This is a genomic window from Sphingomonas sp. PvP018, from assembly GCF_017876865.1.
Taxonomy (GTDB): Bacteria; Pseudomonadota; Alphaproteobacteria; order Sphingomonadales; family Sphingomonadaceae; genus Sphingomonas; species Sphingomonas aerolata.
On the sequence record NZ_JAGIOU010000001.1, the window covers coordinates 3182380 to 3240050 of the forward strand.

Sequence of the window (57671 nt, forward strand, 5' to 3'; positions counted from 1 at the left end):
ATGATCTTGTTGAACGCCGGTGTTGCGCTCGGCGCGTTGCTGGCGGGATCCGCGTCGGCGCAGACGCAACCCGTCGCGCCGGCAGCAGACGCGGCTCAGGCCGGGCCCGTCATCGAGGAGGCCGGGATTGACGGCGATATCGTCGTCACCGCACGCCGCCGCGAGGAACGGCTGCTCGACGTGCCGATCGCGATCACCGCGTTCACGGGCGCGCTGCTCGAGGCGTCGGGGGCGCTCGACGTCACGGATCTCGCCGCTGTCACGCCGAACGTTACGCTGGAAACTTCGCGCGGCACCAATTCGACGCTGACCGCCTTCATCCGCGGCGTCGGCCAGCAGGACCCCGTCGCCGGGTTCGAGGCGGGCGTCGGCATCTATCTCGACGACGTCTATCTCAACCGGCCGCAGGCCGCGGTGCTCGACATTTACGACGTCGAGCGGATCGAGGTGCTGCGCGGGCCGCAGGGGACGCTTTACGGCCGCAATACGATCGGCGGCGCGGTGAAATACGTGACCCGCCGGATCGGCCCCGACCCGACACTGAGCATCCGCGCAACCTATGGCAGCTATGACCAGGCGGACGGTGTCATCAGTGCGAGCACGCCGATCGGCGATACGGGGTTCAGGATCGGCGGCGCGGTCGCGCGACTGAGCCGCGGCGGGTTCGGCACGAACCTCACCACGGGGCAGGACAATTACAACAAGGATTTCTGGGGTGCGCGCGGCACGCTGCAATATGAGGCGGGCGACAGCGCGTTCTTCCGGCTGTCGGGGGACTATACGAAGGACGACAGCAACCCGCGCGGCGGGCATCGGCTGATTCCGGGGCTGGTGTCGCGCACGCCGGTGCTGTCCGACGTGTTCGACAGCCGCGGCGGGCTGGTCGCACCGAAACAGTCGGTCGAGGCCTATGGCGGGTCGCTCTTCGCCGAACTCAAGCCCGCCGCATATCTGACCCTGCGCAGCATCACCGGCTATCGCAAGGACGACAGCGCGACGCCGATCGATTTCGACGCGCTGCCCGCGGTCGATGTCGACGTCCCCGCCTTCTACAATAACGAGCAGTTCAGCCAGGAGGTGCAGCTGCTGGTCGATGCCGGGCCGTTCAACATGCTGGCGGGGCTCTATTATCTCGATGCCAAGGCGCGCACCGTGTTCGACGTGCGCTTGCCGGGGACAGTCACTGCGCTGACCTTCGGGAATGTGCGGACCAATACGGTGGCGGTCTTCGGTGACGCCACGCTCGACGTGACGCCGATGCTCAGCCTTTCGGTCGGCGGACGCTATACCTGGGACGATCGCATGTCGCAGATCCAGCGCAACGTATATCTGGGCGCTTCCCCCTTCTTCGGCGGCACGAGCGCGCCGATCGCGCGACAGACCGACTTCCGCGGGACCGCGAGCTTTGCCAAGTTTACGCCGCGCGCGTCCGTCAGCTTCAAGCCCGATGCCAACAACACGCTGTATGCGAGCTGGTCGAAGGGGTTCAAGGGCGGCGGGTTCGACCCGCGCGGCGTCGGCACCGCGGCACCCGACCTCAACGGCAACGGCATCACCGGTGCCGGTGGCGACCGGCAGGATATCTATAATTTCCTGTCGTTCGGGCCCGAGAGCGTCGAAAGCTATGAGGCGGGATACAAGGCGTCGCTGTTCGACCGCCGGCTGACGCTGGCGATTGCGGGGTTCCATTCCAAATATACCGATGTCCAGGTCCCCGGATCGGTCGGTGCCACCGTCGGCGGCATCCAGACCTTTATCGGCATCACGACCAATGCGGGTCGCGCCCGGATCAACGGTGTCGAAGGCGAGGCCAATCTGACGGTCGCGGAGGGCATTGCGGGCGCCGGCGACCGCATCAACCTGTCGGGGACGATCGGGTATCTCGATGCCAAATACACGCGCTTCATCGATTCCCGCGGGATCAATGTCGCCGCCAATCGCAAGTTCCAGAACACGCCCGACCTGACCGCGAGCGGGACGCTCGCCTATCATGTCCCGGTCGGATCCGCGGGCGCGATCGACGCGAGTACGACGCTGTCCTATCGCAGCGATTCACAGCAGTTCGAACTGCGCACGCCGCTGCTCGACCAGCCGGCCTATGCGCTGCTCGACGCGAACCTGGTCTATACGATCGACGTGCGCTTCTCGATCGGGGTGCACGGCAAGAACCTGACGAACAAGCGCTATGTCGTGTCGGGCTACAACTTCCTGCTGCAGAACCCCGATACCGGCGACTATCTGCGGACGGCGGCGGGCGCGTTGCGGCCATCGCTCGGCAGTGACGGCGTGCTGACGGCTTATTACGGCAATCCGCGTCAGGTCTTTGCGACCCTCACCGCGAAATTCTGATGGAGCGCAGCCGGGGGCGGGTGATCGCCCCCCGGTTACTGGAGCACAATATGGCGAGTGATATCCCGGCGACCCCGCGCGAGGGCCGCCGCTACCGCGTGACGGCGCTCGTCATGCTGTTGCTGGTCTACACGTTCAACTTTGTCGACCGGCAGATCCTTGGCATCCTCGCGCCGACGATCAAGGCGGACCTGGCATTGACCGACACGCAATTGGGCCTGCTTGGCGGGCTGGCGTTTGCGTTGCTCTATTCGACGCTTGCGATCCCGCTGGCGTGGCTGGCCGATAGAACGAGCCGCACCTGGGTTATCACGCTATCGCTCGCTGTGTGGAGCGCGTTCACTGCCCTGTGCGGTGTGGCCAGCAATTTTGCGCAGCTCTTCGCGTTCCGGATCGGCGTGGGGGTTGGCGAGGCGGGGGGCGTCGCGCCGTCCTATGCCGTGATCGCGGACACGTTCGCGCCCGACCGCCGTGCGCGCGCGCTGGCGGTCTATTCGCTCGGCATCCCGCTCGGGTCGGCAGCTGGCGTGATGCTCGGCGGCTATATCGCGACGTCGATCGACTGGCGGACCGCGTTCATCGTGGTCGGTGTCGCGGGGCTGGTGCTCGCGCCGGTGTTTCGGCTGTGCGTGCGCGAGCCGGTTCGCAGGTCCGATGCGTGCGACCGCGAGCCCGTCCGCCGCGTGTTCGGCATTCTCGTGCGCAAGCCGAGCTTCTGGCTGCTCGCGTTCGGCGCCTCGGCGAGTTCGATGCTGGGCTATGGCCTGGCCTTCTGGCTGCCGTCGCTGATGCAGCGGAGCTTCGGGCTCGACCTCATCGAGACCGCGCAATTCTACGGCGGCGTGCTGTTGCTGGGGGGCGTTGCCGGCGTTCTGCTCGGCGGCGTGCTCGGCGACCGGCTGGGGGCACGCGATCGGCGGATGTACGCGCGCGTCCCCGCGATCGCGTTCGTCATCGCGGTGCCGCTGTTTGCCGCAGGAATCCTGTCGTCCTCGGTGACGGCGGCGTTCGTCTTCTTCCTCGTGCCCCAGGCGCTCGCCTATGTCTGGCTCGCGCCCGTCATCACGGCGATCCAGCATCTGGTACCCGGGCATATGCGCGCCACCGCATCGGCGACGTTCCTGCTGATCAACAACCTCATCGGTCTTGGCGGCGGCAGTTTCGCGCTCGGCGCACTGTCGGACGGTCTCGCCGCGCATTATGGCGACGAAGCGTTGCGCTATGCGATGCTCATGGGGCTCGTGCTGTATCTGGTGGCCGCGTTGCTCATGTGGCTGGCGTCGACACCGCTCCGTCAGGACTGGGTCGATCAATCGACTTAAGACGCCAACACCGACAGCCGGATGGCTCCAGCCGGGACTGTCTGGGCGTGTGCTCGCGGAATGCAGATAGCGGATTGTGATGCTTTGATAGCGTCCAGTCGCTCGGAACAGGCACGAGAACGGCGGTACCGCTCGACGCCTGCCACGAACTGCGTTTTCACGTCAGATTTATGCTTACGCGGCGCCCCGATGATGTGATCCTCGGTGAATTCGGCCTTGCCGCATCGCTGCGCTCCGTCCGACGAGCTGATTACCAATGCCGTGGCGTCCGGGGATCAGGTCTGACGCACAGGCGGGGCTATATTAACACATCCGTATGATAATGGCCGCTATTCAGGTCGTTATGGGGTTTTCAACGGCGATTCCGCGTGCGCAGCGTTGGTGCATCGGGCTACTACCAATAGCGGCGGCTATCGTCACGTGGCGGTTCGTCGATCGCAGTGTCGCCGCCATAGCGTCCGTCGCAGTCTGTCTCGTTTTCGCAGCAATGGCGTATTCGATTGCCCAGCATTACCGGGTATCGCGATTGATCCGGCATTTGCAAATTCTCGCCGGGACGTCTCCGACTGTCTCGCGTGGTGAAAGGCTCACACAGAGCGTAGCGACCATCGCGGATCGACTGCAGGCTGTCGAGCATCGCACCAGTCATCGCCACGCGATTACCGGCTTGCCGACCCGCGAGCCGTTGATCGAGCGAGTGATGGCGGACGGGCGCGGCGTACTCGGTGTCATCGGATTTATGGACTTCGATCGGCTGTGCGCGTTTGACCCGGCGCTGGGCGAACGCCTGCTGCTGACGATCGTTGACCGGCTGACGCGGATGTTGCCCGAAGAACGACTGATTGCCCATGTCGATCGCGCCAGCGTCGCGATCTGGTTCGGCCCGGATGTCGTCGAGGAAGCCGCGCAGACCGAACTGGATGTGCTGCGATACGCGCTGGGCGACGTGGTGATCGACGGCGACCGGGAAATCCTGCCCGAAATTCGCGTGCGCCAGGTCAGGATGCCGGCCGAGGGTGTGAACGCGCAGGCGATGTTGTCCCGCACGTTGGCGTCACTGACGGTACAGCCCGGTGCCGTGGTCGCGGTCGCCAGCCCTGTCCTCGATCTCGCAGCCCTGGCCAGCGAGCGGTATGCCTTGGAACAGGACCTTCGCCAGGCGATCGCGCGCGGCGAACTGGAAATGCGATACCAGCCGTTGATCGATGCCGGGGAAGGTCGGGTGTCGGGCGCGGAATCGCTGATCCGCTGGTTTCATCCCACCCTCGGGCAGGTCTCGCCGTCGCGGTTCGTGCCGGTGATGGAGGCGATGGGGCTGGCGCATGAAATCGGGATGTGGACCCTCAACGCCGCTGCGCGGGAGGCGCGATCATGGCAGGCACAGGGCCTGGACGCCCTGCGCGTCGCGGTGAACGTGTCGGGGCATCAGCTCGACCGCGACGACATGGCGGCACTGGTCGCACGCACGCTTGCGCGGCATTCGCTGGGGGCGGCTGCGCTGGAGATCGAATTGACCGAGAGTGTCGCGATGAGCGACGGTACGCGCGCCACCCAGCTGTTCGACGCGTTGCGGGCGGCTGGCGTACGGATCGCGATCGACGATTTCGGCACCGGCTATTCCAGCTTCAGCACGCTGCGCACGCTGGCGTTCGACAAGATCAAGATCGACCGGGAATTCGTGACGAACGTCGATACGCTGCGCGACAGCCAAGCGATCTGCCAGAGCATCGTCGCGCTGGGGCGCGGGCTCGGCATCCGCGTGCTCGCCGAAGGGGTCGAGCGACGCGCAGAATATGAGTGGCTGTTGCGTCACGGCTGCACGCATTTCCAGGGCTATTATTTCTCGCCACCGCTGAAGGGCGCGGAGTTCGTCGCGTTCGCACGCGATTCCGCCGGGCTCGCGAAGTTGCTGGCCATCGACCCGTACGCGATGCGGGACCGGATCACCGAAAGGCTTACCGCATGAGTTTCTCTCCTCGACAGCTCGCGCGGACCGGCGCGCTGGCGCTCGCGCTTGCGATCACCGCCTGTTCGCATGGGCCCAAGGCGGGACCGCAACCGGCGCCTGCGCCGCAGACGACGCCGGCGAGCGAGATCGACGCAATCCTGCTATTGCTGGATCAGGGCGATAGTGGTGCAGCGAAGAAGCGCATCAACGCCGCGTTGAAGCGCGATCCGATGAATCCTTCGGTCCAGGTGCTGCGCGACTCGATCGACCGCGATCCGAAGGATCTGCTGGGGCCGACGAATTTCACCTATACCACGCGGGACGGCGACACGATGTCGGGACTGGCGCAGCGGTTCCTGGGCAATCGTCTGAAGGCGTATCAGCTCGCACGCTATAACGACATCGCCAAGCCTGCTGATCTCGTGGCTGGCCGGACGCTCCGTATTCCAGGCGAGCCCCCGCGCATCGAGGCGCCCCGGCGATCCGAGCCGCGACCCGTGCCGGCCGCTCCCACCCGCGTGAAGCAAGCCGCGCCCAGGCCGGCGCCGGTGACGAAGCCGACCGCACCCACGGTCAATCGGGTCGCCGCGCGTCAGGCGCGCGCGACGGGGCTGGCGGCGCTCAATTCGGGGAATGTCGTGCGCGCGGTCGGCCTGTTGCGCCGGGCCGCTGCGCTCGATCCCGGCAACCCGGTCATCGCGCGCGACCTGACGCGTGCCGAGCGCATCGCCGCCACCGTGAAGGCGCGTAAGTGATGGCCGAGATGCTGGGACGCTACCGGATCGACGGTCGGCTGGGCGAGGGCGCGATGGCGGACGTGTTCCGCGCGTTCGATCCGGGGATCGGGCGCACCGTGGCGATCAAGGTGCTAAAGCCGGAATATGGTCGCGACCCCGAACTGGGCGAACGCTTCCTGCGCGAGGCGCGCGCCGCGGGCGCGCTGAACCATCCCAATATCGCGACCGTCTACGATGTAGGTGAGGCGGACGGTGTCGCCTATATCGCGATGGAGCTGATCGAGGGGCAGCCGCTCGACACGCTGCTGCTGGCGCAAGGCCGGCTGCCGTATGAACGCGTCCTGGCGTTGGGTCAGCAACTCGCCTCGGCGCTCGACTATGCACACAGGGCGGGCGTCGTGCACCGCGACGTGAAGCCATCGAACATCCTGCTGTCGGCGGACGGCCGCACCGCCAAGCTGCTCGATTTCGGCGTCGCGCGGATCGGCGATATCGACGTGTCCGGCACCGACGGACGCCTTGCGCGCACGCAGGTCGGCCAGATGATCGGAACGCCGCGCTATATGAGCCCGGAACAGGCGCTCGGCATCCCCGTCGACCAGCGGTCGGACCTCTTCTCGCTGGGCGTGGTGCTGTACGAGATGGTGACCGGCAAGGTCGCATTTCCCGGCATGGGGCTGGCGACGCTGGCCATCCAGATCGCGCAGGAGCGTGTCGAGCCGATCGCGCGCTCCGCCGCGGACTGCCCGCCGGGCCTGCGTTTTGTGATCGACAAGCTGCTGGCGAAGAAGCCCGAGCAGCGGTTCGCCGACGGCCATGCGGTGTACGAGGCGCTGACCCGCGAGATCGCGGCGACCGCCGAGGCAGCACCCGGCCGCCGAGGCCTGCCGCTGAAGATCAAGCTCCCGCTGGCGCTCGTCACAGTAACCGCGATCGCGCTGGTCGCGAGTGTGTCGTCGATCCTGGAGCGGCAGCAACGCACGCTTGAGCATATGGCGATCGTGTCGGGTCGCTCGATCTCGGCGTTCGTCACCGGCAACACCGCGGTGCTGGCTGCCGACAATGCGGGGCTCGCGCCCGAGCAGCAGGACTGGACCGCGTTGCAGGCCTTCGTGGCCTCGGCCTCGCGCGATCAGGAGATTCGCGACATGGTGGTCGCCGATACCGGCGGGATCGTCCGCGCGGCAGACGACGCGAAGCTGATCGGCACGCGCTATCGCCGCACTGTTGGCGAAGCGGCGATCGGCAGCGGCGCCGGCGTGACCGCGGCACCCGACCGGGGCAGGGGCGCAGGACTGCGGTTCGTCCGGCCGATCCGCTATGCCGGGGCCGAGTTCGGCACGGTCGACCTTGTGCTGCGCCGGACCGCGCTGGACGCTGCGATCGACAATGCGCGGATGCTGCTGACGGTGCTGTCGCTGGTAATCATGGGTGTGGTGCTGGTGATCGGCTATCTGAGCGGCGCTATGGTTGCCCGGCCGCTCGCCCGACTGCGCAAGGCGCTGGACGAGGCGGCGAAGTCTGATTTCGCCCTGCGCATATCGCATCGCCGCCGCGACGAATTCGGCGCCGCGTTCGACGCGTTCAACCGCGCCGCCGCCGCGGTCGAGCCGCATCTGGCGGGGACCGGCGCGCAGGCCGACATCGCGATGCGCGCTACCCGCGTCGTGCCGTCCGCTCGTCTGGCCGCCTGAGGATCCGTTTGATGTACATGCTGCAGCTTTTCGACCGAGACGACATGGTCCAGCCGCTCGATGCGCGGCTGATCCGCGAGGGTCTGCTCCGTATCGGTCGCGATACCGAGGCGGACTGGCCGATCGCCGACCCCGATTGCGCGCTGTCGCGGGCGCATTGCGAACTGCGCGTCGACGGCGATGGGCTGACACTGCGGGCGCTCGGCGCGAATGGCGTATTCGATGCCGATACCGGGCAACGGTTTCCCGATGCGGTCGACGTGGTGCTGCCGGTGCCGAGCGCGCTGAGGCTCGGCCGGTTCAAGATGGTCGCGACGCAGGCCCCGCATGGCGACCTGGAAGTCGATGGCGCGCTGACCATGGTGCTGACGCCGCCGCTGGGATCGTCGGTGGAGGTGCCGAGCGAATGGGCCGATGCCGGTGAGGCGCGACCGCCGGGCGATGGGTCGTTGCTGGAGGCATTCTGCGAGGGCGCCGGGCTGGACTGTTCGCTGCTCTCCGAAGAGGAGCCGACCGAGATCATGCGGCGGGCGGGTGCGGTGTATCGGCAGATGGTGCTGGGGATCGGCGACCTGATGGCCGAGCGCGACCATGCGCGCGGACGCTATCAATTGACGCGCACGACCATCAGCGGCGCGGACAATAATCCGTTCAAATGGGCGCCGACACAGCGGCTGGCGATCGACCTGCTGCTCGCGGGCTCCACCGGGTTCCTGTCGGGCCCGGCGGCGCTGAAGGCGTCGTTTCGTGACGTGAAGCGGCATTTGGTCGCCACGTTCGCAGGCCTGCAGGGGAGCCTGCGCGCGGCGATCGGCACGTTCGAGCCGGCATCTGTCGATGCGGCGATCGCGGACCGCGCGACGCTGCTGAAAAGTCGTGCGAGCCTGCAAATGGCAGAAGTCGCTGACCGTCATGCCGACCTGACGCGGCAGATCATGGCATCCGCACCCGGCTCGCTCGATCGCGCCTTCGCCCTCGCCTATGACGCCGCGGATACGGCCATGGCCCGCGATCCCGCATGAAGCTCGCCAGCCTGTTGCGACGCAAACCTCGCGGCGGTCCGTCGCCCGCTGAGGAAACTGTCTATGTGTCGCAAAACCGATCCCATGTCGGGCGGGTGCGCAGCGTCAACGAGGATCGGCTTCTCGATCGGGCAGACCGTGGGCTCTGGGCGGTCGTGGACGGCATGGGCGGCCATAGCGGCGGCGCCGCCGCCGCGGAAACGGTGGTCGATGTCTTGCAGGCACTGGCGGATGATCCGGCGCCGATCAACGCGGCAGCGGTGCGCGCCGCGGTGTCGCATGCCAATCGCGCGATCTACGATGTGCATGCGACCAGCGGCGCGACGATCGTGCTTGCGTTGATCGAGGGCAGTGAGGCGACGATCTTCTGGGCGGGGGACAGTCGGGCCTATCTGATGCGCGGCGGCGGGGCGGAGCAACTGACCCACGATCACAGCGTCGTGCAGGAGATGATCGACGCGGGTGTCCTGACGGAAGCCGCGGCGGACCGTCATCCGCAAGCCAATGTCGTCACGCGCGCGCTCGGCGTTGCGCCGGCCGTAGCGCTGGATAGCGTCACCACACTTGTCCAGCCGAACGATCGACTTCTGCTATGCTCGGACGGCGTTTCACGATCGCTTGATCCGCGCGATTTCGCGACGATGCCCGCGGCGATCGGGGACATGGCGGACCGCATTCTTGAAAACGCACTGCAACGTGATGGCAGTGACAATGCAACGCTCGTCGTGATCGCAGCGCTATCGGGGCGAGACCTGTGCGTTCACCCGTAGCGGAACGCACGACCGCTGCTCTGTTGTTATGCAGCGTCATGCAGAACCGTGTACCATCTGCTAGCCTAGTATAAGAATACTAACGTTCCATATCGCGCTGCCGTCGAACGGCCGGCACGCATAGATGTCGGCCGATAACTCAATCGCTGTCGATGGTGGGAATTCAACGGGATGCAAGCCATCTGGTTTTTTGCATCGGGAATGACCGGAATGGCGGTTAGCGGGGCTGGCGGCGTTCCATGCTGGATCATTGCCAAGCGCTGGTGCCATTTAGGGGGGGCATCACGTCCTCGCAAACGGCAGAGATGCCAAATCGTCGCCGCATTGATCCCGGCCACTGCAAGCGCGACTCTTGGCAGAGTTAGGCCGCGTTCGTGGCCCGTAGGGTAGTTCATACCAAACTATATATTGTAATATAAGTTCATAACGGTGCTTTGTTTCGTCATTTATAATTATAAACATTATCCTTATTGAACTATATGTTTTATCAAGTAATGTACGATATGCTGTGAAAATAGCTTTGGTTTTTCAAACGCTCTTTGGTGCGGGAATACAACCAGTCCGCTTTTAGGAGCCGATCAGTGGAAGCAGAGGTTCGTTCATCGAGCTATATTGCCTTAGCCTCCATCCCGACGCCGACCATCGGCTTGATCTGCTGCGGTGTGGCATGACGCGTTCTGAGGGCGCTCAGCTGACAGATGGGGTCGACGCCATGCACCTCGTCCCGGTTCAACGGCTTGGTGTCAGGGGTGGCCTAACTGGCGCCGCGACCTAAAAGAGCCCGATGGCTGGCCTGTTCAATCGTCTCTTACCGTCCAAACGCTGGACGCCGTCGCGGTATCGGGCGTTGCTGCGCGCGCGCGGGCCGCGATCGACACAGTTCCGGACGCGGGGTGCGATCCTTGCGGGGGCGATCCTGATCGGGATCGTCGCGACGCTGTTTGCCGAGGCGGCCGATTGGGCGGGCGAGGTTTTCAGCAACTTTGCAAAGACATGGCATTGGTTGCCGCTGGTCACGACGCCGCTGACGTTCATGGGGCTGGTCTGGCTGACCCGTCGCTATGCGCCGTTCGCGCGGGGCTCCGGGATTCCCCAAGTCATCGCGGCGCAGGCCAATCCGAATGATGCGACCGGCACGTTGATCTCGATCCGGACGGTGGCAGCCAAGGCGGTGCTGACGATCGGCGCGGTACTGGGTGGCGCATCGGTCGGCCGCGAAGGCCCGACCGTCCAGCTGGCGGCAGCCGTCATGGGATTTACGCATCGTCTCGTCCGCGTGCCGTTGCGGGGCGGGGTCCTCATCGCCGGTGGTGCCGCAGGCGTTGCGGCGGCGTTCAACACGCCGCTCGCCGGGCTGCTGTTCGCGATCGAGGAACTCGCGTCCGCCTATGAGCAGAGGGTGACGCTGCTCGTCCTTGCCGCGATCGTGATCGCCGGGATGGTCGCGCAGTCGGTGCAGGGCGACTATATCTATTTCGGCGCGATCGGTGCGCATATGCCGCTGCTGTCCGCGCTGATCGTCGCGCCGGTCGCAGGGATCGCGGGTGGCATGACCGGCGGGCTGTTCTCGCGCATTCTCCTGGCGATGGCGGTCAGCCGCAATCGCGTGACGGGATGGACGCGCGCGCATCCCGTCGCGTTCGCCGGTGTCTGCGGGGGCGTCGTTGCGGTACTCGGCGTCGTGACAGGGCTGACATGGGGAACCGGCTATGCCCCGGCGCGCGCGATGATCGTCGGCGTGGATGCGCCGCTCTGGTTCGGGCCGGCCAAGCTGGTCGCCACCGCCGCGACGGCGATCGCGGGCCTGCCGGGCGGGATCTTTGCGCCGTCGCTCGCCGTCGGCGCTGGCGTCGGCAATCTGCTGCGCGAGATCTTCCCCGGCGAGCCCGCCAGCGCGATCGTGATCCTCGGCATGGTCGCCTATTTCGCGGGCGTCGTCCGCGCGCCGCTCACCGCGGTCATCATCCTGTCGGAGACGACCGCGAGCCGCGGCCTGATGCTGCCGATGTTCGCGACCGCGTTCATCGCCGATGCGGCCAGCCAGTGGGTATGCCGCGAGAAGCTGTACCATGGTCTATCGAAGACCTTCGCCATGACGGAGACGACCCGATCCACCTGAACCCTGCAAAATTCGCAACGCTCCCCCGGGCGTGGATGGCCAAGGCCACCGAAAGCGTCGACCATGACGGCATCCTGCGACAGATTGCCGAGGAAGCGGGGTGGTCGGGACGCTACGCCTTCCTGATCGTCATTTCGGCCGCGATCTCGTTGCTCGGGCTGCTGATGCCCTCGGTCGCGGTGCTGATCGGCGCCATGCTGCTGTCGCCGCTGATGATGCCGATCATCGGGCTGGGCTTCGGCATCGCGACGCTCGACTTCCACGAGATACGCCGCGCGGCGACCGCGTTGATGCTGGGGGCGGCCATCGCGGTGGCGCTGTCGGTCGTGCTGATCCTGCTCTCCCCCGTCCAGACGATCACGAGCGAGATCGCCGGGCGGACGCAGCCGACGCTGTTCGACCTGCTCGTCGCCCTGCTGTCGGCCATCGCAGGCGGCTATGCGCTGATCCGGGGGCGCGGGGGTACGGTCGTCGGCGTGGCGATCGCCATCGCCCTGATGCCGCCGCTGGTGGTGGTCGGGTTCGGCATCGCGACGTGGAACTGGGTGGTCTTTTCTGGCGCGCTGTTGTTGTTCCTCACCAATGCCATCACCATCGCGCTGACCGCCGCACTCGTCGCGCGCTGTTACGGGTTCGGCAGCCACCTGTCGCCGCACCATACCGGGTGGCAGCTCGTGCTGTTCGCGGTCGCGATCGGAGTCCTGTCCATTCCCCTTGGTGCCGGTCTGCGTCGCATTGCGTTCGAGGCGGTCGCCCAGCGGCAGGTACGCGATGCACTGGGCGAGGACTTTCCGCCCGGCGCGCGGCTGAGCCAGGTCGAGATCGACCATGGCGCGAACCCGGTCCGGGTTCGTGCGGTCATGCTGACGCCGAGGATCGAACCGGGGGCGGATCGCAAGCTCGCTGCGGACCTTCGCCAACGATTGTCGCGGCCGGTCGATGTCCATGTCGACCAGGTCCGCATCTCGCCCGAGACCGGCGCGGTCGAGGCGGCGCAGATCGCGCGGGCGGGCAATGGCGATGCGCTGCGCGTCGCACGCGAGCGCGATCGGGCGATCGCGGACGTTGCGCTGATCGCCGGCATTCCCGTTTCATCGGTGCAGCTGGATTCGGCGGCGCGAACGATCCGCGCGACGGCGGCGCCCCTGACGGGGCTTGGCATTGCGGGCTATCGTGATCTGGAACGTCGTGCGGACGCGGTGGTCGCCGACTGGCATGTCAGTCTCAATCCGCCGAACGATGTCGTCTTGCCGGACGTCGGTATCAAATCCGGCGTCATCGACGATCAGGCGCTCGGCGACGCAGCCTGGGTATCCGCCCGGTTCGCGCGGGCGATCGACGTGCTGGGCGGGACCCTGCGTCAGCGCACAGCGATAGCACAGGGTATCGTCGCGCGAGGGGGCAGGGCAGCCCCGGGGCGTGCGGGCGGTCGCCTGCGCCTGATATGGTCGGTCGACACGGACTCATCTCCGGCGGAAACAGGCGAGCGCGGGGCATAGCCGCTCCGGCTGGAAAGATTGCACGGATGTAATGTTCGAAACAGGCTGCGCCCATCATCCGGGTTCAGAAAGGAGCATCTGCTTCTAACTGAACAAGGACATGGATCGTGGTATTCAAGCGTCGCCTGACTGTACGTCCAATGATCGCCGCCGTCGCGCTTGGCACAACCGCACTCGCCGGCGTCGCGGGTGGCGCGATCGCTGCGGACGACGGTCGCGTGAATATCGCCGACCGGTTCATTGCATCCGGTCCTGCTGCCGTCGCGTCGACCGGTGTGCACGCCTCTTTGTCGGATATGGTCGAGGCCGTAGGACCGAGCGTCGTTCAGATCCAGGTCAAGCCCGCAGCTCTTCAGGCGTTGCAATTCGAACCGACACAGTTCGGCTCAGACGATAGCGAACTGGCGGATCGTCTGGGGCAGCTGTTCGGCTTTGGCATGCAGGATCGTCACGGGCAATTCGAAGCGCCGCAGCAGCGGCAAGGCCCGCAGCGCGGATCGCTCGGCTCGGGGTTCATCGTCGATGCCTCCGGGATCGTCATCACGAACAACCATGTCGTCAACGGCGCCGATCGCGTCACCGTCCAGATGTCGGACGGACGGGAGTTTTCCGGTCGCGTCCTGGGCCGCGATCCCAAGATCGATGTCGCCGTGGTGAAGATCGACGGGAAGGGTAGATTCACCCCGATCAAATGGGGTGACAGCGATCATATCCGGGTAGGCGATAGCGTGTTTGCGGTCGGCAGTCCCTTCGGCCTCGGCAATACCGTGACGTCCGGCATCGTGTCTGCCCGCGGCCGTGAGATCGGGGCCGGGCCGTATGACGATTTCCTCCAGGTCGACGCTGCGATCAACAGCGGCAACTCGGGCGGGCCCTTGTTCGATGGGGCAGGCCGGGTCGTCGGCGTGAACACCGCCATCTTCTCGCCGACGGGCGGTAACGTGGGCATCGGCTTTGCGATACCCGCCGCAATGGCGCGCAAGGTCGCGCTTCAGATTGCGCAAAACGGCCACGTGTCGCGGGGGCGGATCGGCGTTTCCTTGCAGGACATGTCACCGGACATCGCGCGTGCGATGGGCTCGGACGTCACCAAGGGCGCGCTTATCGCCGAAGTCGAAGATGGCGGGGCCGCTGCCCGATCCGGCCTGCAGCGCGGCGACGTCGTTCGACGCTTCGGATCCACGCCGGTAGATAACGGGCGCGACCTTGCCCGGGCCGTAGCAGAGGCTCGGATCGGTTCGATCGTCCCGACGCAGGTGGTGCGTGACGGCCGTCAGGTCTCCCTGAACCTGCGCATCGCCAGCGAAACGTCGGGCCAGTCCTGAGCGTGTGGAACCGGGGGGCGGTACACGCGTCCGCTTCCTGAACACCTGAAAAGGATTATCGCGCGCTTGAAGCTGCTCCTGATCGAAGACGATGCACAAACCGCTGAGTATGTCCGCCGCGGGCTGGTCGAACTCGGACACGCGTCGGATCATGCCGCCACCGGCATCGACGGTCTCACGGCCGCTATCGTCGGCAAATACGATGCGATCATTCTGGACCGGAACCTGCCCGGGCTCGACGGACTTTCGGTGCTGAAGTCGCTGCGCGCAAAGGGTGACCAGACGCCGGTGCTGCTTCTGTCCGCGCTGGGGCAGGTGGACGACAGGATCGCAGGGCTGCAGGCCGGCAGCGACGATTACCTCGCCAAGCCGTTTTCGTTCGGCGAACTCGTTGCCCGTCTGGAGGCGATCGTGCGGCGGCGCAGCGATACGCACGCCACGCAAGGTACCCGGCAGACGGGCTCGTTGACGCTCGACCTGCTCGGCCGCACGGCCATGCGCAACGGCAGACGTATCGAACTGCTCAACAAGGAGTATCAGCTGCTCGACTATCTGACCCGCCATGCCGGGCAGGTGGTGACGCGTACGATGCTGATCGAGGCGATCTGGGATTATAACTTCGATCCGGGGACGAATGTCGTCGATGTCCATGTCAGTCGTCTGCGTGCCAAGATCGACGGTCCGGAGGATGTCCCGATGATCAGAACGGTGCGCGGCTCCGGCTATCGACTGGATGCTGTCTGACGATGCGCTTGCCCTCAACGGCCGCATTGCGCGGCGCGCTCTGGATCACGCTGATCGCACTCATCGCAACGGGGATCGCCCTGAGCGTTCAATATGTCCAGACGATACGCCTGCTCGACGCGCGTGCCCAGGCGGCAGTCGACGACGAGACGGCAGGCCTGATCGAGCGTTATCAGAGTGAGGGGCCATTTGCCGTCGCGCAGTCGGTGTCGCGTGCGGTCGGGCGCCCGCGCGTCACCGACTTCATCTATTTGATGACGGACGCGTCGGGACAGCCGGTTGCGGGCAATCTTGCCAAATGGCCTGACGAGATCGACCGCACCGGGTATCGCACCTTTGAAACCCAGGTCGCGACGACACGCGGCAGGGTGTTCGAACGACAGGTCGCCGCGCGCACGGTGCTTCTTGCTAACGACTTTCGACTGCTGGTCGGCAGCCTCTCGGACGATCGCCGCCTGCTGCACGACCGCTATGTGTCGGCACTGGCCTGGTCACTGACCGCCACCGGAGTGATCGGCCTGCTTTTCGGCTTCTGGTACAGCCGGCGCGGGCTTGCCTTTCTCGATGCCGCCAGCACCGCCGGCGATCGTTTCCGGGCGGGACATCTTGACGAGCGCTTGCCCGTGACGGGGCGCGGCGACGAATATGACCGGCTTGCAGCGACGCTGAACCATGGCTTCGCGGAGATCGAACGCCTGGTGGATTCGCTGCGAACCGCGACGGACGCGCTTGCTCATGACCTGAAGACGCCGCTGACGCGAATCCGGTCTCGGCTCGAGCTTGCGGCGCTGGGCGGGGGGCATAGTGACGCGACATCGGATATGCGCAGCGATCTCGACGCCCTTCTCCGTACGATCGACGATACGCTAAGACTGGCCCGTGCCGAGACGACGATGGCCAGTGAGTTCGGTCCTGTCGATCTGGCCGCAATCGTCATCGAGGCCGTGGAGCTTTTCGAGCCCGTGGCAGATGATCGTGGATTGGATCTGACGGTCGAAACGACGCCGGTGACCATAAGGGGCGTTCGTTCACTGTTGGGGCAGATCGTCGCCAATCTGCTCGACAACGCGATCAAATATACGCCCCCCGGCGGGTCGATCCGCGTGACGCTTGGGCATGATATCAATGGGTTCACGCTCGTCGTGGCGGATACGGGACCGGGTATACCGGCTGACCAGCGCGAGTATGTCGTGACGCGCTTCGTTCGGCTCGACACGAGCCGGCATTCCGAAGGTTCTGGCCTTGGTCTCAGCATCGCACAGGTCGCGGCCCGCGTTCATGGCGCATCGCTGACATTAACCGACAACGCGCCGGGTCTTCGTGCTGCCGTACACTTTCTGAGGACACAGGAAATCTTCAGTTGAGACGCCGTCAAACATGACAGCTTCATGAACTTATCGCGAGCCAGGACCCAAAACATCTGAGTGATGTTGGTGGCTCAAGGTCGGCGCCGGGTCGTCCTTGTGATAGGGGGCTCCCTGGTGGATCAAACCGCTTTCTTGATCGGCTTCAGCATGATGTCGGTCGCGTCGCTGGCCATATATGCGACAGGTAAGAAGACGCAGCCGTCGGGCCATCATACGCTCCTGCACGCCAGCGTGCCGTTCATCGCGGCGACCGCGTATCTCGCAATGGCCTTTGGCATCGGCACGCTCATCAACAGCGACGGTTCGCTGACATATTTGGCACGCTACGTGGATTGGTCGGTGACGACGCCGATCCTGTTGTCGGGTCTCGTGCTGCTGGCTTTTCACGAGCATGGGAAGACGGGTGAGGTCGGTGGGTATCTGACCTCGGTCATCGTGCTCGATGTCCTGATGATCGTCACGGGGCTGATATCGTCGCTTGCCGCACCATCAATGGCGAAATGGATCTGGTACGGATGGTCCTGCGTCGCGTTTCTGGGCGTCCTTTATCTTCTATGGGGTCCATTGCGATCACTGGCGCTCAGCCGTGGTGCTGCCTTGGGAATGGCCTATGGCAAAAACCTCACCTTCCTGACCGTCATCTGGTTCCTCTATCCGATCGTCTTCCTGATCGGACCGGAAGGCCTCAAACTGATCACCGATCCTGCGTCGGTCTGGGCTTTCCTGGTAATGGATGTGATCGCCAAGGTCGTCTACGCATTCTACGCGGCAGCCACCCTCGACAAGGCGTTGGCGCAGGATGACGGCGAACGCGGCCACCGGGCATGACACGGCGCGCCCCGGCCCTCGGCTGGGGCTTCCTTCTGGCGGGGGCTTTGGTCGCCTCGTTTTGCGTGCTCACCGTACAGCTCGCGTTCGCAGCCCTTGCTGTCGGGGTCGTCGGCATGGCGCACGGTGCCAGTGATCTCGCTATCGTCGAGCATCGGCGGCGCCCGGCATTCCTGATGCTGTACGTATCTGCGTTACTTGTCTGTCTCATGTGGTGGATCGTCGATCCTGCGATCGCACTCCCTGCATTCCTGCTGGCGTCGGCAGTCCATTTTGGTCTTGAGGATGCCCCCAAGAGCAGGCCGTTCGAAAGGATTGCCCGCGGCATAAGCCTGGTCGCAACGCCTGCGACGCTGCACGCGGCAAGCCTCACCCGCATTCTCGATCTTGCCGGAGTTCGAGAGTCCGGTGCGCCGGCCATGGTCAGCATTTTGGCAGTTGCGGGTGGCGTAGCAGCCGCCTGCCTGGTGATCATCGGCGCGGCGCGCCATGATCGACGTCTTCTGGTCGGAACGACCGCGCTTCTCATTCTGCCCCCGCTCGTCGGGTTCTCGGTCGGGTTCCTGGTGCTGCACGCCGTGCCGCAGACGAAAGAGCGTCGAGATCGGTTGCGGTGCGTGACGACCATTACGTATCTCCGCGCCACGGGCCCGATCCTCGTCCTGGCTGTGCTGCTGGTCGGAATCGTCGGCGGAGTGCTGCTGCGGTGGGACCCCTCGGGCGTGCGGTCACTCTTTGCCGGCGTCGCGGCACTGGCGATGCCGCATCTGCTGGTGACGCCGTATTTCGACAGGGTTGCGCGGCGATCCGGGTCGATGGGGCTGCCACGTGCCCACAGGGACGTGATGCGTGCTCATGTCCTTGAATGACGTCAGGTTGTCGGCAGAGGCTATGGGTGTAGTCGAACCAGATGGCAGCATACCGCCTGATCGTGGCTCAGGCGGGCCAGTGCCTGCGATAGGCGTCGTTGAATGCCGTCAGGTCGTCGGGATCTTCCATGGTCGTCGCCACCCGCTTCGCGTGGCGGTTGGCCCAGTGCTCGATCTCCCGACGCGCAGCCGGCAGGCTTGCGTGCATCGCAGCAAGCGTAGCCGTCAGTCGCAACGACACCTCGACCTCTGCAATCCCTTCGCGCAGGATCGGGCCGAAGGCATCGCCGAGCATATCCTCCATGGTCGGCTGGCCGATGTGAACCCGTGGGGAGTTCGGCTCCTTATCGATACGCGCCGCGCCGGGGCTCAGCGTGAGGAACACGCGAAGTAGGGCATTGAGAACCTCGATCCCCGTTCCTGGATCATTGGTCGCCGGTGCGAGGGCCCGGCTGGCAATTTCGGACAGCGCGATCAGCCCCAGTCGAGGATCCTGGTCGAACGAGCGATGCCGTTCGATGGTGAACGTCTTGACCAGTTCGCTCCGGATGCCGTCGTCGATCTTTCCCGAGACCTGAAGAAGCGTACGCGCGGGATGCATCATCGCGCCAGGCAGGACATCGACATACACCGTCAGGTCATTGCGGTCCGCGATCGTGCCAAGTGCGGTGATGTCGATATGCGTGACATATCCGGTCTGCACCGCGGTGACTGTGACGGCATCGGCAGGGATGGCGACAGCCGCACGGCCGCCAAGATGAGGGTGTGCAGCAAAATCCTGCATTGCCTGGGTCGCGGCCTCCTCGACGCGGTCGATCACATCGGCCATCCGTCCAAACGCCGTGATATGCCCGATCCAGCGCAGCAGCGTGCCGACCACCAGCAGGATGATCAGCACGGTCGCTGCGAACAGGATGATCCGGCCGTCATGGCCATAGGCGCTGGTGTTCAGGCCAACGATCCCGACCATCGAGAAGACGAAGGCGCCGAGGAAGGTCGACAACGCGTTCTGCGATGTCGGATCGCTGACCATCAGCTGGGTCGCACGCGGCGTCGCCAGCTGCGTTGCGGAGGAGTAGGCGCTAACCATTGCGGTCAACGAAAAGGTCGTGACCGCCAGCATGCTCGAGGCCATGATCTGAAGGATCGTGCCGACAGATTGCTGCCCGATATCGGCATCGAACGTGTACGGCAGATACGGCGTGACAAAAGCGGCGAGGATCGCCAGCGCGACGCTGAGCAGGCTGATGATCGCTGCCCGGAACCAGACCTGCCGGACGATCCGGCTCAAAATCCATGACCATTGCGTCATTTAGCGCTCCTTGAGCTGGCTGGTAGCCGAATAGCCACGACGACAACAGCCTGGCGATCCAGCGGCTGCGATCGAACTGTCCGCAGAGCATCTGTGCGAAGCGCAGCAAGCCCTGCGTCGATCAGGTTCAGCGGCTGACGCCGGGAAGATCTTACCTCGTGACGTGGCGCCGGAGCGTGACCTCCTACTCAGCGCAGCTGCGTTGGATCGATCACGACGTGACGGATTTTGGTACGGTTATGCGTGTAGGTGACGTGGACCAGTCCATCGCGCGTCTGGATCACCGCCGGATAGGCATAGCCGTCTGGTAGCGGCTTGCTCTCGAGTGTCAGAGCGTTGCGCCACCGCACGCCGTCGTCGGACAAACCGATGTTGAGCGGCCAGCGTGCGCCATCGCCCGGCCGCTCGGGCAGATGCGCGCTGTGATTGTAGACGATCAACTGGCGCCCATCGCGCAGCGTCACCGCATCGGTACCCGCATTGGGATTGGGGAGGTCGATCGCCGCGACTGGCGACCAGTTGCGCCCGGCGTCGCGTGACCAGCTCATCGCAAGCGCACCCTGCCGCGTCCGCGCCACCAGCTCCAGCCGGCCATCGGGGTGAAACAGGATGCTCGGCTGGATCGCCTCGATGTGCATCGGTGAGGCCACCGCGTCGCCGACCTGCCAGCTTCTCCCGCGATCGGTGCTCCGCTCGATCCGGATCGACCAGATATTGGCCTCTGCGCTGCCTTCCTCGCGGCTCGACGGCGACACCCAGCTGCCGTCGGGCGCAACGACGGGTTTGTTCTTGATCGGTCCCAACACGCCATCCGGCAGGCGCTGCGGCCGACTCCAATGTCGTCCGCCATCAGTCGAGCGGATGACCATGCCCCACCACGCCCGCGGATTCGGCCCGACCTTGTAGAAGAGATGCAGGGCACCGTCTGCAGGCTGAAACAGCACCGGGTTCCAGGTCGGAAATCGCTGACCGTCCGCGGACACTCCATCAGCGACCGCAACCGGGGTCTCCCATCGCGTCGCGCCGCGTCGTGCGAACCAGATACGGACGTCAGGCTGGCTTTCGCCGGAACCGCCGAACCAGGCTGCGGCCAGCGTCCGGTCAGGCAGTTCGACGATCGTCGAGGCATGCGCCTGCGGATAGGGCGCATCGGCATATATGAATTCCGACGATATGATCGGCGACCGAAGCGGGGCCGCAGCGGCCGACGGGGCATGGCCGATCCGGGCTTGCGCCGCGGCGCTGACCGCGAGTGCGATTGCCGCGACCTTCACCATGTGCGCCAGAAATGCCCTGAATTTCATCGCTGTACCCCAACAACGTTGCGGGTACGCGTAGACCCGTATTGCGCGAGCCGGATAGCATGGGGTTTCCAACCGAGCCAATGGCGGCTGATGTGCGCGATGGTTCGTATTCGTGGTCTGCCTGACCATTCGGTTCGGGAGCGCAGCACCCGCGCCATAGTCTAGAAGCGGCGTGGTTCGTGTCCGATCAGGTCGCACGTGCCCCGAAAGCCATAATCACTCATGCCCGTGACCGTGATGCGGCCGCTGCGCCGATCGATCACGAGCCGTGGCTTGTTCAAGCCGTTCAGGCGGTAACTTGCGCGGACCGTATCTGGGCTGACCGACACGTCGTACAAATCCCACCATCCCTGATTGCCACGGGAATTGATCGGCGGGATCAGCGACTTGGGTAGCCGGATACGTCCACCACCGGCCCAGGTCTGTACCATGAGCAAGGCATCGAAGACCTCCTTCCTGGTTTCGGTGTACGTGCCGGACTCGTAGCGGTCACGATCACGGTTCCAGTTCCACGTCGTCCCGCTCGCAAAGCCGGTTTTCGATCCGTCCCCAAAACACACGAGCCCGAGTTCCACGTTTCTGCCATCAACAACAGGTCGTCCCGAAGGATAGCGATCCTGACCGCCGCCGGACCCCGCTGGCGCGCGTCCATAGGCCAGATCGGGGTCGTAGTCGGGACGCGGTCGTGGCGCAGCTTGACCACCATGGCCGGGGTCGGGGCGGAGGTTCGCGGGTTTCCTGCAATCGGGGGAGGTGGTCGGCTGGATGGAATTGTAGCGGCCTTCCATCGTCGCAATGCTCACGCACTGGCGGCGATCGGCGTTCCACCAATAGGTATAGACGCGATCGTCGCCTTGCTCACCCCGGATGTTGACGTAGCCGCGTCGTTGCAACTCCATCTCGGCCTGACCCGCACGGGCGCCTACCATGTCCTCGAGACCCGTGGATTGCGCGTGGGCAATCGCGGGAAGTGCCGAGCCCATGACGAGGGCGGTCATGATCGTGGGCAGGCCAGACGGACAACGCATCGCGATTCTCCCGTTCGTTCGAAATCACCTCATCATCAGTTGAACGATTGTATAAAAAGGGAGCGACGGCGTCCATCGCTGTCAACGGCGTTCGGAGCCCTACTGCCGATGCGAATTGGGGGGGGGCGAGAATCCTCGCTCGGGCCGAAGAACCGCTCGGTCGGTGCTGGTCTTCATAACATACGGCAGGACCCGCAATAGTGCGTCTTCGGCAAGCACTAGGGGGCGGAGTCTAGCACAGGGCAAGCCGTTGCGATCGACGCCCGGATCGAACATGATGCGGCATGGACTTCATGAAGTGGCTCAATTCGCTCGACGAACTTCTGTACGAAGTGATGAGCTGGGTGGTCTTCTTTCCCCTTACCCTTTGGCAGGCGCTCTTTCGACCGATCCGTACGATGGAGGAGATCGAGCGCGAAGCCGTGCTGCCCGACGATGAACGCTACGCGTCGATACTCAGTCCGCCCCTGTTTCTGGCTCTCACGCTGTTGCTGGGGCACAGCGTCGCTACGGCGTTGGGCCAGACCGACGAAATCATCGCCAATCATCATGGTCTGGCCGACCTGGTCAACGACAATGCCAGCGCCCTGGTCCTCCGCGTCGTCGTTTTCGCGGGTTTTCCACTATTTCTCGCAGCCCGCATGGTGCGCCAACGCAGGATCAAGCTCGATCGCAATTCCCTGCAGCAGCCATTTTACGCGCAATGTTATCCGGCGGCCGTCTTTGCGCTGGGTCTGAGCGTCGGCAGCAGTTTCGGGATGGACCATCATCAAGCGACGCGCATGATTGGACATTGGCTCGTCGGATCGAGCATTCTGAACTTCTGGATCGTCGAAACGCGCTGGTTCGCGCAGGTGTTGGGGATCAGCCTGGTGCGCGCGACCTGGAACGTCCTTGTCGGGCTGCTGGAAGGCGCAACGTTTCTAATCGCGGTGGGCTTTTTGTTCACCCGCTAGCGCAGACTTTGCGATCAAGGGAGAACCGCCCGCCCCGCACTTGCCAGGCTGTCCTCTAAGACCTGCGAATGCATGATCACTGCAATGGCGGTTACAGCGCACCTCCCTCGGCCAGCGTCTGGAGCTGATCGGCCATCGCGCCCCAGCCGGCTTCGAAGCCCATCGACCGGTGGCGCTCCCACGCTTCATCGGTCCAATGGCGTGCCGCGGCGGTAAAACGGGTGCCGTCCCCGTCTTGCGCGATCTCGAACAGGCCGACCATGAACGGCCCACTGGGCTGCCAACCCGCTGTAAAAGCATCGGTGAATACGAAGCGGCGGTTAGGCTCATAGTCGAGGACTACGCCCTCGTTAAGGATCTCCTCACCGTCGGGGCCATGCATGACCACCAGGCTACGGCCACCGGGGCGCCATTCGATCTCGCGTGCTTCGGCGCGCCACGGTCGCGGACAGAACCACTCATCGAAGCGATCGACCATCGTCCGCCAGATATCCTCCACGGGGGCGGCGATGCGGCGCTCGACACTGAGTTCACGAATATTGCTCATCGTTTCTCTCCTCGGCACAATAGGGTTACGTAGCGCTTCAGGTGCCGCACGCTCTCGCGCGCCGCTTGCGGATCGCCAGTTGCCTTGGCGACGACGAAACCGCCCTGGAGCACCACTTGAAAGTGGAGCGCGAGGCTCGCTGCATCGACGTCGGCAACGCCATGATCAGCCAGCGCTTCGGCAACGTCGCCTTCGAGCGTGCGCGCATGGCCGACGATTGCCGCCTCAGCAGCGCGCGCAATCGCGGGGTGTGATTGATGCACTTCCTGTGCGAGCGTGCCAGCCAGACAGGTAAAGGCGTCAGTGCCGCCGTCGATCAGCGCCTCGCGCAGGTCAAGATAGCCCAACACGCGCGCCAGTGCCGCGGGTTCGCGATGATAGTCCGCATCGGCGAATAGCGGCGTCGTGATCGCCAGCCAGTGGCCGGCGGCGGCCACCCCCAGCGCCTCCTTGGATACGAAATGGTGGAAGAAGGCGCCCTTGGTGACCCCGGCAGCCGCACAAAGCTGGTCGACGCTGGTGGCCGCAAAGCCGTTGCGGCGGATGAGCGTCACGGCTGCGTCCAGCAGCTTGTCGCGAGCACTATTGGAAGATCCTCGACTCGTCATAATGCAGACATACCAACCGGTCGGTATGCCGGCAAGGATCATCAAGACGGTGTTCGGAAGCGATAGTTGCAAAGGTCGGGATTGAAAGTCGGTGCCCCTATCGAATGGTAGGAGCTGAGGGGGGCGAACGCGTCGCGAATGTCCGGGCCCGGGTCCATGCACCCAGCCGTCGGGACCAGTAGACAGCTCGTACGATTCCGACCGGGATTGCCTGAAACGCTAATCAGCGCAGGTCGCTCTGCTGTTGGGGCCAAGCGCACAAGCAGCCACCTTTATAAGCGCGATAATGGCGGCTGCAGTGCGACCTGGAAGCTCATGGCTAAAGGGCATGGAATGATCAGAATCTATATCTGCTAACTCAGGCCAGTGGCGGATAAGCCGTGTACGTTCGGAAACTTCCCCGATCGACACGGCCTATCCACCCACCGACGTAGCTTACGTCGCCTGGTTCGACGATATCGGCTTGGCGGTGACGTCGAAGCGGTCGGCGTTCATGACCTTCACCCAGGCACGGATGAAGTCGCGCACGAACTTTTCCTCGTGACCGTTCTCGGCATAGACCTCGGCCGTCGCGCGCAACTGCGAGTTCGAGCCGAAGACCAGATCGGTGCGGGTCGCCTGCCACTTCTTTTCACGACCGCCGCGATCATAGCCGATGAACTTCTCGTCGCTCGACGTATCGACCAGATCCCAGAACGTGTCGTTGTCGAGCAGGTTGACGAAGAAGTCGTTCGTCAGTTGCCCCGGACGCTTGGTCAACACGCCGTCGGGCGCATCGCCGAAGTTCGCGCCGAGCACGCGCAGGCCACCGACCAGCACGGTCATTTCCGGCGCGGACAGGCCGAGCAGCGAAGCCTTGTCGAGCAACAGCTCCTCGGTCTTCACCGGGTGACGCGTCTTCAGGTAGTTGCGGAACCCGTCGGCCTGCGGCTCCATCCACACGAAGCTTTCGACATCCGTCCACTCCTGCGTCGCATCGCCGCGGCCGCCAAGGAACGGTACTGCCACGTCGTGCCCGGCGTCGCGTGCCGCTTTTTCGACCGCTGCCGAGCCCGCCAGCACGATCGCGTCGGCCAGCGACATGCTGCCGCGCAGTTCGTTCAGCTTTGCCAGCACCTTGCTCAGCTGCTCGGGCTCGTTGACCGGCCAGTCCTTCTGCGGTGCAAGCGCGATGCGGGCACCGTTCGCACCACCGCGGTGGTCCGACCGGCGATAGCTCGATGCCGAAGCCCAGGCGGTCTTGACCAGCTGGCTGATCGTCAGCCCGCTCGACAGCACGGCATCCTTGAACGCCGCGACGTCAGCGTCCGACGGTACGGTGCCTTCGGGGACCGGATCCTGCCAGATCAGCGTCTCTTCGGGAACCTCGGGCCCAAGGTACCGGACCCGTGGCCCCATGTCGCGATGCGTCAGCTTGAACCACGCGCGTGCGAACGCGTCGTCGAGCGCCGCCTGGTTGTCGCGGAAGCGCAGCGCGATCTCACGGAACTCGGGGTCCACCTTCAACGCCATGTCCGCGGTCGTCATCATCGTCGGCACACGCTTGTTTGGGTCGCGTGCGTCGGGGGCCATGTCCTCCGGTTCCGCGTTGACCGGCTGCCACTGCTTTGCACCGGCCGGGCTTTCGGTCAGCTCATAATCGTATTTGAACAGCAGGCGCAGATAGTCGCCGGTCCACTTGGTCGGGTTGTTCGACCACGCGCCCTCGATGCCCGAGGTCGTGATATGGCCCTGGCCGATCTCCTCGCTGTCGGTCAGCCAGCCGAGGCCCTGCATGTGGACCGATTCCGAAGACGGGGCCTTGAAATGCGGTGCGGCCTTGGCACCGTGCGCCTTGCCGAAGGCGTGACCGCCGGCGGTCAGCGCCACGGTTTCCTCGGAGTTCATCGCCATCCGCTGGAACGTCGCCTTCATGTCGCGTGCGGACATGAGCGCGTCGGGCTCACCACCCGGACCCTCGGGATTGACGTAGATCAGCCCCATCTGGATCGCGGCGAGAGGCCCTTCGAGCTCGGGCATGTCCTCGCTGATACGCGTCTGCGCACCCTCGTTGACCCAGATCTCCTCGGCGCCCCAGAAGGTATCGCCCTCGGAGGCGAAGACGTCCTTGCGGCCGCCGGCGAAACCGAACACCGGTCCGCCCATGCTCTCGATCGCGACATTACCGGCGAGGATGAACAGGTCGGCCCAGCTGATGTTCTTGCCGTATTTCTGCTTGAGCGGCCACAACAGGCGACGTGCCTTGTCGAGGTTGCCGTTGTCCGGCCAGGAATTCAGCGGTTCGAAGCGCTGCTGACCCGACGACGACCCGCCGCGGCCGTCGGTTACCCGGTAGGTGCCGGCGGCATGCCATGCCATGCGGATCATGAACGGGCCGTAATGACCATAGTCGGCAGGCCACCAGGCCTTGCTGTCGGTCATCAGCGCCGTCAGGTCCGCCTTGAGTGCTGCATAGTCGAGCTGCTTGAACGACTCGGCATAGTCGAACTCTTCGCCCATCGGGTCGGGAGAGACGCCGTGCTGATGCAGCATGTCGATCGGCAGCGCGTCGGGCCACCAGTCCTTGTTCGTGCGACCGAGGAGCGAGCGGGCCTTAACCTCGCCGCCACCCTGGGGGCCCATTGGGCAACCGCTTGCCTTAGGCTGTTCGTAATCGGCCATCTTGGCGTCCTCTCCTAATGAGTTTTACCACCGTGCTGGTAAAATGCCGGATCCCGGGTACATTTGTCCAATCGATTATACGGGCGACAGCTATCATCGTACTCGATCACAGAGGGCTGTGAGCGTGTCGTCTGACGGTGCGTACATTCGCGATGATCCGGGTCATCATCATCGTCAGGCCGACGGACGTCGCGGCAACTGATCTGATCAAGGTGTCGCCAAACTTACATTTACTGCGGGTAGAGGATGGGCGTCTTTAGTCTGGTTCAGAGTTTTTCGTCGTGACCGCGTCCCAAGTCCGCCCGATAGATCGTTGGTTCGTCGGCCTCGAAAAGCGCGGCGTGTTCGCAGACCCGGCCAGCCGTGAGGGACGGGACTTCGTCTATCGCCGCAGCGCGGCGGGTGCATCGCAGCAACGTGACCTGCTCGTTCCGGCGTGGACCGAGAGCGCAAGACCGGGCGCTGGCGATCCCCGTCCGCACGACCCGATCAATCCGCAATACGACCCGGCAACGCCTTCGGCACCGGCCCCGATGCAAGGACCTCTGCAATGAAAACCGCGATCTACAAATTCCTGGGCGGCACGGCGTTTGCTGGCGCAATGCTCGCGGTCTGCAGCACGCCCGCTGCAGCGCAGGAGGCGCGCAATGTCATCCTCTTCCTTGGCGATGCGGGTGGCCTGTCGACGCTCGGCGCCGCTGGTATCCTGGCGCACGACCGGCCGCAATCGCTGTTCATCCAGTCGATGCCGAACGTCGCGCTGTCGGATACGTCCGCGCTCGACCGATGGGTGACCGATTCCGCGGCCGGGATGACCGCGATCATGACGGGGCACAAGACGAACAACGCGATGGTATCGACGACGCCCTCTGGACCGGGCGGCCGCGCGATGCCGGTCAAGACCCTTCTCGAATATGCCGAGCAGCGCGGGCTGTCGACGGGTGTCGTCACCAACATGAACATCTGGGACGCGACCCCGGCCGCGACCTTTGCGCATGTCGCCGCGCGCGCGGACAAGGGCGAGATATTCCGCCAGATGCTCAAGCCCCGCTTCGGCGACGGCGTCGATATCCTGATCGGCAAGGGCCGTGCCGACGCCGTCGCGACATTCGCCGGCCCGGGCACGAGCGCCGAACAGGCGTTCAGGACCGCCGGCTACCGCTTCGGCGAGGATCCCGCGCTGGTCGCCCAGGCACCCCGGACCGCGGTGCTGCGCGATGCCGACTTCGCGCCGCTTCCCGCCGTGGAGGCGACCGTCGCGCAGCTCGCCCGCAACCCGAAGGGCTATTTCCTGATGGTCGAATGGGACATGCACACCGACGACCCCAAGGCAGGCCTGCGGCATGTCGTCGAGATGGACGACATGATCCGCCGGATCAGCGCGGTTGCCGGCAAGGACACGCTGATCCTGTTCACCGCGGACCACAGCTTCGGTCTGCGAATGACCGGCGGCAAGCGCGCGACGCCGCTCGCGACGCAATATGATCCCGATGCGAAGTCGGTGATCAGCGTCGAACCCGGCCATACCGGCGAAGAGGTCGTCGTCGCCGCGAGCGGCCCCGGTGCGGACAAGGTCCGGGGTTTCATGCCCAACACGCGGCTCTTCGACATCATGCTGTCGGCATTCGGCTGGAAGAAGGACAAATGATCAGCCCTCAACCTGCCTGACGGCTTTTCCTCTCTCGGATCGCGACCCTGATGACGAGGGACTAGAGGCCGAAAGCGGTCAGCCCAACGATGAATGAATGTACGAAGCTGGGGCGTGGGGTGAGGGCGCGCGTGATGTCCGGCAATGCGTCGTCATGCCTTATCCTCACCTCTGCAGCCGGCCCGAGCTGTCCTGCAACAGCCAGAAACGGGTATAGCGTTGCAGGCGCGGGAGAATGATCCACTGCAGGGTCGCGGTGAGCAGCAGGGACGAGGGCAGGAGTTGCAGCGGCAGTGGTGCGTCCTTCAACACCGTGCGAACCAACATGCTGATGAGGAGGAGGACCGGGAACACCGTCAGCCATGTCGTCACGAACCGCTTCCACTTGCTGGCACTCGCATCGCTCGGCAGCTCGAAGGTGACGCCGTCGCCAGTTTCGAGCTGGCGGAGCGCCGTGGAGAAGCGGTCCGCGACAGCGACATGCGCGCGCATCCTGGGGTCGTCATGCCATGCATCGGCTGCGGCGCGATCGTCGAAGCGAAAGAGCAGGTGCTGAAAACCGGCGGTCTGACCGAGCCGGATCGCAGCCCGATACCCCGGCGCCGCACGGGCGTGCCGGTTCAGTTCCTCCACCCAGCGTTCGAAATCCTGCTCGTGGCCGGCACGAATGGCCCGGCTGGTGATGATCGTGGCGGTCTGGTCAGGATCGATTGGCATAATGGCGAGAACAGACGAGGCGGCCGGTACGTTGCGCGGCCGCTTCGTGCATTTCGCCCGTGTCGACCCGCATCAGGACAGGCCTGTCAGCTTCAGCGCCTGACAGATCGTATAGCGCGTCACCGGACCGCCACGAGCCGCCGTGAGACCAGAAGCACTGCACGCGGCGATCAGCGCGCCAATCGTCGGGCGACCGTCACGATCGCCGCCGTCGCGGCGATAGGCGGTGATCGCATCCTGGATGCACCGGATCACCGGTTCATTCCGTTCATAAGCCCGGGCGCGGCGATCGCCATGCCGGAGCGCCAAATCTGCAATGCCATCCATCATCGTCGACGGTCGATAACCGATTATCGCGACGGGATCATCATCGTCCGACACAGGGCCAGGGCGTGCGGCCCGTGCCATGATCAGAACGGCGTTGAAGGTTTCCGCGCGACTTTATAATGGCACCGGACCGGTTACTTCGGTCACCTCGCGCCCGGCAATCGTGCCCGGCAGCCCGCATGCAGGCAGAGCGTCAGGGTCTTACGTCACAATGAATTATCGCCATTCCTTCCATGCGGGCAACAGTGCCGATGTCGTGAAGCACAGCCTGCTGATCGCGCTCGTGCGGGCCCTGCAGCAGAAACCGGGCGCGCTGACGCTGATCGATACGCATGCCGGCTGCGGGCTGTACGACCTTGACGGCGAGGATGCGCAACGCACCGGCGAGTCCCTACAGGGCGTGCTGCGGGCCTTTGCCGAGCCGAACCCCTTGCTGGACGACTACCGCGCCGCGGTACAGGCGGTGAATTCCGGGACCGAACCGCAATTCTACCCCGGCTCGCCGCGGATCCTCGCGCAGCTTCTGCGCCCGCAGGATTTGCTGATCCTGAACGAGAAGCACCCCGAGGACGCCTATACCCTGCGCGGGGTGATGCGCGGCACGCCCGCTGCGGTGCACGAGCGCGACGCCTATGAGCTTTGGCTCGCGATGCTGCCGCCCCGCACCGCGCGTGGCGTGGTGGTGGTCGACCCGCCGTACGAACAGCCCGATGACCGCGACCGTATCACCGCGACCCTCGCCGCCGCGCACCGCAAATGGGCGCATGGCGTGACGGTGATCTGGTATCCCCTGAAGGACCGCGCCGCGCATACGCGGTGGACGGGGCAGTTGCGCAGGCTTGGTATCCCCAAAGTGCTGGGGGTGGAGCATTGGCTGTACGATGCCGATCAGTCCGGCATCTACAACGGCGCGGGCCTGTATATCGTCAACCCGCCTTACGCCTTCACGCAGGCGCTGCCGCCCATGCTCGAAGCGCTGCGCGCGGTGCTGGCGCCGGAAGGGCATAGCGGCGAGATCACCGCCGCGTGGCTGGGCGATTAGCGTAAACCCGCATCGCCCCGCTCTGGCCGGCTGCAAACGGCCGGGCTGCCAACGTCAAAAGACCGGACGCTCTGGCAGGCAATTCGCATCGTCGAGAGCGGCCGTCCGTTGAGTACGATCATTCCCGACTCTCCAGCTCCGGTCGGCGATTTCGCGAGATCTATTGGGACCAGTAATCCGTGCCGCCCGGGGGCGCCAAGCTGCTGACGGTTCCGAAGCCGGCCTCAGTTTTGTCGTTGCCGAAGCGCGGGGGTTACGATCGTACGGCGAGATCGTTATAGGTCCGTAATGAAGATCGCTGTAATTTCCGACATTCACGGGAATGTCGCTGCCCTCGACGCAGTTCTCGGCGACATCGCCACCCGGGACGTGGACCAGATCGTGAACCTCGGGGACATTTGCTCAGGGGGCCTATTCCCGCGGGAAACAGCCGATCGACTGATGCCTCTGGGATTGCCGACTATACGCGGCAATCACGAACGTCAGATCTCGGAGCAACCTCGTGAGCGCATGGGACTGTCCGATCGCCACGCCTTCGACCAGCTGAGCGCTGAACAGTATGCGTGGCTGACAGCATTGCCCACGACCATGCGCCTGTCCAAAGATGTGCTGCTTGTTCATGGCACGCCGGACAGCGACCTGAGGTATTTTCTAGAGACGGTGACGGAGGCGGGGCTTCGTCAGGCCACTCGCGAGGAAGTTCGACACCGTGCGGGAACTGTCGATGCGGCCGTGATCCTCTGCGGCCATACGCATCTCCAGCGGGTGATGACACTCGACGACGGGCGCATCGTCATAAATCCGGGAAGCGTCGGCCTTCCGGCATATGACGATGACCGACCCCACGCTCACCTAGTCGAAAGCGGATCGCCGCATGCGCGCTATGCCGTCTTGTCGAACGAAGGTGATGGCTGGGTGGTAGAGTTTCTGTCCGTCGATTATGATTGGGAACAAGCGGCCCGTGATGCCGAGGCGAATGCCCGTACCGACTGGTCCAGACCTTTGCGAACCGGTCGGGTCTAGCACGAGGGTATCGTATTTCTCGATGCGAAGTGCGTTTCGGGAAACCGTGTCGCTTCTCGAAATCCGGTCCTTGAAGGAACGGCATCAGCGCCGAGCCTCCCGAAAGCCAATTTTCCGCAGTCGCCGACCAAGCGTCACGTGTGAGCTCGAAGCCCTCAACGTTACCGGCATCATCGTCAGGCAGCGTATGCGCCGCCGGGTTATTGGTCGCGTCTTGAAGCCTGGCACCGAAGACATATCGCAGGGTCGGGTCCGTTGCCGGGGATGCGTGTTGGGTCCATCGTTCTTCCTTTTCTGCCCTGCGGGAACTTACGAGCATTCGTTGACGCCATCGACGTATCTGGCCGTCAATGCTCTGACTTGGCTGAGAATTTTGTACGTAAACATGTCAAAAATTATGACATATTCGTTCGACGGCATGAGCACGGCGCTACGGGAATAATTGCGATGATGGTTGCGGCGGCAAACCGATAAGCAACATTCGCTAGGCAAGATTTCGAAAATATGGTGTGGATACGGCAACGTCGAGGAATGCCACGGCAATCATCGACCCTACGTCTTGATCGAGGAATCCAATGCGCGCGTCAGTGTTACAGGCGTCCGCTGCGGTCGGAACCGCCCTGCGCGGCAAGCATCCGAACGCCCCGATGCCTGCTCGCCAAAGCAGCGTGCCGACACCGAGGGGCCGCTCCGGGTTGCGAACCGCCACGGGCGACATTCACGAACGCCGGCATCGTCATCCCGTGCTTTCGCGTCGGGCGGCAAGCACGGCCGACCGGGACGAATCTCGTCTGCTTCTCGGCCACACATACGGTTTCCATACCGTCGTCGACCCCATGCTCGGTGTCGGCGGTGGACTGACCGGCTGCCTTGTCTGGGGCCTGCCCGAAGTAGGACTGAGTGCCGGTGACCGGAGCCGGTGTGCCGTCGGGCTGGACACCAACCTACCCGACGCTGCCGTGCAGGACCTACCTGCTGCAACGGCAACGGCGCTGTCGATGTTTGCGGCGTATGAGGGATGGATGCCGGCATGACGCAGCAAATGGACGGTGCCGTCGATCTGACCAACTGCGATCGCGAGCCGATCCATATTCCCGGCTCGATCCTCCCCCATGGTGCGATGCTCGTGGTCGATCCTGCAACGATGCTGGTCGAGCAGGTCGCAGGCGACACCCTCGGCCTGTTCGGCAGGGATGCGGCGTCGCTGACCGGGCAGGACCTGGCGGGCTTGTTGAATGCCGAGCAGCTTCAGCGGCTGCGCGAGTTGCTTCAAAGCTCCAGCCTCGCGCGCCCGCGTCACCTGCTGGATCCGTTGCTGCGGGTCGTCCCCGACCGCGCGATCGATGCCAGCGTCCATCTGAGCGATGGCGCGCTGGTGATCGAGGTCGAGGATGCCGACCTGAGTGACCGTCATGCCGTCGATCCGCTCGCCTGTGTCCAGGAAATGTTCGACGGACTTGGCGACGCTCCCGATCTCCAGGCCTATTGCCAACTGGCTGCCGAGCGGGTGCGGGCGGTCGCGGGCTACGACCGGGTGATGGTCTATCGCTTCATGCCCGACGATTCAGGCTGGGTGTTCGCCGAAGCCCGGCATGACGACATCACGCCATTCCTCGATCTGCACTACCCCGCGTCGGATATCCCGAAACAGGCCCGCACGCTGTATTTGACCAGCTGGCTGCGTCTGATCACCGAAGTCGATTACACGCCCGCGCCGCTGCTGCCGTCGATCAATCCGCGCAGCGGCCTGCCGCTCGACATGAGCTACGCGACCCTGCGTGACGTTTCGCCGATCCACCGGGAATATCTGCGCAACATGGGCGTCGACGCCTCGATGTCGATCTCGATTATCTTCGAAGGCAGGCTTTGGGGGCTGATCGCCTGTCACCATCATACGCCGCGCCGCCTGCCGCGTCATCTCCGCGGCGTCTGCGAGCTGTTCGGATCGATGTTCTCGCTGCAACTGGAAGTGCGGCTGCGCGCCGAGCAGCTCGAGGCCCGGTTGCTGTCCCGCAAGGCACTGTCCGGCATCATGCACGCGCTGGCGAGCGAGGATGATTACGGGGCCGGGCTGGTCGCGCAGCAGCAGCAGCTACTCGACTACATAGAAGCGGGTGGTCTTGCGCTGCGGGTGGGGCAGACCCGTGGCGGCGTCGCCATCCGGGTCAACAGCGGCATTACCGCGCTCGGCAATACACCCGATGACGCCCAAATCGCGGCCCTGACAGACTGGCTGACCCTGCGCATGGGCACGTTCGAAGGGGTGTATGCTACGGATCGGCTGGGCGAAGATTATCCGCCGGCCAAGGCCTATGCGGAGATCGCCTCCGGGTTGCTTGCCGTGTCCGTGTCGCGCGAACCGCGCGACTTCGTGCTGTGGTTCAGGCCCGAGGTCGTCGAGACCGTGCAATGGGGCGGCGATCCGAACAAGCCGATGGAGGTCGGTCCGAACGGCATCCGGCTGACGCCGCGAAAATCCTTCGAGGCTTGGACCGAAACCGTGCGCGGCCGGTCGACCCCCTGGTCGCCGTCCGACAACGATGCCGCGTTCGACCTGCGGGTGTCGCTGCTAGAGGTCGTCCTGCGGCGGATCGATGCTGCCGCACGCGAACGGCTGCGCGCCTGGCAGCAGGAACAATTGCTGATGGCCGAACTCGACCACCGGGTGAAGAACACCTTGGCCAGCATTCAGGCGATGGTGGCACAGACAAGCCGAAGTGCGTCCTCGCTTGCTGCTTTCACCCACGGGCTCGACCGGCGGATCCGGTCAATGTCGCGCGCGCACAGTCTGCTGACGCAAAGCCGATGGGAAGGCGTGTCGCTCATCGTGCTGATCCAACAGGAGCTAGACGCGTATCGGGCGGAGCATGCGAACGTCACGATCACCGGTCCGGATGTCATGCTTCTCCCCAAAGCGGCACTGGCGCTGTCGTTGGCGATCCACGAGCTTGCCACCAACGCCGGCAAATACGGGGCCTTGTCGGCCGCCGGCGGTCATGTCGACATTCGTTGGCAGTTTGACCCGCAGGCTGGACTGGAGCTGCGATGGCAGGAAAGCGGCGGTCCTCCGGTCAGCAAGCCCACACGGCGCGGTTTCGGATCGACCTTGATCGAGCGGGCCTTGGCGCTGGAAACGAGCGGATCTTCAACCCTGACGTTCGACCCGGGCGGGGTGGCGTGCGCGATCGTCATGCCCGCGTCGGTGGCGCAGTCTGGCGGCACCGCCTCCCACGCCTCTATCGTCCATGAGGCTCCTGCGAAAGTCACAGACATTCCTACCGACAACCCGCCGCGCATCCTGATCGTTGAAGATTCAGCCATGGTGCTGATGCTCATCGAGGATGTGGTCATCGATCTGGGCTGGGACATCGTCGGTCCCGCGATGCGGCTGCCGGAAGCCTTAAAGCTTGCTTGCGAGGCGGCGATCGATGCCGCGCTCGTCGACGTCAATCTCGATGGCGAAATGTCATGGGATGCTGCTGCCATCCTCCAAGATCGCAAGATCCCGTTCGTCTTCACCACCGGCTACGACAGCGCCACCGTCCTGCCGGAGCGGTTCGCCGGCCATCCCGTGCTCAACAAGCCGTTCTCGGCCGAAGACGTTGGACGCACGTTGCAAACCTTGTTGAGCCGGCACTGAGCGTGCCGCAGGTGAATGCCGGGCAGCGTATACTGATCGACCATGCCTGGCCGCGACCGGTTGCGGACGTTCGTTCATGCTTGGCGACACCGTTGAAAAATGGCTGGCATCCAACGATGATCAACTGCGGTTCCTGCGATTGCTCTCTTTGCAGCAAGCGCAATGTCACAACCGTCCGGTCGCGCGACCGCTTACGCTTCATCGACGGCGTGACACCTTCTTGAGAGCTCGCGACAATGTGTCGATCGAATAGGGCTTATGCACCAGTTCGAACCCGTGCGTACCGCTTTGTGCCAGAACTTCGCTGTACCCGCTGGTCAACACGACCGGCAGCTTTGGATAAAGGCGGCCGATCTCCTGGCCCAGCTCGATACCGGACATGCCGGGCATCATCACGTCGGAGAAGACGATGTCGAACCTGCCTGCATCTGTCGCCAGTTCGGCGAGTGCCTTGGAGGCGTCCATCGCCAAGACGGTGTGATAGCCCAACTCTCCCAACGCCTCGGTCGCGAACATGCCAACCTCGGCATTGTCCTCGACGACCAGCACACAGGCGCCTTCGCCGAGCGGCAGGGAGTTGTCGCCTTCTTCGGCCGCTCCGCCGTCCAGCCCGTCAACCCGGGGTAGGAACATGGTGAACGTTGCGCCTTCGCCTTCGTCGCTTGTGACGACGACGCCCCCGCCGGACTGCTTCGTGAAACCGAAGACTTGGCTGAGGCCAAGGCCTGTCCCTTCGCCTACCCCCTTGGTGGTGAAGAACGGTTCGAAGATCCGTTCAATGTTGTCGGCTGGAATACCGGGACCGCTGTCGGTCAGGGAGACCGTCACGAACTCGCCCGGCGTGGCCGGATGCGACCGTATGGCGGGCATGCCGGAGGCTGCCGCCACCACGATGGACAACTCGCCCGCGCCGTTCATGGCATCGCGCGCATTGACCGCCATGTTGACGATCGCGGTGTCGAACTGGCTGCGGTCCGCGTCGATGTAGCAAGGCTCCGTCGGCAGCCGATGCGATACCTTGATGCGTGCGCCCGTCAGCGTCCGCACCATGTCGCTGACCGTCCGCACGCTTTCTGAGACATCGAAGACTTCGGGCTTGAGCGACTGGCGGCGCGCGAATGCGAGCAGCTGGTTGGTCAGTTTGGTCGCGCGTTCGGCGGTGTCGGAGATCGCGTCGATATAGCGCTGCCGGCGTTCGTCGGAGAGACCGGGGCGGCGCAATAGGTCGATGGAACCCCGGATGACCGTCAGCAGATTGTTGAAGTCGTGCGCCACCCCACCGGTGAGTTGCCCGATTGCTTCCACCTTCTGCGATTGGCGCAACGCGTCCTCGGCCTGGCCGAGGTCGGCGGTTCGCTCGGCAACGCGCTGCTCCAGCGTTTCGGCGAGCGCGCGGAGATCGGCGACAGCACGGTCGCGCTCCGCTGCGATGCTCCGCCGTTCCTCGACGTCGATCAGGACCCCGGGAAAGCTCAGCGGCGTTCCGTCGGGTGCATGGTCAACCCGACCGTTCGCCTCGATCCAATAATATCGACCGTCAGCCCGGCGGACCCGGTATTGATGCGCATAGGACCCACTGCGGGCGATTACCGCGTTGATGGCCTCCGTCAGCCCTGCCTGATCGTCGGGATGTACCGTTGCTGTAATCTGCGCGAGCGGAATGCCGGATCGGCCGAGCGCCGGATCAAGGCCGAAGGCACGCGCGAATGCCTCGTCTACGGTGAACTGATCGCTTGGCAGGTCCCAGTGCCAGGTGCCGATGATGGCGCCGGCTTCCAGCGCGAGTTTCACCCGCTCGACGTTCTGACGCGCGACGGCTTCACTGACACGCAGGCGTTCCTCCGCTTCTCGGCGGGCGGTCACGTCGTTGAAAATAATTGCGATCTGTCGATCTGCGGGATCGCCAACCCTTACTGCCCGTACGTCGAACCAGCGCTGGAATGCTTCGGCATAATTCTCGAAATTGGTTGCTTCACCGGTCTTGGCCACATGCCCGTATGTCTCGAACCAGAACTGCTCCAGGTCAGGCGCGAACTCCGTGACCCACTTGCCGCGCAAGTTGACTCCGGACTGGCGTTCAAAGGCGGGGTTGGCTTCGACAAACCGGTAATCGACGGCTTTGTCATCCTCGTCGAACTTGACCTCGACGATGGCGAAAGCCGCATCGACCGTGTCGAAGATTGTCTGGAAGCGCTGCTGCGCTTTCCGGAGCGCTTCGCCGGCAAGATGCTCTTCAGTACGATCACGCAAAACCTTGACGTAACCGGTATGGCGGCCGGCCGAATCCCGGAGCAGCGATAACTCACCGCTGGCCCAAAAAGGCTCGTCACCCTTGCGCACGTGCCAACGCTCATCAGTGGCCCGCCCCGTCTCACGGGCGCAGGCCATCTCCTGCACCGGCACCCCGGCGGCACGGTCTTCATCCGTGAAGAACAGGAAGACGCTTTGACCGATCACCTCGTCTTCCGACCAGCCCAGTACCCGTTCCGCGCCATAGCTCCATTCGATGATACGGCCTTCAAGATCGCAGGCTACGATGGCGAAGTCCTGTGCGCTATCGACGATCGCCCGCTGGCGCGCTTCAGCTGCAATCAGCCGTCCGGTTGCAACACGCTGCTCAAACTGCACCATGACCTGTCGCGCCATTACGCGGATCGTCTGCTTCTGAACCTCGGTCAGGTCGCGGGGGCGATAGTCCAGAACGCAGAGCGTGCCGATCGGAAAGCCATCAGGCGACTTCAACAGGGCGCCAGCATAGAAGCGCAGATGCGGCTCACCCGTGACCAGGGGATTGCAGTCGAACCGTGGGTCGTCTGTCGCATCGGGGACGAGCAGGAATTCATCCTCGAGGATCGCACGCCCGCAGAAAGACGTCTCCAACGGCGTCTCACGGACGCCAAGCCCGACTTCCGCCTTGAAGAACTGGCGGCCGTCCCCGATCAGATTCACGATCGCGATTGGCGCGTCGCAGATCGCCGCCACCAGTTCGGCGATCTCGTCGAACGCCGCCTCGCGCGGAGTGTCCAGCAGGTCATATTCTGCGAGGGCAGCCAGTCTCTGCTTCTCGTGCGCGGGCAGATCGGTCATCGGACTCCAAAGGTTTAGCGGATCACTGTGCTGTAGCATCGTCACCGCCAAGCTCAACGTTGGTCGTTCTTAAACTGTCGAAACTGGCCAGTTGTGATCCCCGCAGCGGCGCATGCTCTTTCCCGTTCCTCGGCGATGGCTCCATGATCTGAATTTCCTGCATCGCGACCGCTGCGATCACTGAAAGATCCGATGACAGGGAACCTCGGCATGCCTCTCACGTATGTTGGTTAACGAGTATATCGTGGGATTGGGACGAGGGGTCGATGACTGAGACTGGAAGAGTTGCCTATCATCGCGACCGGGCTGAGCAAGAACGAAGGCGCGCGAGCGAAGCAATCGATGACCGCAGCAAGAATGTTCATATCGAACTGGCCCTGGCCCATGGAAAAGCGGTCGTTCTTGGCGGGCATCGTCTTCGCGCAGCGCACGACCGGTGATGCGAGCCGAAGAGGCTTGACGGTATAACTCTCGGACGCTCGCGCAAAGAGCGCTGATCATGCGGCGACTGAGAGCCCGCCCGAACGGAATGCCGGTGTTCGCCCAGGTTGCCTTTTCCAAGTACAAGCGGTTGTAACACGAGATCAGGCAGCGAATGCTGTCCAGCCTATCGCATCGGAATAGGTGTCGATCCGGCGCGGCATGAACGATCGGCGACGCTGGAGCCGCGACGATGGATTCGAAGCTGGACAAGTCTGCGCTCGCTACGCTGGCATCGGGTGTCTTGGCGAACCTGCTGGTCTGTCTGACCGTGTGGATGGCGATGTTCGCTAGAACGCTGTCGGGCAAGGTCGCCGTGATCATAGGCCCCGTCGCCATCTTCGTCGCCGCGGGCTTCCAACATTCCATCGCCAACATGTCCCTGCTGCCAACCGGCTGGTCAGGTGAGCGTCTGATCGCCTCCCGCGGTGAGGTGAGCCCAAGGGAGGGCAGGACCGACGGGCACAATTCCGCAGGGGTTGAGGTCGCGGTGGCTGGCGTAGTAATGCGTCTTGATGTGATCGAGATGCACCGTCGCGGCGATGCGCGGATCTGCCAGCATCCGTGCGACGTAAGCGTCCAACGCCGGATAGTCGGAGATGCGGCGCACGTTGCACTTGAAATGAAAGTGATAGACCGCATCGAAGCGGACCAGCGTGGTGAAGAGCCGGATATCGGCCTCCGTCATCGCCTCGCCCACCAGCCAGTCGCTGCCGGACAGCCTCTCTTCCAGCCAGTCGAGCGATTCGAACAGCGGGCGCACCGCCGCCTCGTATGCGTCCTGCGTCGTCGCGAAGCCGGCCTTGTACACGCCGTTATTCACCGTGTCGTAGACGCGGTCGTTGACCTCATCGATCTGCTGGCGCTGGGCCTGAGGATAGAGGTCCGGTCCGGATCCGGCGAACGCCGCGAGCATCCGGATGATGTCCGCCGATTCGTTCGACACGATCGTGTCGGTCTCGCGATCCCACAGGACGGGTACGGTGACCTTGCCGGAATAATCCGGCCTGGCGCGGGCGTACAACTGCCACAGGAACTCGGCGTCGTGCAGCAGGTCGCCACTACCGCCGCGGCTCGTGCCGAAGGTCCAGCCATTGTCCAGCATGACAGGGTCGACCACCGAGACACCGATCGCGTCGTCCAGCCCGTACAGCGCGCGCACGATCAGCGTCCGGTGTGCCCAGGGGCAGGCATAGCTGACATAGAGGTGATACCGACCGGGCGTCGCAGGATGGCCGGGCTGTCCGTCCTGGCCGGGGCTCCCCATCGGGGTCAGCCAGTCGCGAAAGCCCGCATCCTGCCGTTCGAACGCGCCGCCCTTGCTGTCTTCCGTCACCTTGCCCGCGTGCCACGCACCGTCGATCATTCTACCCATGTCATCCCTCCGTCGAAATCGGACCTCAAGCAAGATCCGCCACCGTTTCCCGTCACGAACGACCAACGGCTCTTTTCGTCCCATGCGATGCCTTTGGCGGCGGGTTCGGGACTGGTCGCCCCGGCTCAGGCAAACAGCGGCCGCAGGTCGATGGTCGCGTCCACCACGCCGGTCGCCTGGTCGTTGCGGAAGGGATAGGAGCGTGCAGGAGCGGTAGGAGGTTCTTGAATGGCAAAGCATGGTCGGATGGCAGGGATGGCGGCTGGGTTGATGATCCTCGCGGCGACGGTCGAGGCTGCCGCACAGCCTCGCGTCGAGCGCCTGACAGAGAGGCCTGTCGCGCTGACGCTGTTGCCGGCCACAATGCATGGCCGTTTCGAACGGAAAGGCGCCGGCTTTGTCCGCCAGTGGCCGGGCAGTTATGCCGAGACGGCGTTTCGGGGCTCGGCGGTATCGTTCGACGTGGGGCCGGGCGAGGTGGCACTCCACGTGCGCGTCGATGGACGCACGATCACGACGCTCGTCAAGCCGGTCCCGGGCCTGTACCGCGTCGCCGGGATGCCCGTCGGGCGCCACGTGTTGCGCATCGAGGTCGCTTCGGAAAGCCAGTCCGGTCCGACCGGCATCGGGCCGTTCTTTGCCGAGCGGGGGACTGTCGGAGCGAGGTTGGAGCAGCGCACGCGGCAGATCGAGTTCGTCGGCGATTCGCACACCGTCGGCTATGGTGTGACGTCGCCCAAACGCGAATGTACCCAGGACGAGGTCTGGGCGACGACGGATACGTCGCGCGGCTTTGGCGCGCTGCTCGCACGCCGCTACGGCGCGGATTACGCGGTCAATGCGATCTCCGGGCGCGGGGTGGTGCGCAACTATGGCGGGTTCGCGGCAGACACGCTGCCCGAAGCCTATCCCTTCACCCTGTTCGATCATCGATCCCGCGCCAACGCGCCCGGCTGGCATCCGCAGGTGATTATCGTCTCGCTCGGCACCAACGATTTCACCACACCGCTTCACGCCGGCGAAACATGGGCGAACCGCGGCGCCCTCCACGGCGATTACGAACGACGCTATGTGCGCTTCGTGCAGGAGCTCCACGCACGCGATCCACGCGCACAGATCGTGCTGTGGGCCACGGACATGGCCAATGGCGAGATCCAGGCGGAGGTGGCCAAGGTCGCCGCGACCTTGCGCGCATCCGGCACGCCGTGGCTCACCTATGTTCCGGTCAACGGCCTTTCCTTCAGCGGGTGCCACTCGCACCCCTCGCTCGCGGATCAGACCGTGATTGCCGACCGGATCGCGGCGGTGATCGACGCGCGCGTCACGGGATGGGCGCGACGACCCTGATCGATGGACGGCCGGTTCGTCGGGCCGGCAAACGCAATAGGGCGCGGCGCATTATCCTGCTATCGCAGCGGGATGACGATATCGCATCCTGCCCCCACCGATGCCCGTGTCGAGGAACGTGCCGCGGTCGACGCCGCCACCTTTGCCGCCGAGATCGCCCTGCGCGACGCGCCGATCGTGCTGCGCGGCCAGGTCGCGCACTGGGCCAGCGTCCGGGCTGCGGCGGGTGGCGATCGCGCGACGGCGGCGTATCTGACCGGGCTCGGCGATGGCGGCAAGCCGATGGAGGTGCTGATCGGCGGCCCGGCGTTCGGCGGCAAGTTCTTCTATCGCGGCGATAATCTGGAAGGGTTCAACTTTCACCGCGAAAAGGCGCCGCTCAACGTGTTGCTGAGCGAATTGCTGCGCCTGTCGGACGTCCCCGAAGCCGAACGGCACATCCTCTATGCGAACGCAGCGACCGCGCCCGAGCATCTGCCGGGGTGGGCGGCGGCGAACCCGCTCGATCTGCCGATGGGCGGGGCGACGCCGCGGTTGTGGATCGGCAACGGATCACAGACCGCGACGCATTATGACGGGTCGACCAATCTCGCCTGCGTGGTCGCTGGCGAGCGGCGGTTCACGCTGTTTCCCCCCGATCAGGTCGGCAATCTCTATCTGGGGCCGCTCGACCGGACGCTGGCGGGGCCGCCTTCGAGCATGGTCGATCCGCTCGCGCCCGATCTGAAGCAGTATCCGCGCTATGCCGAGGCGCTCGGCCACGCGGTGGTGGCCGATCTGGCGCCGGGCGATGCGATCTTCATCCCGGCGATCTGGTGGCATCACGTCCAGGCGTTCGGGACGCTCAACGTGCTGTGCAACTATTGGCGCGCCTATGATTCCAGTGTGTCGGCGTTCCATGCGGTGGTGCACGCGATGATGGCGGTGCGCGACCTGCCCGCGGCGGAGAAGGCGGGCTGGCGCGCGTGGTTCGAGCATTATGTCTTCGCCGACGAGGCGGCGGCGGCGGGCGATCATCTGCCCGCGCCCGCGCGCGGCGTGCTCGGGCCGGCCAGCCAGGACCGGACCGAGCGGATCCGCGGCTATCTGCTGAAATCGCTCCAGCGCCGCTGAACGTCAGTCGCTGTCGAGATAGGCGGCGACCCAGACGAGCGGCGCGTTCCAGTTGATCGCCACCTCGTTCAGCGCATAGGCGTTGATGTCGTCCGCCCAGCAGCGTTGCGGCGCGCACCGGCCCCTAAGTGTCATGGCGACCGGATCGACCATCGCGCTGTTATTGGGGCCGCCCGAAACCACCCCCGGCGGCGGCGGTGGCGAAGATGCCGACAGCTGATGCGCCCAGAACCGGTGATGCGGGTTGGTCAGCGGCTTCCAGCCGGTCCCCGAGACATAGGATTGGCCCAGCGGATTGCGGCCGAGGATATAATCGGCCGCATCGACGACGCCGGCGCGGTAGCGCGCATCGCCGGTGAAACGCTGTGCTAGGCCAAGCAGCATCGCGCGGTTGAGGATGCTGGAATTCGACCCCCAATTATAGGTCTGCGACGCGTAGGGGATGCGGTAGCCGGTGCGCGTGGTTTCGGCGAGGAATCCGTCGGCGGCAGCGACGATCGCCGCACGCGCACCATCGCGGATCGTCGCGGGCACGCCGCTTGCGGTCGCGAGCGTGATCATGCCGAGTGGTGCGACGCTGGCCCAGCCGGGTTCGCCGGTCGCGCCGGTCGGCAGCGCTGCGCGGTAGGCGGTATCGCCGGTCGTCGCGAACAGCTCGGCTGCAGCCCAGGCGCGTTCGTCGTCGAGCGTCTCGTCGCCATAGCCGCCGCTGCCGGTGAATCCCTGCGCCGCGAAGATCGCGGGGTTGCGCTGCGCTGCGGTCCAGGCGGCGCGCGCGGCGGCAAGGCACCGCGCGGCAAAGGCGGGATCGATCGGCCGCCACAGCCGCGCGGCCTGCGCTGCAACCGCGGCAAGATTGAGCGTTGCCGCGGTCGAGGGCGGGTAGAGGAGCCGCGGTTCCTTGTCGTCGGCGGGTGCGGTCGGCAATGTCGTCCAGCGCGCGTCGGCGACCTTGTGATGCGCCATGCCGCCCGCGTCGACCGGCGTCAGCGCAAGCCTGCCCGAGCGATCATGCGGGCCGACGGGGAGTGCGACGCGGGTGCCCGCGGGGACTTGCATCCGCAGCATCCACTCGACCTCCCACCGCGCCTCGTCGAGCAGGTCGTCGCGGCGGTTGCCGGCTTCTGGCAGCCGCGCCTGACCATCGGCGAACACGCGACGCGCAAGCCCGGTCTCGTAGAGATTCTGCAGCGTCCACACCGCGATGCCGCCGTTGACGACATATTTGCCGTGGTCGCCCGCGTCGTACCAGCCGCCGGTGACGTCGAGCGTATAGGGGCAGCCGGGCCAGACATTGCCCTTCTCGTCCGCGCCCGAAAAACAGGCGGCGACTTCGCGCGGATGGCCGGCCGCGCGCACCCAGCGCTTGCCCACCCAGCGCGCGTCGATCGGCGTGCCGGCGCGCTGCTGGTAGAAGAAGTTGAGCGCGTTCAGCGCGAGCGGGGCGTAGACGTCGCGGCCGACGCGGAAGCGGCCGCTTTCGGTCCCGTCGACGCGTAGCCGGTAGTTGCCCGGGCGGGTGAGCGCGGTGAAGCGCGCGACATGGACATGATCGCCCGACGCCGCGTCGTCACCGCCGACGCTGGTGCGTCCCGTCAGCACGGTCTTGCCGGCGTCGTCGACCACGACCCAGTCGAGCGGCCGAGTCGCGTGATCGGCGACGATCGCAAGCTTGGGGTCTTCGGGACGGAAGCCGAGCTGGTTGAGGTTGATGACGGCCGCGGCAAGGAAGAGGGCGATGGGCATCAGATTGTCCTGTCCTGGCCCAACCGTGCCAGCGCGTCGGCATGGGGGGGCATGTGCGTCAGCGAGGTGGCGACGACGCGTTCTATCTGAGCGAGCCGCTTTGCCGCGATGGCGATCGGCAGCGCGTCGCAGATTGGGTCATGGCCGGTCACGGGTGCGTCCTGTCCGGTCAGCAGAGCAAGCCAGCTGACCTCGTTGAACAGCTCGTCCGCTTCGCGGAAGATGCGTCCGCCGGCGCGGAACAGCGCGAGCTTTTCGGCGAGGCCATCCGGGATCGGCGCCGCCGCGCGCTCGCGCCAGAAGGGTTCGGGACGGGAATTGAGGTGGTAATGGGCGACAAGGAAGTCGCGGATCCGGACGAACTCGCTGGTCATCGTGCGGTTGTACCGGTCGACGATCGCCGGGGCAGGGGGACCGCCCGCCGGCAGCATCCGCAACAGATGCTGAAGCCCGCTCTGCACCAGATGAATGCTGGTCGATTCCAGTGGCTCCATGAACCCCGCCGCCAGGCCGAGCGCGATGCAGTTGCCGCTCCAGAACCGGGTGCGGTGCCCGGTGGCGAAGCGGATCACGCGCGGGTCGGCCAGTGCCTCACCGTCCAGCCCGGCGAGCAGCGTCGCGGTCGCTTCGTCCTCGCTGGTGTGGCGGCTGGAGAAGACATGCCCGTTGCCGGTGCGATGCTGCAGCGGGATACGCCAGCGCCAGCCGGCGGGTTCCGCGATCGCCCGCGTGAGCGCGAGCGGCGCGGCGTCGGCGGCCGAAGGGACCGCGACCGCACGATCGCACGGCAGCCACTGTGACCAGTCGGTCCAGCCCGCCTGCAGCGCGCCTTCGATCAGCAGCGCGCGAAACCCCGTGCAGTCGAGGAACAGGTCGCCCTCGATACGGCTGCCATCGGCGAGATGGATTGCGGCAATTCCGGCGGGGCCACGCTCGACGCGGTCGACCCGACCCTCGCGGCGGATGACGCCGTGCGCCTCGGCCTGCGCGCGCAGGAACGCGGCGTAGCGGCCTGCGTCGAAATGATAGGCATAGCCGATCCGCGACAGCGGTGAATCACCGTTCGCGATCGGGCGCGAGAAGCGGCCGGCTTCGGCGGCGCGGGCTTCGAGCGAATAGGCGCCGAGCGCGTCGGCAGCACCCGCCTGGCGGGCGCGCAGCCACTGCGCGGCGAACGGCACGCCCGCGATGTCGGTCCCGATCTGGCCGAACGGATGGACGTAGGATTCGCCCGGGCGCGTCCAGCCCTCGAAACGGATCCCGAGCTTGTAACTGCCGCCGGTCGCGCGGAGGAAGGCGTCCTCGTCGATCCCGAGCATCGCGTGAAAGGTTCGGATCGGCGGGATCGTTGCCTCGCCGACGCCGATCGTGGCGATGTCGTCCGATTCCACGAGGGTCACGCGCGTCCCGGCCGGGCCCAGCAGTCGGCCGAACGCGACCGCGGCCATCCAGCCCGCGGTGCCGCCGCCGACGATCACGACCGATCCGAGCGTGCCGGTCAAGCGCGCACCCGCGTCGGGCAAATGCGGGCCAGATAGTCCTCGTGCCGGGGCATTCGCGATGCGGCATCGGCGAACATCGCGCGCAGCCGGTCGAACCGTGCATCGACCTCGCGCGCGTCGACCGCATCGGCCAGCCGGTCCCAGCCGTCGGGGACGATGCCCTGGCCCAGCAGCACCGCGACCCAGCTCGCCTCCGCGAACAGATCGTCCTCCCAGCGGAACAGCCGTCCGCGGCGACGCCACAAGGCGAGCTTCTCGCTCAGGCTGTCGGGGATCGCCCGCGCACGCGTCTCGCGCCAGAATGGCGAATCCTCGCGGCGTGTCGCATGGTAATGTAGGATGAGGAAGTCGCGGACCTGGTCGAACTGCGTCGCCGCCAGCCGATTATAGGTGTCGATCTCGACCGGCGAGAAGCCCTGGTCGGGAAACAAGGCGAGCAGTTTCGAGATGCCCGTCTGGACCATGTGGATGCTGGTCGATTCGAGCGGTTCGGTAAAACCGGAGGCAAGGCCCAACGCGACGACGTTGCCGATCCACTGCTTGCGCCGCCGTCCCGCGGTGAAGCGCAGCAGGCGTGGTTCGGCGAGCGGGGTGCCGTCGACCCCGGCGTGCAGCGTCGCCGCGGCCTCGTCGTCCGAACAATGCGCGCTGCTGTAGACATAGCCGTTGCCGGTGCGGTGCTGCAGCGGGATGCGCCATTGCCAGCCGGCCGCGCGCGCGGTCGAGCGGGTATAGGGGGTGATCGCCGCGCCGGCGTTCGCGGTCGGCATCGCGACGGCCCGGTCGCAGGGCAGCCAGTGCGTCCAGTCCTCATAGCCCGCGCCCAGCGTCTGCTCGATCAGCAGGCCGCGGAACCCCGAACAGTCGAGGAACAGGTCCCCTTCGATGACGCGGTCGCCGGCCAGCGTGACGTGGCGGACATGGCCGGTCTCGCCGTCAAGCGCGACGTCGACGACATCGCCTTCGACGCGCGCGACACCGTCGCGCTCGGCGCGCCCGCGCAGGAAGCGTGCATAAAGGCCCGCGTCGAAATGATAGGCGTGCGCCATCTGCGACAGCACCGACGCCGGGTCGGGCGAGGGGGGCATGAACCGTCCCGCGCGCGCGGCGACCGCGCACAGCGAATAGGCCTCGATATCCTCGACGATTCCGGCGGCGCGGCGGCGACGCCAATATTGGTGGAAGCGCACACCCTCGATATCGAAACCGAACCCGCCAAAGGGATGCAGATAGCGTTCGGCGAGCGCACCCCAGTCGACGAATTCGATCCCGAGCTTGAAGCTCCCCGCGGTCGCGGCGAGGAATTCGGCTTCGTCGATTCCCAGCATCGCGTTGAAGCCGCGGATCGGCGGGATCGTTGCTTCGCCGACGCCGACGGTGCCGATCGCGTCGGATTCGACCAGGGTGATGCTCGCCCCGGTCGGGATCAGCCGGGCGAGCGCGGCCGCCGCCATCCAGCCGGCCGTACCGCCGCCGACGATGACGATGTGGCGGACGGGCGCGCCGATCGTCATGCGCGCGCCCGCAACGCGGCCATCGCCTGCGCATAAGGGGGAAGCGCGCGGACCTGCGCGATGACCCGCGCACGCTGCTCGGCCAGATGCCGCTCGATCGCCGCCAGCGGCACTATGTCCGCGCGCGCATCGTAACGGCGCGGCATGAGGCCCATCGCGTCGAACATCACCGCCCAATCCTCTTCCTCGAACGGTTCGTCGTCATACATCGGCAACCGCCCGCGCGCCGCAAACAGATCGTATTTGGCGGCCAGTGGTCCCGGTAGCGATGCCGCGCGGCGGTCGTCCCAAAGCGCGCCGGCGCAACCGGCCACGGCATAATGCGCGATCAGGAAGTCGCGCGCGCCCTGTAACGCCCCGGCCGCGGTGCGGTTGAAGGCGGCGGCTTCGACGGGTGACTGCGGTCCGGCGGGCCAGAGCTGGATCAACTGCGCGAGCGACCGCAGCAGCAGCGTCAGTGCGGTCGGGTGCAGCGGTTCGAGCAGGCCCGCGGCGGCGCCCAGTGCGACGCAATTGCCGCGCCATGCCTTGACCCGCCGCGCCGCGTGGAACGGCTTGCCGGTGCCGCCCATGCTGCACGTCAGTCGGACATCGGCGCCGTCGAGCGGCCAGGTTGCCGTCCAGCCCGTGTCCTGCGCATCGACCTGCGTATAGGGCGGGGGCGCGCCCTGCGCGGGCACCGTCTCGGCATGCGTCCGGTCGCAGGGCAACCAGCCGGACCAGTCCTCGGACGCGGGGCTGGTACGGCTGGCGATGCGCGCGTCGGTTCCCGAACAGTCGAGGACGAGCCAGGGTTGGACTGCGGTACCGTCCGCGAGTGTCAGCCTCTCGACAATGCCGTTCGCTGCGATCTCGGCATCGACGAAGTCCGCGGACGCGCGTTCCGCTCCCGCCCGCATCGCCGCTCCGCGCAATAGCGCTTCATAGGGCGCGACGGGCAGATGCAGAGCATGCGCGATCGGCGCCCCGGGTGCGAACCGGCCCGCCTGTGCGGCGACCGCGGACAGCGCATGATCGGCCAGCCGGACCGGGTGCCCCGCCGCGCGCAGCCGTCCGGCGAGCTGGTGAAACGCGATACCCTCGAGCGGCGCACCGGTCTCGCCATAGGACAGGAACGCCGCCGCGCCGTCGCCCCGCCAGCCGCCGAACGCGACGCCCAGCGCATGGCCGCCGCCGGTCATCCGGACCAGCGTCGCCGCATCGAGACCGAGATCGGCGTGGAAGCCCGCGAGCGCTGGCGGCACCGCGATCACCGGTGCGAAATCACCCAGGCCATCGCCGCCGTTGCCGTCGTCGATCACCACCACGCGGTAGGATTCGCGTGGCAAGCGCCGTGCGAGCGCGGCCGCGGCGATCCAGCCACACAGGTTCGCGCCCAGCACGGCGACCGTGGCTGTCACGCGGCAGCCCCGATCCGTGCAAGATAGTCCGCATGCGTCGGCATCTTCTCGGCGGTGCGGCGGCAGGCGTCGACGACCGCCGCGACGCGCGCGCGCGAGTTCGCGACGGGCAGTGCGGCGACGAGGGGGTGGATTCGTTCGGGCATGATTCGCTGGCCATAATAGACCGCGAGCCAGCTTGCGGGCAGGAACATGCCCTCGCGATACTGCTCGACGATGCCCCGATCGCGAAAGGCGGCGATCTTCCCGGCCAGCGAGGGGGGCAGGTCCATCGTCCGCATGTGGCGCCAGAACGGCGTGTCGTCGCGCTCGGTCGCGCAATAATGAAGAACCAGGAAGTCGCGGACGCGGTCATATTCCAGCGCCATCGCGCGGTTGAATTCCGCGGCATCCGCAGGGTCGAGCACAGCGTCGTTCGGGAACAGCTCGATCAGCTTGCCAATGGCCAGCTGTATCAGGTGGATGCTGGTCGACTCGAGCGGCTCGAGAAACCCGGCGGAAAGGCCGATCGCCACGCAATTGCCGATCCACTGGCGGTGCCGACGCCCGGTGCGGAATCGCAGCATCCGCGGCTCGGCCAGCACCTCGCCTTCGAGATTGTCGAGCAGCACCGCGCGTGCGCGTTCCGGATCAGTGAAGCGGGTAGAGAAGACGTGACCGTTCCCGGTGCGATGCTGCAGCGGGATCCGCCATTGCCAGCCGGCGTCGCGCGCGGTGGCGCGGGTATAGGGGACGAGGGGGCCGGTGTTCGCCGTCGGGACCGCCCAGGCCGCGTCGCAGGGCAGCCAGTGCGCCCAATCCTGGTGTCCCGCCTTCAGGGCGCCTTCGATCAGCAAGGCGCGGAACCCCGAACAGTCGACGAACAGATCGCCTTCGATTCGCCGTCCGTCCGCCAGGCGAAGCGCCGCGATACCGCTCGGGCCCCGTTCGACGTGCTCGACGCGGCCCTCGATCCGCGTGACGCCGCGGGCTTCGGCATAGTCGCGCAGATACGCGGCATAGAGCCCGGCATCGAACTGATACGCATAGGAATAGGTCGACCCGACCGATCGCGGATCGTCGAGCGGCGGCGTGAACCGCCCGGCACGCGCGGCGACGATCGGGAGCGAGCACGCGGCGAGCGCGGGCGTCTCATCCGGCTTGCCCCGGGTCGCGTGGAGCCAATGCTGATGGAATGGCAGTCCGTCGATGTCATGGCCGAAATCGCCGAACGGATGGATGTAGCTGTCGCCGATCCGACCCCAATCGCAGAACTCGATGCCCAGCTTGAACGTCGCCTTGGTACGCCGGACGAAATCGGCTTCGTCGATACCCAGTCTTTGATTGAAGAAACGGATGTGTGGCACCGTGGCCTCACCGACACCGACGGTGCCGATCTCCTCGGACTCGACCAGCGTGATGTCGGCCAGCCGTGCCGCGGACGGCGTACCGGTCGTTAGGCCGACCGTCGCCGCGGTCATCCAGCCTGCGGTACCGCCACCAACGATAACGATGCGTAGCCGAGCACGTTCGTCCAATTCCACCCCCCGGCTATGTTGCAATCATGCAACAAGCCTAGCAATTCACTAAAAAACCGTCCGATTCAGTCTAGGCCGAACTTATCCCTCTCGCTACCAAACATTGTAAGAAAAAAGCGCTTACAAATGATAGCGCTAACACAATGAGGGGATGCCGGGAGTCATGGCCAAGTTCGAGATCACACGCGCCGCGCGTCGCGGGAACCTCCTCAAAGGTGGTGCCTCCCTGCTTGCGCTGTGCCTGGCCGCCGCGCCAAACGGCGCTCTGGCCCAGCAAGCCGATGCCGCTGCCGGCCAGACCACGCTGACGCCGAACGCGGCCGGGCGTACCGCATCTTCTGATCACGCTTCGGCGACCGTGGCCGGGGCGCCCCAGGCGGGCGCGGCACAGCCCTCCGCCAACGGGCAGGTGCCCTCGGGCGGTGCCGAGGTGACGCAGGCCGAGCAGTCGACCGCGACGCCGCAGGACGAAGCCGCCGATCAGGACATCGTCGTCACCGGCATCCGCCAGAGCCTGAAGAGTGCTCAGGCGATCAAGCGCAATTCCGAAGTCGTGGGCGATTCGATCTCGTCCGAAGACATCGGCGCGCTGCCCGACCGGTCGGTCACCGAAGCGCTGCAGCGCGTGCCTGGCGTGTCGATCAGCCGCTTCTCGGCCGGTGCCGATCCCGATCACTTCGCGACCGAAGGGTCGGGCGTCACCGTCCGCGGCCTCAGCTACACGCGCTCCGAGATCAACGGCCGCGATTCGTTCAGCGCGAACAACGGCCGCGGCCTGTCCTTCGCCGACGTGCCCGCCGAACTGCTCGGCGGCGTCGACGTGTTCAAGAGCCCGTCCGCCGACATGATCGAAGGCGGCATCGGCGGCTCGGTCAATCTGCGCACGCGCCTGCCGTTCGATTCCACCGGACTGGTACTGGGCGGGACGCTCGAGAACAATTACGGCGATTTCGTCAAGAAATCGGCACCGACGGTCTCGGTGCTCGGCAGCAATCGCTGGGAAACCGGCATCGGCGACTTCGGCATCCTTGCCAGCTTCGTGCGCTCGCAGGTCCGCAGCCGCGCCGACAGCGTGCAGATCTCGAACTGGGGCGAGCGCGTGATCGGCGCCGACGGATCGCTGCTGCAGCCGGTCGACGCGACCACCGGCGTGGTCAACACCGGCCGCACCGTCTACGTGCCCCGTGGCGCGGCGATCCGCAGCCAGGAATTCAACCGCACGCGCTACGGCTATTCGGCCGCCGGCCAGTGGCGCAGCCCCGACAAGTCGATGACCGCGACCGCGCAGTTCCTGCGGACCGACTCGCGCGAGGCGTGGACCGAGAATTCGATCGAGGTCGCGACCGACAACGTGCTGGCGGCAGGTGACACACAGCCCTTCCCCGGCACCAGCTTTGCCTATGACGACGATAACGTCTTCACCAGCGGGATCATCACCGGCCCGAACGGCTATCGCGCCGATCAGGATCCGGCGAACGGCGGCGACCAGCGCACGCCAAGCAACGGCCTGCAGAGCAACAACATCTCGCGCGGCAACCAGTCGCGCTTCCGCACCAACGACGCCAGCTTCAACCTGAAGTGGCAGGCGACGAACCGGCTCGGCATCAACCTGGACTACCAGCATGTCTGGTCGCAGGTGAAGGTCACCGACCTGACGGTCTGGGGCACGACCTTCCAGAATGCCGATATCCGGCTGGACGGGACCAACCCGGCCTATGTGAACTTCATCCCGGTGACGAACACGCCGAACAATTACCAGAACGCCGCGCACCCGAGCTATCTCGATGCGTATAACAACTTCTACCGTTCGGCGATGGACCATATCGAGGACAGCGAGGGCAACGAGGATGCTGCGCGCATCGACCTCGATTATTCCTTCCCGGAGGATAGCTGGCTGACCTCGGTCCGTGTCGGCTATCGCTTCGCCGATCGCCAGAATGAAGCGCGTTCGACCGGCTATAACTGGGGCGTGCTCAGCGAGATCTGGGGCGGCGGCAACAATCAGGACAATGCAGCGGCGCCGACTGGCCCGGGTGGCCCGGTCTGGTTCGATCGGCCGATCGACGGCAATCCCGTCACGCGCAACACGGGCAATCTCGGCCCGCAGCAGGCATTCCTCTACGACAACTTCTTCCGCGGCAAGGCGAACGACTCGTCGAACGGCGGGCGCGTGTTCGTGCCGGGGTCGTTCCTCCAGGATTATGGTGCGGCAACGCAGGCGATCAGCCAGATCGCGCAGGAATGGCGCAACTTCACGAGCAACCTGTCGGGTGCCAATGGCTGGGTGCCGCTGGCAAGCCGTGCCGGTGTCGTCGCCGGGACGCCGTTCCTGCCCGGTGAGATCAACCCGGTCAGCGAGCGCAACAACGCGGTCTATGCGATGGCGCGATTTGGCAACGACCTGTCGAACGGTTGGAACCTGAGCGGCAATATCGGTGTGCGGTACACGAAGACGGATCGCGTCTCGTCGGGCTTCTTCGCCTTCCCGCAACAGTCGTTCAGCTGCGTCGCGCCGACCGACGGGCAGCCGGTCTCGCGGTTCTGCGCGCTGCCGCAAGCCGTACGTGACGCCGCCGCGGCGTTCCAGAACGGCAGCACGACACCCAACGACGCCAAGTTGAGCTACGACTATTTCCTGCCGAGCTTCAACGTGAAGCTGGCGATGGGCGGTGGTCTCCAGTTCCGCGCGGCGTTCACCAAGAGCGTCGCTCCGCCGGACTTCGGGCTGACCCGGTCCTATTACAACATCAATCTGAACACGAGCGACCAGACGATCCTGTTCAACGGGGCGCCGGTCGCGACCTTCCAGGTCGGCAACCCGTTTCTGAAGCCGGTCCGTGCGGACAATTACGATGTGACCGCGGAATGGTATTTCTCGAATGTCGGCCAGCTCACGCTTTCGCTGTTCAAGAAGGACCTGTACGGCGTGCAGACCAACAGCCTGCAGCGTCAGAGCTTCACCAACAACGGCGCGACATTCGACGGGATCATCACGACCCCGCTGAATTCGACCGAGACGGGTCGCGTGAAGGGGTTCGAGGTCGGCTATCAGCAGACTTATGATTTCCTGCCGGGGTTCCTGAGCGGGTTCGGGCTCGCAGCCAATTTCACCTACGTGAAGTCGTCGGGCGTGTCGCAGCAGAATCTCGACTCCGACGATCCGAACGTCACCGCCGGGATCATCTCCAACGTCGACACCAGCGGGCTGCCGCTGCAGGGGCTGTCGAAATACCAGTTCAACTTCGCGCCCTTCTATCAGCGTAACGGGCTCGAAGTGCGCGCCGCGTATAACTGGCGGTCGAAGAACCTGCTGACGATCCGCGACGTGATCGTGCCGAACTCGCCGGTCTACGCGGAGAAATACGGGCAGCTCGACGCCTCGATCTTCTACGCAGTGACACCAGCGATCAAGATGGGGTTCCAGGGCGTCAACCTGACCAACTCGATCACGCGCACGTCATATGTGATCAACGATGATCTGCTGACCCGGCCGCGCAACTGGTTCATCGCGGATCGCCGCTTCACCTTCTCGATCCGCGCGTCGTTCAGATAAGCGCGAAAGGGTCGGCCGGTGCGGCCGACCCTTTCGATCCTTTTCCCGTTCTCCCCCTGGGCGCCGCGCGACAATCGCGGCGCCCTTTTTTTGTCCGGGCGTCAGGTGCGGGGCGGGGCGGCAGCAAGCGCGGCGGCGATCGCCGTGTACATCGGTTTGGGCTTGAACGCGGCGTCATAGGGGCAGGGGCGGCGGCGGGCCTTGTCCTTGCGCGGCTCGAACCCCTCGATCCAGCTATAGCGGTCCGTCATCCCCCACAGCAGCACGTCGCGAAGCTGCGGATAGGCGAGCATCACGTCGAGATAGCCGCGCGTGAAATCGGCCATCGCCTGGTCGCGGACCGTGAAGTCGGCAGGGAGCGAATTGTCGCGGACGTCGAGCTCGGTGATCACCAGGCCATAGCCCATCGCGGTGACCGCATCGAGGAAGCGGCGCCACTCGCCCTCGAGCCCGGCGATCGTCGCACGTGCGTCGACCCCCTGCGTGACGAGGTGAGACTGTACGCCCAGTGCATCGATCGGCACGCCGCGCGCCTTGAACCCTTCGAGCAGCTTGAGCACGCCGGCGCGGTGCGTCGCGTTGCCGGGTTCCCAGCTCATATAGTCGTTATAGACCAGCTGCGCGTGCGGCGCGACGCGGCGCGCGGTGTGGAAGGCGAGGTCCAGCGTTGCCTCGGGGCTGCCCAGCGCGCGCGACAAAGCGGTCTGGTACAGGCTCGCATCCTTGGGATCGACCGCCTCGTTGACCACGTCATAGCTGCGGATCCGCGTGCCATAGCGGCGGCAAACCGTCGTGATATGGTCCACCAGCAGATGTTCGGCGGCGCGCGCGGGGGTCGCGCCGAAATCATGCGCTTCTTCCCAGCGCGGCATCCATTTGGGCTGATGCCACAGCAGATTATGCCCGCGCACCGGCAGTGCGTTCGCGTCCGCCCATGCCATCATCGCATCGAAGCGGGTAAAGTCGAAGGCGGTCGCGCTGGGTCGCAACGCCTGCCACTTCATCTCGTTTTCGGCAACGAGCAGACCACAGTCGCGCTTGAGCAGCTCAGCATAGGCCGGGTTCGCGAACGAGCCACGATCGGCACCCGGGGCACCCCATGCGAAACTCGATCCCACCCGCATCCCCTTGGCCGCGGCGATGCCGTGCAGGCCGGTCGGCGCAGGTGCGGCCGTTCCACGGGCGCCGGCCGATACGGCAAGACCCGTCAGCATCGCCAGCCCGGTGCGTCGCGTAATTTCCACAGCACATCCTCTCTTTTATGATAGCGCTAACGCTGGCGGTTTCTCTGCAACAGGTCAATCCCGAAGCCTCTGGTTTGATACGCAAACTGGATGGCCGAAGACGCAACGGTTCGGTGGCAAGAGGGCCCTGGACGGGTCTATGCAACGGGGGAAGGTGGGCCCGGTTCAATCAGCCGTTCTGCAACGACCCGCATCGCCTCGACATCCCGGCCGCAATAGAGGCGCAGGGCGGCATCGAGTTCGGCGCGGCGCTCTGGCGTAGATGCGACGTCGACCGCTTCGCGATACGCCGCGACCGCGTCGCCGCCGTCCCGCAGCGCCAGCGTGGCATAATCCAGATGCGGTGCGATCGTCGGCAGGACCGCCTTGATCGACCAGCTTCCGCGCTGGTCCCGGTGATACCAATGGTCGCGGGTGACGGGCAGCAGGTCGACGATGCGCGCGGCGAGATCGTCGAGCACGGCGGCGAGATCGTGGTAGGCACGCGCGAGGCGCAGGACGACGTCGCGTTCGAAACGGGCGTGCCAGGCGATGACCGCGCCGGTCCGTGGCAGTGCGGCAAGCGCCTCGGCACAGGCGCGACGCGGATCTTTGCCGCTCAGATCGAGAAACTCGCGCCGTACGATGCCGTGGTCAGCGGCTTCGACATCCGCGACGAATTGAAACGGCACCTGCTCATAGGGCGAGCAGCCGGGCCAGACCGGCACCGCGTCGCTGACGGTTTCGAAGTCCAGCCAGATGCGCGGATACGACCAGTCGGCGATTGCCTGCGCAGCGCCCGCGGGATCATGCTCGACCTGACCGGTCATCGTGGCGCGGTGGACGCGGCGGTCGGTCTCGGAGCGCAGATCCTCGACTGGGACGAGCGTCAGGTCGTCGATGCCGCGGCGCAGGAACGCTTTGCCTGCGCCGCGCGGCAGGATCGTCACGGGCCAGTACGGACCTGCGGGCAAGTTTTCATGGCAGTGGTCGACGAAGGCGCAAGCGTACGGCGCCTGGCAGTGATCGCCGACGATCGCCGCAGGTTCGCTTTGTGTAAGCAAGGCCTTGGCCGCACCGATGCGCGCGCCTTGTGTCGCCACGATCGGCGCAACCACCGCGGTCACGTCGGTATCGACGAACAGCCCGCCGCGGTCCCCCGAGCGGTCCAGCGTGAAGTCCCGATCGAGGTGGCGGACGTGAACCGATGTGATGCGCAGGCCGTTGGCGGCGGCGACCCAGGCCTGAGTCGCGAGTGCGGCGAGATGGTCCGGCTTTGCCTTGGTCGAACCGCGAACGGCAACGATGCGCCAGCCGTCGCCATCCGGTTCGAGGATATCGACGATCGCCTGCACGCCGTCGTGGAAGAACTGCGCGCCCGCGATGGTCTGGCGGGTCGCAATCGCTGCGCCGGTCGCTGCTGATGCTGCCGATCGACCGGAGGCGGGGTCGATCATGACCATGTCAGGCATCTGCCGCCGCGCCTCGGCAGCAATCGCATACGCGGTCGCCCGACGATCGGCGGCATCGTTCGTCGAGCCTGCGCAGTCGGGCCGAAACGTCATCAGCCACAAGTGCCGCGGGCACCGCTCGAATGCGGCGAGGCGCGATGGCGAGAGCGTGTCAGGCGGCAAAATCACACCCCTCCATCGACCATCCGTCCCAGCGCATTACAAGATCCCGCGCGTCGCGCGACGTTGCGGGATCGACCGCGACCGCGTCGATCCGTTCGGCCTGGCGTTCGATCAGGCCGAGCCACTTGGCGCGGACCGGCTCGACGTCCGCCGGGAGCATGTAGCGATGCCATAATCGCGCGACGCGTCGTTCGATGAAAAGGCGCTCGAGCACGTCGCGCGTGCGGTCCAACGGCAGTCCGGCATGGCTGCGCCGCAATTCGCCGACGATATGCGACGGATAGATCTCGCGGCGGGTCTTGAGCAAATCGAGAATGGCCCGTTCGATCATCGTCTCGTCGATCGCCGTGGTGGTCGGCATGAAACCTCCGTCAAAGGGTGCGGTCACCGCGCGAGCGCGATCAATTGGGCAAGACCGTTGGTGCCGGTCTTGGCGACGATGGCCGCGCGGTGATCTTCGACCGTCTTGGGGCTGAGCCCGAGGATGTCGGCAACGGCCTTGTTGCTATGTCCCTGCACGAGCAGGTCGAACACCTGACGTTCGCGCGCCGACAGGGCTGCGGTTCGTGCGCGGATGCTGCGTTGGCGCCGGGACCATGCGACCCCCTCGTCAACCGCGCTGAGGAGGCGTGTCTCGTCGAGCGGCTTTTCCAGATAATCGAGGCCGCCATAGCGCCGCACCGAATCCACGGCATTCGCGGTCGTCGGCCACGCGGTCATGAAGACGATCGCAACCGCGGGGTCGATCATCCGCACGCGGTCGGCAAAGCCGAA

The 57671-nt window shown here is 65.3% G+C and carries 42 protein-coding genes and 1 pseudogene (1 of these 43 running past the window's edge); 23 read left to right on the forward strand and 20 right to left on the reverse strand.

Translation table 11 applies throughout. The features are described from left to right. From J3A66_RS14210 to J3A66_RS14275, 14 genes are all read left to right on the forward strand, one after another. Positions 1 to 2349 (forward strand): TonB-dependent receptor, encoded by a 2349-nt coding sequence (locus tag J3A66_RS14210; protein WP_209569587.1) that lies wholly within the window; start codon positions 1 to 3, stop codon positions 2347 to 2349. A 113-nt stretch (positions 2350 to 2462) separates the two neighbouring features. Further along, on the forward strand, positions 2463 to 3671 hold the full coding sequence (locus J3A66_RS14215; RefSeq protein ID WP_245337082.1) for an MFS transporter: 1209 nt from the start codon (positions 2463 to 2465) through the stop codon (positions 3669 to 3671). 667 nt (positions 3672 to 4338) lie between these two features. Further along, the gene (locus tag J3A66_RS14220) at positions 4339 to 5637 is read left to right on the forward strand and encodes an EAL domain-containing protein (RefSeq protein ID WP_245336828.1); all 1299 of its coding nucleotides are present in this window, start codon (positions 4339 to 4341) and stop codon (positions 5635 to 5637) included. Continuing rightward, positions 5634 to 6374 carry a LysM domain-containing protein gene (locus J3A66_RS14225; protein WP_209569595.1) on the forward strand — a complete coding sequence of 247 codons (741 nt, stop codon included), beginning with the start codon at positions 5634 to 5636 and terminating at the stop codon, positions 6372 to 6374. The genes J3A66_RS14220 and J3A66_RS14225 overlap by 4 nt, the downstream gene beginning before the upstream one ends. Then, complete coding sequence (locus J3A66_RS14230; protein WP_245336829.1) at positions 6374 to 8050, forward strand: serine/threonine-protein kinase; 1677 nt, start codon at positions 6374 to 6376, stop codon at positions 8048 to 8050. Before J3A66_RS14225 ends, J3A66_RS14230 begins: the two co-directional genes overlap by 1 nt. Positions 8051 to 8061: 11 nt before the next feature. Next, positions 8062 to 9072: a type VI secretion system-associated FHA domain protein gene (locus tag J3A66_RS14235; RefSeq protein ID WP_209569597.1), complete on the forward strand. Its 1011-nt coding sequence runs from the start codon at positions 8062 to 8064 to the stop codon at positions 9070 to 9072. Positions 9073 to 9137: 65 nt separating this feature from the next. Beyond that, positions 9138 to 9842 (forward strand): protein phosphatase 2C domain-containing protein, encoded by a 705-nt coding sequence (locus tag J3A66_RS14240; RefSeq protein ID WP_348634057.1) that lies wholly within the window; start codon positions 9138 to 9140, stop codon positions 9840 to 9842. Between the two features lie 784 nt (positions 9843 to 10626). Further along, positions 10627 to 11961: a chloride channel protein gene (locus tag J3A66_RS14245; protein WP_031393631.1), complete on the forward strand. Its 1335-nt coding sequence runs from the start codon at positions 10627 to 10629 to the stop codon at positions 11959 to 11961. A gap of 35 nt (positions 11962 to 11996) precedes the next feature. Beyond that, a complete protein-coding gene (locus tag J3A66_RS14250; RefSeq protein ID WP_209569601.1) occupies positions 11997 to 13460 on the forward strand; it encodes a DUF389 domain-containing protein in 1464 nt (487 codons plus the stop codon). A gap of 140 nt (positions 13461 to 13600) precedes the next feature. After that, positions 13601 to 14785 (forward strand): trypsin-like peptidase domain-containing protein, encoded by a 1185-nt coding sequence (locus tag J3A66_RS14255; protein ID WP_209569603.1) that lies wholly within the window; start codon positions 13601 to 13603, stop codon positions 14783 to 14785. A 66-nt stretch (positions 14786 to 14851) separates the two neighbouring features. After that, the gene (locus tag J3A66_RS14260) at positions 14852 to 15529 is read left to right on the forward strand and encodes a response regulator transcription factor (RefSeq protein ID WP_031438913.1); all 678 of its coding nucleotides are present in this window, start codon (positions 14852 to 14854) and stop codon (positions 15527 to 15529) included. 2 nt (positions 15530 to 15531) lie between these two features. Then, on the forward strand, positions 15532 to 16893 hold the full coding sequence (locus J3A66_RS14265; RefSeq protein ID WP_209569605.1) for a HAMP domain-containing sensor histidine kinase: 1362 nt from the start codon (positions 15532 to 15534) through the stop codon (positions 16891 to 16893). A 117-nt stretch (positions 16894 to 17010) separates the two neighbouring features. Next, positions 17011 to 17724, forward strand: a complete 714-nt coding sequence (locus J3A66_RS14270) for a bacteriorhodopsin (protein ID WP_348634058.1) — start codon at positions 17011 to 17013, stop codon at positions 17722 to 17724. Further along, positions 17721 to 18593 carry a Brp/Blh family beta-carotene 15,15'-dioxygenase gene (locus J3A66_RS14275; protein ID WP_209569607.1) on the forward strand — a complete coding sequence of 291 codons (873 nt, stop codon included), beginning with the start codon at positions 17721 to 17723 and terminating at the stop codon, positions 18591 to 18593. Before J3A66_RS14270 ends, J3A66_RS14275 begins: the two co-directional genes overlap by 4 nt. A gap of 67 nt (positions 18594 to 18660) precedes the next feature. Here J3A66_RS14275 and J3A66_RS14280 read toward each other — a convergent pair whose 3' ends face one another. The 3 genes from J3A66_RS14280 to J3A66_RS14290 form a co-directional block, all read right to left on the reverse strand. After that, positions 18661 to 19905 (reverse strand): DUF2254 domain-containing protein, encoded by a 1245-nt coding sequence (locus J3A66_RS14280; RefSeq protein ID WP_209569609.1) that lies wholly within the window; start codon positions 19903 to 19905, stop codon positions 18661 to 18663. A gap of 188 nt (positions 19906 to 20093) precedes the next feature. Then, positions 20094 to 21209, reverse strand: coding sequence for a sialidase family protein (locus J3A66_RS14285; RefSeq protein ID WP_245336830.1), 1116 nt, complete (start codon positions 21207 to 21209; stop codon positions 20094 to 20096). Positions 21210 to 21370: 161 nt separating this feature from the next. Further along, a complete protein-coding gene (locus J3A66_RS14290) occupies positions 21371 to 22207 on the reverse strand; it encodes a hypothetical protein (RefSeq protein WP_209569610.1) in 837 nt (278 codons plus the stop codon). A 314-nt stretch (positions 22208 to 22521) separates the two neighbouring features. Between J3A66_RS14290 and J3A66_RS14295 the strand changes: the two genes are divergently transcribed. Then, positions 22522 to 23193, forward strand: a complete 672-nt coding sequence (locus J3A66_RS14295) for a hypothetical protein (protein ID WP_209569612.1) — start codon at positions 22522 to 22524, stop codon at positions 23191 to 23193. A 91-nt stretch (positions 23194 to 23284) separates the two neighbouring features. Here the strand turns inward: J3A66_RS14295 and J3A66_RS14300 are convergent, their stop codons facing one another. From J3A66_RS14300 to katG, 3 genes are all read right to left on the reverse strand, one after another. Beyond that, positions 23285 to 23740 (reverse strand): SRPBCC domain-containing protein, encoded by a 456-nt coding sequence (locus J3A66_RS14300; protein WP_209569613.1) that lies wholly within the window; start codon positions 23738 to 23740, stop codon positions 23285 to 23287. After that, on the reverse strand, positions 23737 to 24390 hold the full coding sequence (locus J3A66_RS14305; protein WP_245337084.1) for a TetR/AcrR family transcriptional regulator: 654 nt from the start codon (positions 24388 to 24390) through the stop codon (positions 23737 to 23739). The genes J3A66_RS14300 and J3A66_RS14305 overlap by 4 nt, the downstream gene beginning before the upstream one ends. A gap of 393 nt (positions 24391 to 24783) precedes the next feature. Beyond that, positions 24784 to 26970, reverse strand: a complete 2187-nt coding sequence (gene katG / locus J3A66_RS14310) for a catalase/peroxidase HPI (protein ID WP_245336831.1) — start codon at positions 26968 to 26970, stop codon at positions 24784 to 24786. A gap of 589 nt (positions 26971 to 27559) precedes the next feature. On the opposite strand from katG, the gene J3A66_RS14315 reads away from it, so the two are divergent. Then, a complete protein-coding gene (locus J3A66_RS14315) occupies positions 27560 to 28657 on the forward strand; it encodes an alkaline phosphatase (protein ID WP_209569617.1) in 1098 nt (365 codons plus the stop codon). A 165-nt stretch (positions 28658 to 28822) separates the two neighbouring features. Here J3A66_RS14315 and J3A66_RS14320 read toward each other — a convergent pair whose 3' ends face one another. After that, positions 28823 to 29374 (reverse strand): antibiotic biosynthesis monooxygenase, encoded by a 552-nt coding sequence (locus J3A66_RS14320; RefSeq protein ID WP_209569619.1) that lies wholly within the window; start codon positions 29372 to 29374, stop codon positions 28823 to 28825. Positions 29375 to 29446: 72 nt separating this feature from the next. Beyond that, a complete protein-coding gene (locus J3A66_RS14325; protein WP_209569621.1) occupies positions 29447 to 29755 on the reverse strand; it encodes a hypothetical protein in 309 nt (102 codons plus the stop codon). A gap of 157 nt (positions 29756 to 29912) precedes the next feature. Between J3A66_RS14325 and rlmJ the strand changes: the two genes are divergently transcribed. From rlmJ to J3A66_RS14340, 3 genes are all read left to right on the forward strand, one after another. Continuing rightward, complete coding sequence (gene rlmJ / locus J3A66_RS14330) at positions 29913 to 30743, forward strand: 23S rRNA (adenine(2030)-N(6))-methyltransferase RlmJ (protein WP_209569623.1); 831 nt, start codon at positions 29913 to 29915, stop codon at positions 30741 to 30743. Positions 30744 to 31031: 288 nt separating this feature from the next. Next, positions 31032 to 31766 carry a metallophosphoesterase family protein gene (locus tag J3A66_RS14335; RefSeq protein ID WP_209569625.1) on the forward strand — a complete coding sequence of 245 codons (735 nt, stop codon included), beginning with the start codon at positions 31032 to 31034 and terminating at the stop codon, positions 31764 to 31766. Positions 31767 to 32796: 1030 nt separating this feature from the next. Further along, entirely contained in the window at positions 32797 to 35406 is a 2610-nt protein-coding gene (locus tag J3A66_RS14340) for an HWE histidine kinase domain-containing protein (RefSeq protein ID WP_209569626.1), read from the forward strand. A gap of 198 nt (positions 35407 to 35604) precedes the next feature. Here the strand turns inward: J3A66_RS14340 and J3A66_RS14345 are convergent, their stop codons facing one another. Next, entirely contained in the window at positions 35605 to 38493 is a 2889-nt protein-coding gene (locus J3A66_RS14345) for a PAS domain S-box protein (RefSeq protein ID WP_209569628.1), read from the reverse strand. A gap of 22 nt (positions 38494 to 38515) precedes the next feature. After that, a complete protein-coding gene (locus tag J3A66_RS14350; protein WP_209569631.1) occupies positions 38516 to 38674 on the reverse strand; it encodes a hypothetical protein in 159 nt (52 codons plus the stop codon). A 492-nt stretch (positions 38675 to 39166) separates the two neighbouring features. Here J3A66_RS14350 and J3A66_RS14355 point away from each other — a divergent pair. Next, positions 39167 to 39361 (forward strand): annotated as a pseudogene (locus J3A66_RS14355) (formate/nitrite transporter family protein); the annotation flags it as partial. A 12-nt stretch (positions 39362 to 39373) separates the two neighbouring features. On the opposite strand, the gene J3A66_RS14360 reads toward J3A66_RS14355, so the two are convergent. Continuing rightward, the gene (locus tag J3A66_RS14360; protein WP_209569633.1) at positions 39374 to 40348 is read right to left on the reverse strand and encodes a glutathione S-transferase family protein; all 975 of its coding nucleotides are present in this window, start codon (positions 40346 to 40348) and stop codon (positions 39374 to 39376) included. A 228-nt stretch (positions 40349 to 40576) separates the two neighbouring features. Here J3A66_RS14360 and J3A66_RS14365 point away from each other — a divergent pair, with 228 nt between their 5' ends. Together J3A66_RS14365 and J3A66_RS14370 are read left to right on the forward strand one after the other, a co-directional pair. Then, a complete protein-coding gene (locus J3A66_RS14365; RefSeq protein ID WP_245336832.1) occupies positions 40577 to 41695 on the forward strand; it encodes an SGNH/GDSL hydrolase family protein in 1119 nt (372 codons plus the stop codon). A 72-nt stretch (positions 41696 to 41767) separates the two neighbouring features. Further along, positions 41768 to 42808, forward strand: coding sequence for a cupin-like domain-containing protein (locus tag J3A66_RS14370; protein ID WP_209569635.1), 1041 nt, complete (start codon positions 41768 to 41770; stop codon positions 42806 to 42808). A gap of 3 nt (positions 42809 to 42811) precedes the next feature. Here J3A66_RS14370 and J3A66_RS14375 read toward each other — a convergent pair whose 3' ends face one another. Genes J3A66_RS14375 through J3A66_RS14395 form a run of 5 tightly spaced genes read right to left on the reverse strand, consistent with a single transcriptional unit; the run spans position 42812 to position 50487 of the window. Then, complete coding sequence (locus J3A66_RS14375) at positions 42812 to 44554, reverse strand: glycoside hydrolase family 9 protein (protein ID WP_056407345.1); 1743 nt, start codon at positions 44552 to 44554, stop codon at positions 42812 to 42814. Continuing rightward, complete coding sequence (locus J3A66_RS14380) at positions 44554 to 46056, reverse strand: tryptophan halogenase family protein (protein WP_082446953.1); 1503 nt, start codon at positions 46054 to 46056, stop codon at positions 44554 to 44556. The genes J3A66_RS14375 and J3A66_RS14380 overlap by 1 nt, the downstream gene beginning before the upstream one ends. Then, entirely contained in the window at positions 46053 to 47570 is a 1518-nt protein-coding gene (locus J3A66_RS14385) for a tryptophan halogenase family protein (protein WP_209569637.1), read from the reverse strand. The genes J3A66_RS14380 and J3A66_RS14385 overlap by 4 nt, the downstream gene beginning before the upstream one ends. Next, complete coding sequence (locus J3A66_RS14390) at positions 47567 to 48970, reverse strand: tryptophan 7-halogenase (RefSeq protein ID WP_209569639.1); 1404 nt, start codon at positions 48968 to 48970, stop codon at positions 47567 to 47569. Before J3A66_RS14390 ends, J3A66_RS14385 begins: the two co-directional genes overlap by 4 nt. Continuing rightward, positions 48967 to 50487: a tryptophan halogenase family protein gene (locus J3A66_RS14395; RefSeq protein WP_209569641.1), complete on the reverse strand. Its 1521-nt coding sequence runs from the start codon at positions 50485 to 50487 to the stop codon at positions 48967 to 48969. The genes J3A66_RS14390 and J3A66_RS14395 overlap by 4 nt, the downstream gene beginning before the upstream one ends. 163 nt (positions 50488 to 50650) lie before the next feature. On the opposite strand from J3A66_RS14395, the gene J3A66_RS14400 reads away from it, so the two are divergent. Continuing rightward, positions 50651 to 54040, forward strand: a complete 3390-nt coding sequence (locus J3A66_RS14400) for a TonB-dependent receptor (protein ID WP_209569642.1) — start codon at positions 50651 to 50653, stop codon at positions 54038 to 54040. A gap of 101 nt (positions 54041 to 54141) precedes the next feature. Here the strand turns inward: J3A66_RS14400 and J3A66_RS14405 are convergent, their stop codons facing one another. From J3A66_RS14405 to J3A66_RS14420, 4 genes are all read right to left on the reverse strand, one after another. Continuing rightward, positions 54142 to 55284, reverse strand: a complete 1143-nt coding sequence (locus tag J3A66_RS14405) for an endo-1,4-beta-xylanase (RefSeq protein WP_348634059.1) — start codon at positions 55282 to 55284, stop codon at positions 54142 to 54144. A 137-nt stretch (positions 55285 to 55421) separates the two neighbouring features. After that, positions 55422 to 56828, reverse strand: coding sequence for a DUF2779 domain-containing protein (locus J3A66_RS19320; protein ID WP_245336833.1), 1407 nt, complete (start codon positions 56826 to 56828; stop codon positions 55422 to 55424). Between the two features lie 58 nt (positions 56829 to 56886). After that, on the reverse strand, positions 56887 to 57258 hold the full coding sequence (locus J3A66_RS14415; RefSeq protein ID WP_051916297.1) for a hypothetical protein: 372 nt from the start codon (positions 57256 to 57258) through the stop codon (positions 56887 to 56889). Positions 57259 to 57281: 23 nt separating this feature from the next. Further along, a protein-coding gene (locus J3A66_RS14420) for a LuxR C-terminal-related transcriptional regulator (protein WP_209569644.1) crosses the window boundary here: on the reverse strand, positions 57282 to 57671 show its 3' portion. Its footprint extends 207 nt past the window's final position; the window shows 390 of its 597 coding nt (coding positions 208-597); its start codon lies off the right edge, out of view; it ends in the stop codon at positions 57282 to 57284.

What these genes read in the sequence shown, in the direction of transcription:
- J3A66_RS14295 (WP_209569612.1), top strand. Translation starts at nt 22,522, where the DNA reads ATGGACTTCATGAAGTGGCTCAATTCGCTCGACGAACTTCTGTACGAA.
- J3A66_RS14375 (WP_056407345.1), bottom strand. Translation starts at nt 44,554, where the DNA reads ATGCCCATCGCCCTCTTCCTTGCCGCGGCCGTCATCAACCTCAACCAG.
- rlmJ (WP_209569623.1), top strand. Translation starts at nt 29,913, where the DNA reads ATGAATTATCGCCATTCCTTCCATGCGGGCAACAGTGCCGATGTCGTG.
- J3A66_RS14335 (WP_209569625.1), top strand. Translation starts at nt 31,032, where the DNA reads ATGAAGATCGCTGTAATTTCCGACATTCACGGGAATGTCGCTGCCCTC.
- J3A66_RS14385 (WP_209569637.1), bottom strand. Translation starts at nt 47,570, where the DNA reads ATGACGATCGGCGCGCCCGTCCGCCACATCGTCATCGTCGGCGGCGGT.
- J3A66_RS14285 (WP_245336830.1), bottom strand. Translation starts at nt 21,209, where the DNA reads ATGAAATTCAGGGCATTTCTGGCGCACATGGTGAAGGTCGCGGCAATC.
- J3A66_RS14305 (WP_245337084.1), bottom strand. Translation starts at nt 24,390, where the DNA reads ATGATCCTTGCCGGCATACCGACCGGTTGGTATGTCTGCATTATGACG.
- J3A66_RS14365 (WP_245336832.1), top strand. Translation starts at nt 40,577, where the DNA reads ATGGCAAAGCATGGTCGGATGGCAGGGATGGCGGCTGGGTTGATGATC.
- J3A66_RS14210 (WP_209569587.1), top strand. Translation starts at nt 1, where the DNA reads ATGATCTTGTTGAACGCCGGTGTTGCGCTCGGCGCGTTGCTGGCGGGA.
- J3A66_RS14245 (WP_031393631.1), top strand. Translation starts at nt 10,627, where the DNA reads ATGGCTGGCCTGTTCAATCGTCTCTTACCGTCCAAACGCTGGACGCCG.
- J3A66_RS14265 (WP_209569605.1), top strand. Translation starts at nt 15,532, where the DNA reads ATGCGCTTGCCCTCAACGGCCGCATTGCGCGGCGCGCTCTGGATCACG.
- J3A66_RS14235 (WP_209569597.1), top strand. Translation starts at nt 8,062, where the DNA reads ATGTACATGCTGCAGCTTTTCGACCGAGACGACATGGTCCAGCCGCTC.
- J3A66_RS14360 (WP_209569633.1), bottom strand. Translation starts at nt 40,348, where the DNA reads ATGGGTAGAATGATCGACGGTGCGTGGCACGCGGGCAAGGTGACGGAA.
- J3A66_RS14255 (WP_209569603.1), top strand. Translation starts at nt 13,601, where the DNA reads ATGATCGCCGCCGTCGCGCTTGGCACAACCGCACTCGCCGGCGTCGCG.
- J3A66_RS14320 (WP_209569619.1), bottom strand. Translation starts at nt 29,374, where the DNA reads ATGCCAATCGATCCTGACCAGACCGCCACGATCATCACCAGCCGGGCC.
- J3A66_RS14275 (WP_209569607.1), top strand. Translation starts at nt 17,721, where the DNA reads ATGACACGGCGCGCCCCGGCCCTCGGCTGGGGCTTCCTTCTGGCGGGG.
- J3A66_RS14315 (WP_209569617.1), top strand. Translation starts at nt 27,560, where the DNA reads ATGAAAACCGCGATCTACAAATTCCTGGGCGGCACGGCGTTTGCTGGC.
- J3A66_RS14215 (WP_245337082.1), top strand. Translation starts at nt 2,463, where the DNA reads ATGCTGTTGCTGGTCTACACGTTCAACTTTGTCGACCGGCAGATCCTT.
- J3A66_RS14280 (WP_209569609.1), bottom strand. Translation starts at nt 19,905, where the DNA reads ATGACGCAATGGTCATGGATTTTGAGCCGGATCGTCCGGCAGGTCTGG.
- J3A66_RS14225 (WP_209569595.1), top strand. Translation starts at nt 5,634, where the DNA reads ATGAGTTTCTCTCCTCGACAGCTCGCGCGGACCGGCGCGCTGGCGCTC.
- J3A66_RS14400 (WP_209569642.1), top strand. Translation starts at nt 50,651, where the DNA reads ATGGCCAAGTTCGAGATCACACGCGCCGCGCGTCGCGGGAACCTCCTC.
- J3A66_RS14230 (WP_245336829.1), top strand. Translation starts at nt 6,374, where the DNA reads ATGGCCGAGATGCTGGGACGCTACCGGATCGACGGTCGGCTGGGCGAG.
- J3A66_RS14300 (WP_209569613.1), bottom strand. Translation starts at nt 23,740, where the DNA reads ATGAGCAATATTCGTGAACTCAGTGTCGAGCGCCGCATCGCCGCCCCC.
- J3A66_RS14415 (WP_051916297.1), bottom strand. Translation starts at nt 57,258, where the DNA reads ATGCCGACCACCACGGCGATCGACGAGACGATGATCGAACGGGCCATT.
- J3A66_RS14250 (WP_209569601.1), top strand. Translation starts at nt 11,997, where the DNA reads ATGGCCAAGGCCACCGAAAGCGTCGACCATGACGGCATCCTGCGACAG.
- J3A66_RS19320 (WP_245336833.1), bottom strand. Translation starts at nt 56,828, where the DNA reads ATGACGTTTCGGCCCGACTGCGCAGGCTCGACGAACGATGCCGCCGAT.
- katG (WP_245336831.1), bottom strand. Translation starts at nt 26,970, where the DNA reads ATGGGCCCCCAGGGTGGCGGCGAGGTTAAGGCCCGCTCGCTCCTCGGT.
- J3A66_RS14340 (WP_209569626.1), top strand. Translation starts at nt 32,797, where the DNA reads ATGACGCAGCAAATGGACGGTGCCGTCGATCTGACCAACTGCGATCGC.
- J3A66_RS14370 (WP_209569635.1), top strand. Translation starts at nt 41,768, where the DNA reads ATGACGATATCGCATCCTGCCCCCACCGATGCCCGTGTCGAGGAACGT.
- J3A66_RS14345 (WP_209569628.1), bottom strand. Translation starts at nt 38,493, where the DNA reads ATGACCGATCTGCCCGCGCACGAGAAGCAGAGACTGGCTGCCCTCGCA.
- J3A66_RS14290 (WP_209569610.1), bottom strand. Translation starts at nt 22,207, where the DNA reads ATGACCGCCCTCGTCATGGGCTCGGCACTTCCCGCGATTGCCCACGCG.